Below are 57156 nucleotides of genomic sequence, written 5' to 3' on the forward strand. Positions count from 1 at the left end.
TCGCATATTCATATCAGCCCCTCTTCCATGTTGAAAACCTGCATCCATTACCGACATTCGGCCTGATAGAACAGAATATCGTCGCCAAGGGCCATGCCGGAGAAGTCATAATGAACGGTGCACTGCTCACTGCTTTTCTCCCCCCAGCGCGCTAACAGCTGGCCTTTTTTCTGCAGCCCCGTTAGATACACCTGCCCCTCATCGCCAACGATATTGCTGCGCGACGCGCTACCGTGATCATTATCGAGGGTCACCAGCGCGCCGAAAGGCACCACGCCATTGCGGGTACGCAGGGTGAGCATCGCCTTATAGCCAATTCGCGTGTCGTACTTCACTTTGACGATCGCATTGCGCGTCGGAACCACCGTTCTGGCGACGTTATCCACTTCAGCGCCAGGTATTTCCTGTTCATCCAGCGCCAGGCTGTTACGATGGTACGGACGGACGTAAGGCACCACCGCATATCCGGCGGCATCCGTCGTCACGTTTGTCTGACCGCGCACTGTCACATCGCTGACGCCAGGCGTTTCGACCAGCGCAGAACTCTCGCCCAGAAACCGTGATAGCGTGAGTCCGCCCGCATGGGCGACCATGCCCCCGCGCAGCGAATAGTTGTAGTGATTGCTGTAGCGGTCGTAGCCATAGCCGCCAGCCACATCCCCTTTCGAACCCTGGTAGTTGACGCTGAGGTTGCCGGAGGTGCTTTTATCCTGCGTGTTGTACCCTTCCAGTACGCTCCAGTTCAGGGAACGATCCTCGAACGCCGAGCCGTTGAGCCCCACGCTGTGCGTGGTGTCGTTATGCCGACCATGGTTCAGGGTGTAATTTGCCGAAAGCGTCTCACCAAGCGGAATACTTAACGTCAGGGAGACGACCGTATCGCTGGATGGCCGGTTATTGCTGCTGTCATCGGTACGTTGCACATTGCGGTTATAGGAATAGTTAATAAAGTAGGAGGCCTTGCCAATCGACCCGCTATAGCCCACGCCCACCGATTCCATACGCGAACTGTCCCAGTAGGTCTCATTGACCAACGAAAGCGAGAGCGAACCATAGCCAAACAGCGTCTGCGACAACGATGCGTCAAACCGGCCTTTCGTTCTGCCGCTCTGCGTACAGCAGTCGCGCTGTGTGGAAGAGTTATCGACAAAGTCCTGAAACGAATAATATCCCGAGGTGGAGTAGCGATAACCGGCCACGGAAAAGCTGGTGCCCGTCTGCAGAAAGCTTTTACTGAAGCGGACGCGATACGATTGCCCTTGCTCTTTACTGGTTGACGAGGCCGTATCGCTGGTTTTCACGTCGGCCCACGACTGAGAGCCATCAAACGACAGCGCACCGATAGTACCGAGGTTAAAGCCAGCGCCTAACAACAGGTTGGTATATTTATCTTCCGCCTGCTGGAAACCAGTATAAAGAGTGATGTTGCTGGTGGCGCCATAGGCCAGGGAAGACTGAATAAAGTTATATTCTTTATCGTCGGAGCTACCCGATCGCGTCCTGCCGCTGCTCAGCGCATAGTCCAGCTGGCCCTCACGTTGCAGGATCGCCAGCGACGCGAAAGGCACCACAAAGTTTTGCTCGCTGCCGTCAGACTCTTTAATGTTGACGTACAGGTCGCCGGCGCTGCCGGTGGCGTACAGATCGTTAATTTCAAAGGCGCCGGGAGCAACGGTGGTTTTATAAATGCTGTAACCATTCTGATAAACCGAGACCTCCGCGGTGGTGCGCGCGATCCCTCGAATCGTCGGCGCAAAGCCATGCAGGCTATCCGGCAGCATCTCTTTGTCCGAACTGAGCTGCAGACCGGTAAAACTCAAACTGTCGAAAATGCCGGAAGAGGTATACGTATTACCGACCACCAGCTGGCTGCGTAGGGTGTGAATATCGCGGGCAAGATAGGAGTAAACCGACTCCCAGCGGCTGTTGTTATCGCTGTGGCTATAGGTGCTGTAGTTGCGCAGGCGCCATGGTCCCAGATTCAGCCCAGGCTGCAGGCTGACGAACTGACTGTCGATAGTGGCGCCGTTATGCCGCGGCGCATTACGCTGCCCGGTGACGCTATAGTTGAGAAGACCGGCATTGATCCCCTGTTGCCACTGGCTCTCGGGAATATAGTCTCTGGGGCGATTCAGCATGGCGGCCTGCGGCACGGTAAAATCAATGCGCTGCTGGGCAAGAGATACCGAGAACGTCATCCCGGGGATCGCCGACAGCCGGGCGCAGGTTTCCCCTGCCTCGAACAACTGCGGATAGGCGGTGGTATTAATCAACCATGAATTCAGATACTCCGCGGACAGGCAGGGAGAAGCAGTCGCGCCTGCGTCATGGCTAATTTCCTGAAAAGTCAGCGAGTCTGAACTGACGTACTTATCGTTGATGTAAACATCCAGGTGATAGGTGCCCGGCGGTATGCCATCTTGCGAAAAATAGGATAGATCAACCGAAGCCGCAGGACTCTCGGCGACTTCGAGTAAATTTGGGTTGAAATATTCGCCGGCCTCCGCGCGAGAGGGTAGAGTACTTAGACACAGAATAATAGCGACGCAGATACTTTTAGTTGAAAATAGCAGCTCAACGCTACTGAATGATAGCGGTATATTTCTTCCCTGACATACCATAATCATTAATCACGCTCCATGTGATCTCTTTTTTTCCTGTCGCCGACAGGCTACTCTGCACGGGTATTTTTAATGTGGAAAACGGGGCAGCAAACCATGCGCCAGAAATATTTTTACCGTTAAGGCTAACCTGTGAGAAATTCATATACAGCGGTGAGTTATTTTTTACCGTCACCGACGTCCCCTCTTTCCCCCACTGTAATTTTTCAGCGTACGATTCCGGTGTATTACCTTTTAACGCAGCGGGTCGATAAATCAATTTTATTTTCGAATTAATCGCAAACTGTACGACATTTTTATCAGGTACATACTCTGTTGCCGGGATCCCTTTAATATTGAGCCAAAACATCGACTCGCGATCGTCGGGTAATTTCTTTCCTGATCGAACTACGCGGACAAATCCTTTCTCCCCGGCTTTGAGACGAAACAGCGGCGGCGTAATAATAAATGCGTCTTTGGCGGGTGAGGCTGCATCAACCACCGAGAGCCAGGACTGAACGATATTGCTGTTCTGATCTTTATTCTCAACCGTTATTACAGCGTTATTTTTCGTACCATCAAAAACCAGACGCGTACCGCCAACGACCACGCTGGCCTGCGCGAAGGAAGAAGACAGCAATAAACCGATCGCAAAAAAAGGATATCTCATATGTTTAATTTAAGGGGAATAGCAGGCGATTCCCCTTTCTCCATTCAACAAGAAGCCGAATTAATGATAGGTCACGTTATAAGTCACGGTTGTCTGAACGGTACCTTTCGTCGGATCGGCATCACCCGATTTCACCATTTTTACGGTGAACGGAATGGTTGCTGCACCCGAAGAGATATCAACATCAGAACCCTCTTCGTTATTCTTCATCACATTGCCCGCTTCGTCGAAAAGGGCCACAGCGACGCCGGTTGCCGGCTCATCAGTTGCCTGGTTTTTAAAATAATCGCTGTTCGCGCTATCGGAAACACCGCCAAAAGTGACGCGGGCGATACTGTTGCCACCTTCTTCCGCGGTCGGGCAATCAGCTAAGCTAAAGGAGAAGTTCTTGGCAGCGCCGAAGGTATACGCTTTCAGATCCGCCACTGAGGTGGTGCCCATATCAATAGCCGTTACACCGCCATCAATGGTCGCCGTACAGGTGGTATCGGAAACAATACCATTAAAGGTAATGGTGTTATCAGCCTGCGCAACGGTAGACAGCGCGCTGCAGGCAGAGAAAATCAGGGCACCCGCCAGAAATTTTTTACTCATCTTCATATTTATTCCCATATCCATTATAAACGACAATCAGTCCGTCAATTGTTTTATGCAGCGATATTAGAGAATGAAATTCAAGCAGCGCGGCGTCATGCATGTATTTACATGACATATGGTTTATGACAATTAATATTATTCATAAATAAACGACCAGCATTTGAATCCATTCAATAATACAAGCTCGCGTAAAAATAATAACTAGCATGAGGTAAGAACTCAATTATTAATGTAAAAATTGATTTTTTGCGACATAACATCGCAACGCATGAGTGGCCATACTCAAAACCATAAAAATCAAATAGTTATAAAGTTATAAAATTCGCAAAGATAATTGGATATTTATATAATATTTACCCCATAATTAAATACGGGCATGCAGAGAAACATTTAGTTACAAAGTCAGTGCTGATATAAGAATTGGCTTAATCTTTTATGATGAACCGTTAAATGCATCAATAACAAAAACAGGGAATAGCCGATAGCTATTCCTCTCCTCAATATTTATTAACATTCACTCTGGCGATAATGTTAAAACAGCAGCCAGCGGACGACCGGCGCAGCCAGCACCACTACTACGCCTGACAGCATCATCACCAGGCTGGCCACCACGCCCTCCTGCTGGCCCAGCTCATACGAGCGCGCCGTTCCCGCACCATGGGAAGCCGCGCCGAACCCGGCTCCTTTCGCCATCCCCTCCCGGATAGCAAGACGTAAGAACAGCATATCTCCCACCGCCATGCCAAACACGCCGGTGATCACCACAAACAGCGCCACCAGATCGGGTTGTCCGCCGAGCGGTTTCGCCGCCGCCAGCGCAAAGGGCGTGGTCACCGAGCGCACCGCCAGGCTACGCTGAATTTCATCAGACAACATAAACCCGCGCGCCAGCCATACGGAACTGGTGACAGCCACCACTACCGCCGTCACCACCCCGGCGCTGAGCGACATCCAGTGGCGTTTAATCACCGCGACATTTTCATACACCGGAACGGCAAAGGCGATGGTCGCCGGGCCCAGCAGCCACAGCAGCCAGTGGGTCTCTCCCATATAGCTCTGATAAGAGATGTGGCCTACCACCAGAATCAGCACCAGCAGGATCGGCGTGAACACCAGCGGCATCAGAGGGAGTTTATGAAAACGGCGATACAGTTTTTTGTTGGCGTAATAGAGGACCAGCGTCGCCACCAGGCACAGGATACTCAGCACGGCATCGCTCATTTTTTTAACCTGCCCACTTCGTAACGATAGACCTTGTCAACGACCCAGGCGGTGGCGCCGAGCACCATCAGCGTGCTTAAGGCAATCACCAGAAATATCCGCCAACCATCGACCATCAACAGCTGGGCGTAGTTCACCACCGCGACCACCGCCGGGACGAAAAACAGCAGCATCTCCGCCAGCAGCCAGCGGGCGCCGGCGCGCACCCAGCTTACCGGTATCACCCGGCAGACGATCAGCAGCAGGAGCATCACCATGCCGACCAGGTTAGCCGGCAGCGGTACCTGCCACCTGTTCACCAGATATTGTGCGAAGATGAATAACCCGACGTAGAGAAGTACCTGTACCGGGATCTGAAGTCGTTGCGCCACGGCGGGGGCAACGCGAGCTGGCGCGAAGGCCATGTGCGATAGTCCTGAAAAAAAGAAGTCAGGCGAGCAGTATAGAGAGCCGCCGAAGCGGACAGAAATGAATTAAAATCATCGCAGGTATAGTCTCAGGGAATAATTATGGATATCCGAACGCTGCGCTATTTCGTTGAAGTGGTTCGTCAGCAGAGTTTTACTCGCGCGGCGGAAAAGCTGTTTGTCACACAGCCCACCATCAGCAAGATGCTCAAGAATCTCGAAGATGAGCTGAACTGCACGCTGTTGATCCGCGACGGCCGCAAACTACTGCTCACCGATACCGGGCGCGTCGTTTTTGAACGCGGCCAGGCGATCTTGGGCGAGTTCAGCCAGCTGGAGTCAGAGCTGAGCGATATCAACCACCTGCATAAAGGGGTGCTGCGGCTTGGCATTCCGCCGATGGTCGGGATGTTGATGGCCGAGCCGATCAGTCGCTTCCGCCAGCGCTACCCGGGCGTCGAGCTGAAGATCGCCGAGTTTGGCGGCCTGACGGTCCAGCAGGCGGTCAGCAATGGCGAACTTGATATGGCGATGACCGCCCTGCCTGTCGAGGAGGATAGCAGCCTCACCATCCTGCCGTTGTTCAATCACCCGCTGTGCGTCCTGACGCCAAGAACCGCGGAGTGGGAAGGTAAAACCTCGCTCTCGCCGGCCGAGCTGGCGTCGCATCCGCTGGTTATCTACAACGAGGAATTTGCCCTTAGCCAGCAGCTGATGCGGCTGTTTGCCGAGCATGACGTGAAGCCACGTATCGCAGTGCGCAGCGGCCAGTGGGATTTTCTCGCCGCCATGGTGCAGGCGGGCATTGGCGTAGCGATCCTGCCGGAACCGATTTGCCAGCGTCTCGACCGGCAGAATTTTTGCTGGATCCCGTTGCAAAGCGAGCTGCGCTGGGAGCTGGGGATGATTTGGCGGGAAGGCGTATATATGTCGCGCAGCGCTGAAGCCTGGCTGACGTGCAGCAAAGCGTTCTGGCTGGAATAATTCCCTGGTGACAACGCGTTCCGCAAGGGAAGGGGTAGCCCGGGTCAGGCGCTTGCGCCGCTGCCCGGGTTTCCCCCGGTCGCGCTAACGCTTACCGGGGCTACACATTTACTGCAGTCTCGCCAGTAGTCCGAATAAGCGTCGCGCTATCCGGATTACAGGTTATTGATCTTCGATTAACAGCGCTTCCAGCAGGTCGAGATCGTGGAGCAGCTTCTGCAGCGTCTCGTTACTGATCTGCCGGGTGGCGCGCAGATGATACAGCTCGCCGCGCTCAGAGCGCAGCGCCGCCAGGCGGAAGCGGCGTTCCAGACTCTCTTCGAGCATAGAGGTTTCCACGTCGTTACGCCCATCGGCGCGCCGGCGCAGGTTACCGATCACCCGCGAACTGACTTCGGTCAGCAGCTGGGTATCGATATTCTCTTTGGTATCCGCCGCCAGACGCTCTTCCATCTTCTGGATCGCCACAATCGCCACGTCAGCCGTTGCCGCGCGCGCCAGACGCTCCTCTTTCCGCTGCTGCACATTATCGCTCGATTCAATGTGACGTAGCAGGATCGGCAGCGCAATCACCCCGACGAACAGCGAGAACAGGATCACCCCGGCGGCGAGGAAAATCAGCTCATAGCGCGCCGGAAAGACATTCCCGTCAGGCAGCAGCAGAGGAATGGAGAGCACACCGGCGAGGGTAATCGCCCCGCGCACCCCGGCAACGGAGGAGATCAGCAGCTCGCGCGTAGTCCAGGAGCCAAACTCCATCGGCTTCTTCTTCAGGAAGCGCTGACTGAGCTTACGCATCGACCACAGCCAGCCAAAACGCACCAGCATCAGCGCGGCATAGATCAGGATAATGTCGGTAAACAGCATCCAGGTCTCAACGTTGGGGTCGGCCTCCGCCGCCACCAGCGAACTGGAGAGGATATCCGGCAGCTGCAGGCCCAACAACAGGAAGACCATGCCGTTGAAGACAAACTCCAACATTGCCCAGGTGCTGTTGGCGCGCAGGCGCATGGCCAAGGGCGCGGTGCGCATCACGCCGGAACGGGTGATGGTCATCCCCGCCGCTACCGCCGCCAGGATGCCGGAGACACCGATATGTTCGGCAATCAGATAGGAGGCAAACGGCAGCAGGAACAGCAGGACAATCTGCGTGGCGGGTTCATCCCCGCCCCAGCGGCTGAGGAAGCGCATCGAGCGGCCATACGACCAGCTCACCACAAACCCGGCCAGCACGCCGCCAATCGCCACCTTCAGAAATTCTACGGTGGCGCCGCCAACGGTAAAGACCATGGTGCCCATCGCCACCGCGACGGCAAACTTGAGCGAGACCAGGCCGGAGGCGTCGTTCATTAGCGCCTCCCCCTGCAGAATGCCCATGATTTTCTTCGGTATCCGCCCTTCCCCAACGATGCCCGAAAGCGCCACGGCGTCGGTCGGCGACAGCACGGCCGCCAGCGCGAACGCAGGGATCAGCGGAATGCCCGGCACAATCCAGTAGATCAGAAAGCCGATGCCGACCACCGTCACGACCACCAGCGCTAGCGCCAGGCCGAGGATCTCGCGCCCGTGTTCAATAAATTCGCGGGTTGGCGTTTTCCAGCCGTCGGCGAATAGCAGCGGCGGGATAAACAGTACCAGAAACAGCTCTGGATCAAATTCAACGTGCAAACCAAAGGTCGGCCACGCCAGAAGCGCGCCAATGGCGATTTGCATCAGTGGAAGTGGAACCTGAAAGGGCAGTACGCGCGTCACTACCCCGGAGAGTGAGACCACAAGGGTCATGATGAGGATGGTAAAGAATATTTCCATGTGTTCCCTGTTTGCTGCGTTTTCTTTTATACCTGTAAGGCGTCGTGCCTGTGAATCATACGCTACCCAGATTAACGCAAATGGAAACAGGATGTGGCTTAAAAATAAAACGGGCGGCCTGAGCCGCCCGTGAGGAGCACGAAGGGTTTAAATCGCCCAGCCGCCGGCGTAGAACACCACCAGCGCCACAGCGATAATCACCGTGCCGAGGTTCAGTTTGCGCCACTCGCCGGAGACCAGACGGCCAATAACCAGGGTCGCGAAACCGATCATGATGCCCGTCACGATGTTACAGGTCAGCACGATAAACACCGCGGTGATCAGGCCAGCCATCGCGTCAACAAAGTCATTGAAATCGATTTTCGCCACGTTGCTCAGCATCAGCAGGCCAACGTACATCAGCGCCGGCGCGGTCGCGTAGGCCGGCACCAGATAAGAGAGCGGGGAGAGGAACAGGATCAGCAGGAACAGGACACCGACCGTCACCGCGGTCAGACCGGTTTTACCACCGGCCGCGGTACCCGCCGCCGATTCGATATAAACCGCCGCCGGCGCCGCCCCGACTAAACCGGAGAAGACGCTGCTCAGGGAGTCGGTGGTCAGCGCTTTACCGCCGTTGATGATCTGTCCGTCCTTATCCAGCAGGTTCGCCTGGCCAGCCACCGCGCGGATGGTACCGGTGGCGTCAAAGACCGCCGTCATCACCAGCGCCAGCACGCTTGGCAGCACGACCGGGTTGAGCGCGCCGACGATATCCAGGCTGCCGATCAGGGAATTACCCTGGCCATCGCTCAGGGATGGCATAGCGAAAATGCCGGAGAAATGGACGTTGGGATCGAAAATCAGGCCGACAATCGACACGCCGATAATGGTCAGCAGAATGCCGCCCGGCACCTTCATTTTTTCCAGACCAATGATCACCGCGAGGCCAATCAGCGACATCACCACCGGGAAACTGTCAAAGTTGCCCAACGCCACCGGCAAACCGTCCAGCGGGTTTTTGATCACCAGACCAACGCCGTTGGCGGCGATCAGCAGCAGGAACAGGCCAATGCCGATCCCGGTACCGTGCGCCACGCCCTGCGGCAGGTTACGCAAGATCCAGCTGCGGATGCCGGTTGCCGAGATCACCGTAAACAGGACCCCCATCAGGAATACTGCGCCGAGGGCTACCGGAATACTGATCTGCTGCCCCAGCACCAGGCTGAAGGCGGTGAAGGCGGTCAACGAGATAGCGCAACCGATCGCCATCGGCAGATTCGCCCATAATCCCATCGCCAGCGAGCCAACGCCCGCTACCAGACAGGTCGAGACAAACACCGCGGCCGGCGGGAAGCCCGCTTTACCGAGCATGCCCGGCACCACGATGACGGAGTACACCATCGCCAGAAAGGTAGTAAGACCTGCAACAATCTCCTGACGCACGGTGCTGCCGCGCGCCGAAATTTTAAACCAGGCGTCCAATGAACCGCCGGTACGCGCTGAAGGCGTAGACATAGAAAACTTCCCCTGAAAATTTTTATCGTTCGTTGATATGCGTGGTGGACCGTCCACTGCCAGTTAAACGCGATCTCCATGTACCGAATCGCAGCGCCAGGGGGGCCGCAAAAAAGCAAACGTTTAACTCCGCGCATACACTACGGTGGTCAACCTTATCGCCTCCCCCGGACAGCAGAAAAAAGGGGGAGCGAAACAGAAAGGCAAACGATTATCCGGCCTTTAGATAACCCTTTTCAACCGATGTTTATCGTATTTCGCTAAATTTCGCTTATGACGAACAGAAAATGACCAGCCGATGCGCAAACGTTATCGTCTATGCGCAATCCGCTAACAATTTTTTAGTGAGTTGCTTTCATTTATCGACGTCATCGGATCCGCTGATATCTCAGGCGCCGGGTAAGGTGAAGGGGCCGCCGCGCTCGATGGCGCGTTGCCAGGCCGGTCGCTGTTCCACTCGCTGACGCCAGGCCTCGATATGGACAAGGTCATGCATGCCGCCGCGCGCCAACAATGCCATCACCGGGAAGCTCATCTGGATATCGGCCATGCTCAGCCGCTCGCCAGCGAACCATGGCCGCGCGGCAAGATGGTCGTCAATGAACCGCGCATGGGTGGCCAGCTGCGGATCGAGCCACGTTTTCTGTATCCCCTTGCCCAGCAGCGAACCCAGCGAGCGAACGCCAAAGGGCACAGGGGGTTTGCCAAGGCTGGCGAACACCAGCTTCATTAACAGCAGCGGCATCAGCGAGCCTTCGGCATAGTGCAGCCAGAAGCGGTACTGCAGTTTGTCGTCAATTCCCTGCGGCTTCAACAACCCGCCGCTGTCCCAGGTTTCCTGCAAATACTCGAGGATCGCCCCGGACTCCGCCAGCACATAGCCGTTATCTTCCAGTACCGGTGATTTGCCCAACGGATGGATTTTTTTCAGCGCCGCCGGCGCCAGCATCGTTTTCTCCCGCTGATAGCGGACTATCTGATAAGGCAGCTGCAGCTCTTCCAGTGCCCACAGTACGCGTTGCGATCGTGATTGATTAAGATGATGTACCGTCAGCATGAGCCTCTCCCGTAGTTTGTTCAAATTAACTATAGAAACAGGCGCTCATTGCCGGGAAAATTTCAGCAAAATAGTGAGGAAAAAGCGACGGCAGATGCCATAGTTAAAGTGTCGACGCAAACCGGAACCTCCATCAACAGATTGCGCAATACTGAGGGACGTCGACGTCGGGGGAAACCCTCTCGCGAACCAGCGAGATAATGCGAAAGACCAAGACCGGAAAACAACTAAAGCGCCCAGTTGTGGCGCTTTAGTTTTATCACTCGTCTTCCAGCAGCCGGGCGCCGGTTCCCTCTTCCCCCAGTTTATCGCCCGGGTTGCGCAGCGGGCAGTCGCGTCGCGATAAACAGCCGCAGCCGATACAGCCGTCGAGCTGGTCGCGTAGCGCCGTCAGGGTATGAATGCGCCGATCCAGCTCCTCACGCCACTGCGATGACAGCATCTTCCACTCTTTTGCGCTGAGATTGTGCCCTTCCGGCAGCACGCCAAACGCGTCGCCGATAGTGGCCAGCGGGATGCCAATACGTTGCGCAATTTTGATAATCGCCACCGCGCGCAGAACGTCACGCCGGTAGCGCCGCTGATTGCCGGCATTCCGCTGACTGTGGATCAATCCTTTACTCTCATAAAAATGGAGGGCCGAGACCGCCACGCCGGTTCGTTTTGCCACTTCTCCAGGCGTCAACAGCATTTTGATGCGGGGTGATTTCTTTTCCATAAAGCGCTTTACCTCAAGTTAACTTGAGGAATTATACTCGCCTGCAGACAAAACGACGAATCGAGAATTGAGAGAGGCCGCTTTATGTCCCATCAGGATATTATTCAAACTTTGATTGAATGGATTGATGAACATATCGATCAACCACTTAACATTGATATAGTCGCCAGAAAGTCAGGATACTCGAAGTGGTACCTGCAGCGGATGTTCCGTACCGTGATGCATCAGACGCTGGGGGACTATATTCGCCAGCGCCGCCTGCTGCTGGCGGCGGAAGCGTTGCGAACCACCCAGCGGCCGATCTTTGATATCGCCATGGATCTGGGCTACGTCTCGCAGCAAACCTTCTCCCGGGTGTTCCGCCGCGAGTTTGACCGCACTCCCAGCGACTATCGCCATCAGATCTCCGCGTGACGCGGCGGCTGAGGCACGTTCGCGGGCGCGGGAGCATTGGCTAACCACTGCATAAACTCCCGCGCCGGCATCGCTTTCGCAAACAGCCAGCCCTGGCAATACTGTACGCCGCGCTTGTAGAGCCAGCTTACCTGCTCCGGCGTCTCCACGCCTTCTGCAATCGTCTTTAACCGCAACCCGCGCGCCATCTCGATGATATGTTCAGCAATCAGGTGGCTGGTGTTGTTGGTGGTGAGCGTATCGACGAAGGTTTTATCGATTTTGAGGATATCGACGTTCAGCGCGTGCAGATTATGCAGATTCGAGTAGCCGGTGCCGAAATCGTCGATGGCAATTTCATAGCCTGCTTCGCGGAACGCCTGGATCACCGGCGTGGTCTTCGGTACGTCGATAAACCCGCGCTCGGTCACTTCGATTTTGATTTGTCCGATACAGACCGCGTAGCTGTGCGCTTTCTCACTGATCTGTGAAATCAGCCGCGCCGAATGGAAATCCGACGCAGAGAGATTGATGGCTATATACAACTGTGGATGGCTGGCCAGAAACTCACCCATTTCATAAAACAGTTCATCCACCACGTAGTCCGTGACCTGGGCAATCATGCCTTCATTTTCCGCCAGCGGAATAAACTCCGCCGGGTTCATCACCGGACCCTCAAACCCAGGCCAGCGCAGCAGCGCTTCCGCCCCAACGCAGCGGTTATTTTTAATATCGATAATCGGCTGGTAGTGCAGGCGCAGCTGGCGGCAGCTCAGAGCCCGCTGCAGCATATTGCGCGGCGAGTGATACTGTCGGCGGGTGCGCGACCACACCAGCACCAGTAAAATACTGCAAATTATCCCCAGCGGCAGCGTCAGACTGGCCTGGTCACAAAAGTTGTGATAGTAGCTGGCCCGCGAGGTGGACATAATGACGGCGATGGGGCGAATAGCGGAGCGGGCGATCGTATACACCCGGCCATTCTGATTAAAAAAGGTATCGCCTTCGCGAATTAACGCATGGAGTTCCGCGGGCTCGACATTGTTACTTACCGAGAAAAAGAGGTTGGTTTTGGTATCGAAAACGCCATAGGCTAAATCGCGGTCGCTGGCGATCACCGAGCTGTACGAGAAGGGATTAACCACCACAACATAGGGCCCCTTCTGCATATAATTCATGGCAAAGCCCGGATAAAACGGCGTGTCCCGGTAATAGTAAATCGCGACATCCGGCTTTTTGGTGTAATTAGCCGCCGGCATCCGCCAGCCGGTTTGCTGATGAACGGACGTTGAACAGATAAAGCGCTGGCCGTTAGCGTAGATCAGATCTTCCACATACAGCAGGCCGCGCACAATATGCAGTAAATAACGCTGGTGATCCGCTGAACACAACTCACCGCGATACTGGCTGGCTTTAGCCCGAGCCTGATCCGCTTCCCGGATGACCATTTCCGTTTTTTGCAGCGCCAGCTGCGAAAATGAGTGTAATTGATCAATGGTTTCGGCTTTAGCCCGCAGCTGGGCAAACCACAATGCCAGCACCACTGGCAATAAAATAACCAAACCTGTTCCGATGACTCTTAGCGCCTTATGCGGCGCACTGTCACCCATTTACGCTTACATCCATGCGATATGCCTTAATTAAGGTAGCCCGAACACGTTAGCAATCGCGATTGCGATAGACATCAGCTGACATCCGACAGCCCTCACGAGCGTCAGTTTTACCTCTGATGGTGATGAATAATACTTATTTATCAGGTATTCGGAAGATATTCCGGCAAGATTAAGAATAGACGCGCATCTGACTCGGTTTCTCCGTGTAATAAACAAGAACAGGTAATAAAACCCGCAGAATAATAATCATTAGGCAGTGAATGAAAATATGCTTCCCGGGGTTGCTCACCAATATCCACACAAACTTCATAGTTATTAAACGCAGCAAAAGCTCATTTTTTGACTGGTGAATAAAGCGCCAAATGTGATATAGTTCACACAAGTTGATGAAACAGAAATGGCGTTTCATCACTCTCTAGTACGCCAGTTGAGACCAGAGCGCTATGCCATCGTCAGTCGCGTCAGGTCGTCCATGGCTCCCGACTTTCTTTGAGGATAGGTTAATGGCTTCCATTACTACCAGTGTCGTATTATTGCGCTGGCCCCTGGTGAGCGCGGTACTGATGTTTCTCGCCAGCTCACTGAATATTCAGCTTCGCAAAAGCGATTACGCCGGTCTGGCGGTGATCTGCAGCTGCCTCGGCCTGGCCGCCGCCTGCTGGTTCGCCACCGGTTTGCTCGGTATCACCCTGCTTGATATGGCCAAAATCTGGGGCAATATCAAAGATGTGATGATTGAAGTCATGAGTCAGACGCCGCCAGAATGGCCAATGATGATGACCTGAGGTTAAAAAGCTTCCCGACGGGAAGCTTTTTCGTTTTCTGCAGCCCTTATTTCCCTAATTTGGCCATCATCTCCGGACGCATAAATTTATGGATCACCACCATAAAGAGCAGCGATGGGGCCAGCAAAATCAGCGCGGTAATCGACGAGACCTGATAGTTACCCGACATGCTGGCGTTATAGAGCAGCAGCGGCAGCGTGGTGATATCCGGCGCCCCGACGAAGAAAGTGCCGGTAAACTCATCCAGCGACTCCAGAAAAACAAAGATGCTGGCGGCAACGATCCCCGGCGCCGCCTGCGGCAGCACGATGTGCCAGAAGGTATACATCGGTCCGGCGCCCAGGTTACGCGATGCCCGCGCCAGCAGCGGGTCGATGGCTGAAAACGCGGCCACACAGATCCACACCGAGTACATCAGACCGTGGACGCTATGCACCAGCACCACCCCTGCGATACTGCCGTTCAATCCCCACTGATAAAACAATCGGGCAACATTCATGTATACCGTCAGGTTAGGAAAGGCCTGCGGGATAAGAAATAGCAGCATGAACAGCATCCGTAATGGCATTTTCCGCCGGGAAAGCGCATAGCCGGCGGGTACGGAAATCAGCAAACAGACCCCCACCGATAACAGAGCGATCAGCACGCTGGTTAACAGCGAGCTGGAGACATCGCTGTATGGATTGAAAACCTGATACCAGTACTTCAGCCCCCACCGGCTGGGCAGCGAATGGGGAAAATACCAGCTTTCCGCTACGGTCCAGATCAACAGGTTCAGCAGCGGACCAAACATCGCCAGCAGCATAAACAGCAGCAGCAGGGTCTGCAGCACCGGACTGGCGCGCACTTTACGGCGCCCTTTCACCCACCATGCCGGGGTTGATACGAGGGCCAGCGCTTTCATGATTCACCGCCTTTTTGCTGCAGGCTGTGGCGCAGGTAAAACCACGACAGCGCGCCGCAGATCGCCAGCGACACCACGCCAAGCCCATTCGCCACCGCGTAATCACCATAGGAATTGACGCGAAACGCCATATCCACGGTTAGCATCGTCGGGGTTCCCACGCCGATCATCAACGGTACCGACAGCACCGACATCATGGTCACCGTCGACAGCACCAGCGCCACGCCGATAGTCGGCAGGACCTGCGGCAGCATGATATCGAACAGGATCCGCGGCCGGGAGGCGCCAAGATTACGTGCAGCAAGGATCTGCGACGACTCCAGCGCCGCCATCGCCCCGCAGATCAGCAGCGTGGCAAAGGCCAGTTGCTTCCAGACAAAGGTGATCACTATCCCTTTCCATCCCAGCCAGGAGAGCGTCTCCAGCGGCGTGACCAGGTCGGCCGCCACCAGCGCATTGTTCATCAGGCCATTTTTGGCGAGAAAAGTGCGCATCATCTGGGCAACAACGATAAAAGGAATAAACAGCGGCAGGCGATACAAAAAACCCAGCAGACGCACAACGGGTCGGCAGGGTGACAGCGCAATCACTGCCGACAGGGTAATGGCGAGCAGCGCTAACAGCGCCACCGAGATCAGCACAATAAGCAGCGAAAAGAGCACATCGCTGGCGTAGAGCGCATAGACCTTGCGGAAGTGATCGAGGGTGAACGGCTGTCCCGGCGCGGTAAACGCCGAGACCAGCGAAAACCCCAGCGGATACAAAAACAGGATCGCGATCATCAGCGCCGCCGGGGCAACCAGCAGCAGATATTTTAATGAACTGGACATAATAAACCTGGCGTCAGCACAAGCAAGCGCCCGGGACGGCGGCCCGGGCTGGAAAAAGGTTTAATTAGCCACCTGGCTTTCGTAACCCTCTTTGATATCGTCAAAGTAGGGGGCGATCGGGAAGCTTTTGCCATACTTCGCCAGCGCTTCCGGCGAGATTTCGGCAAACAGCTTTTGCCAGGTCGCCGCATCCAGCTTCGGCTTCACCTGCCCGGCGTCGATGCCCGGATACCAGTTGAACTGCTTGACGATCCCCTGCGCCTGCACTTCCGGGCTGGTGGCCAGCGCGATAAAGTCGCGCGCCAGCTGCGGATTCGCCGCCTTCGCCGGGATGACGTAATACATCGGCTGGCCCGGCATGCCCGGCGCCAGTAAAGCAAGCTTGATCGACGGCGGCAGCTTGCCCTGATCTTTCCAGCTATAGAACATATCGACCCACACCGGGCCCATGGCGATTTCCCCCCGGCTCAGCATATCGAGCGTCCCGGCGTTGCCCGGGGTGAAAGTTACGTTTTTATTGAACGCCTTTAGCTTCTCATAGGCCTGCTGCCAGCCTTTTTCGACGCTTTTATCATAGGGCCCGGCGGAGAGACGCTGGGCGTCGGTCCCGTAGGCGTAGATCCAGCCCACCACAAAGCTGACGCCGGACATGCCATTCTTGATGCCGTTATAGCCAAAAGCCTGCGGGTGTTTCTGCGTCCAGGCCACCAGCTCGTCATACGACGCCGGCGGGGTAGTGACCAGATCGCTGTTCCAGGCGATAGCGGTCTGGCTTAAGAACATCGGCATCACGTATCCGTCAACGTTAACGCCCAGCGCCTGGGTGGCGCTCGGCGAACTCACCATGCCGCCGGTCTGAATATCCTGACGGTATTTTTGCAGCAATCCCTTTGCCACCTGCTCACCGCCCGCCTTCTGGTGCACTACCGCGACGTCGATATCCCACTGCTGCGCGCCGCTCTCCTGCTGGGCCGTTAGCTTCTCGCTAATTTTATTCGACCCGGCGTCGCCGGGGCCGGTACCGATCACCCGCACCTTGACGCCGGGATGAGCGGCTTCAAATTTTGGCCCCAGCCAGGTTTTTACATAATCCACCATATTCTGATCGCCCGCGGTGGCGACGTTGAGAATGGTGTCGGCCTGTGCGCCAAGGCTCAGGAAGAGGGTCGTTACGATCGCTGCTTTCGTCTTAGTCAACATGGATTGTCCCCAGAATGAACACGCTGATATCACTGTGATAGTGGTAAAGGAAAAATATGCAGGGCCGGCGTTGGCACATGGAGCCGAACGCGGCTTTTTGTCGGCCAGCACTGCGCGGCATCCGCCAGCAGCAGGCGGTCATGGCAGCGCACGCTGTGACGATACAGATTGCCCAGAAACGCGCTTTGCTCCACCACGCCTTCCAGAGCCAGCCCCTCCTGCGGCGCAGGCTGCGTTAATTCAGCGAGCGCGGCATCGGCGCTGCGAAAATAAATAACGTTGTCACCCTGCTGAGCGGCAGATAAACCGGATATTGCGGCAGCGGATAATTCACCGGAAATTATTTTATTATCGGCCCCCATAAAATCAGCGACGAAGGGCGTCGCGGGGCGTTGATATATTTCTTCCGGCGTGCCGGTTTGTTCAATACGCCCCTGATTTAATACCGCAATGCGGTCCGCCATCACTAAGGCTTCCTGCTGATCGTGGGTGACAATTAATGACGTGAACCCCAGTCTCTTTTGCAGAGATTTAATTTCATGGCGCACATTCAGGCGCACTTTGGCATCCAGATTAGATAACGGCTCATCCAACACCAGCACCTGGGGCTCTATGGCCAGGGCTCTCGCCAGCGCCACCCGCTGCCGCTGGCCGCCCGACAGTTCGGTCACTTTCACCTCGCCAAGCCCTTCGAGATTGACTATTCGCAGCAGCTCCGCCACCCGCCGCGCGATATCCGCCCCGCGCCATTTGCGCAGCTTCAGGCCATAGCCGATATTGCGCGCTACCGTCAGGTGCGGCCACAGGGCGTAGCTTTGAAATACCATGGTGATATTGCGCTGCTCCGGCGCAAGATGAGTGATCGTTCGGCTGGCAATAGCCACCTCGCCGCTTTGCACCGGAATAAAGCCGCAGAGGGCGTTCAGCAGCGTGGTTTTTCCGCATCCCGACGGGCCCAGTAGAGCAATCATCTCTCCCTGCTCTACCGCCAGATCGATATTATGTAAAACCACCTTATCGCCATAACTAATTTTAAGGCCGGAGATCTGTAAATAACTCATATTCGCTACCTGAAAGCGCTGCTGCGGCATTTTTTTTAGCAAGGTGAACACGTGTTCATTTGGCTGTAAAAAAAATGCAACGTTGACTCGACATGATATGAGCCTACTTTGTCGGGTATTTATGACAATTTAATTAAGCGGCAAAAAATTTTGGCGAGGGTAAATGAAAATAGATGTGCTTGGCTGCGGGAGCGCCTTTTCCTGCACGCAAAATACCTCCGCGCTGCGGGTGATCGATGCGGACAACAAACAGTGGTTAATCGACTGCGGCCCCACCGTTCCCCGCGCGCTCTGGCAGCGCGGCGGCGAGGTCAACGATATCGACGCGATCTACTTCACCCACGTTCACCCGGACCACTGCACCGGCCTGACGGCGCTACTGAACCACTGGAAAAGTTATTCCCGTCAGAAGCCAGTCATTATCTACTGCCAGCCGGCGCAGCAGCCGGTGCTCATGCAGCTGGCCGCGCTGGCGAACTGGCCGCAGGCGGACCTTGGTTTCACCATCGACTGGCAGGAATGCCGCGAAGCCTGGACGTGGCAGGACTGGCAGATCCGCACTGCCCCCACCCAGCATGAGCTGAGTAATCGCGCCATCCGCATCACCATTGCCGGGCAGACGCTGTTTTACAGCGGCGATGGCCGACCGACCGCCGACTCGATAGCCCTGATGGCCGGCGCCGGGCTGGCGTTTCAGGAGTGCGCCTCGGTAGCAGCCCTGGACGATGACGCCTCGCATGGCGATTTCCCCTCCTGCCTGATGCTGTTCAGAACGCTGCAGCTCCCGGCGCTGGGGCTCTATCACTGCGAGGATGCTTCCCTGTCGGCGCTAAAGCAGGCCTGTCAGCCGTGGCCGGGCTTATTCGTTTCCCGGGATGGACTCACCTTAACGCTGCCGCGTCCCACGCCCACTGACGAGACGTACCTCCTATGAACCCACGCAAACCCAGCGTCACCGCCCAGGATGTTGCCCGGCGAGCGGGCGTCTCCCGGGCAGTGGTGTCCCGGGCGTTGAGCAACAACGGCAGCATCTCTCCCGACGCCCGGGCGCGGGTACTGCGCGCCGCCGAAGAGCTGGGGTATCAGGTTAACTTTCTCGCCCAGGGGCTGAACCGCCAGCGCAGCCACTTAATCGGCGTGATCGTCTCGCGCATCAGCGATCCTTTTCGCAGTACCCTGCTTGATGCGCTGCTTAACGAGATCCAGCGCCAGGGCTTTCAGGCGCTGGTGAGCGAGATCCACAGCGAGCAGGATCTGGCGCAGACCTTGCGCCGTTTCGCTCAATTTCGCGTCTCCGGCGTTATCGTCACCTCCGGCCAGCCGCCGGAGGCGCTGGTGAACGAGTGCGTCCAGCAGCATATTCCGGTCGTGGGCATTAATCGACAGCCGACGATCCCCGGCGTGGATTACGTTTGTTCTGACAACGCCGCCGGCGCCGAACTGGCCGCCGACCAGCTGCTGCGCAGCGGCTGTCAGCGCTTTGGCTGGCTCAACCACCATCCTTCCACCTGGGCCGGCCGCATGCGCGGGGAAGCATTCGGCCGGGCGCTGCAAACGCGCGGAGTGGACGTCGAACGCCACCTGGCGATCCTCGCCTGTCAGCAAGAAGGTTACGCGGGCGGGTTACAGGCTGCGGCGCTCGCCGACGAGGCGCTGGAGGGGATCTTCTGCGCCAACGCCCAGCTTGCCTGTGGCTTTCTCGATGGAATGCGCCAGCGCGGCAGAGAGGCTCCGGCGGATTTTCAGCTGATTGGTTTTGATAACACGCCGACGACCGCGCAATATAGCTATCAGCTCACCACGCTACATCAGGATGTGGCGGCGATCGCCCGCCAGGCGCTCGCCCGGCTTCTGGAGCGCGCCGCCGACCCTTCGCAACCTTCACGCACCACCTGGGTGGAGGTAACCTTAATTCACCGGCGCACGTCGCCCTTTGTTATCTGAGAGCAGGACTATGACGGAAGCACAACGAGAGTCATTATGCGCCTTGATTCGCCAGGCAGGCACCCACGCCCAGGCGCTGCGCGATGCGGGATTACAGGTCGATAAAAAAGCGCGCCAGGACTTTGTGTCGCAGGCGGATCTCGCGGTAGAACAAGAGATTAAAGGCTGGCTGCAGGCCCACTTTCCCGAGGAGGGTTTCCTCGGCGAGGAGAGCGGTTTTGAAGGCGACGACCAGACCGTCTGGGTGCTGGATCCTGTCGATGGCACCACCAACTTTATCCTCGGCATGGATTACTGGTGCATCTCACTGGCACGAGTGTGCCAGGGCGAGCTGTCGCTCGGCATCATTTACGCCCCCGATCGCGATGAATTTTTCTTCGCCGCCCGCGGCGAAGGCGCGTATCTCAACGGTCGGCGCCTGACGCTACGCGAGCCGGAGCCCGATGCGGTGGTGATCGGCATGGGGCGCTCCAGCCGGGCCCCGGCCAGCGACTACGCCCGGGCCATCGACACGCTGCTCGACGCCGGTCTGGAGTATCGCCGTTTTGGCGCGGGCGCCCTGATGCTGGCGCATGTCGCCGCCGGTCAGCTCCACGCCTATTATGAAGCGCATATGAACAGCTGGGATGCGCTGGCAGGCATGCTATTGATTGAGGAGGCGGGCGGAACGTGCAATGCGTTTCTCGCCAATGCGGGCCTGCGGCGAGGCAACCTCGTGCTGGCCGGCTGCGCAAGCGTCCAGCCTCGACTGGCCGCCCTGCTGGCGAAATGAGGTCACGCCGCCGGTGTCTGACCGGCGGCGTGGACTGGCTAACGCCAGGGTTCACTGCGGGGAATATTATTCGGGCAACGCTTAATCGTGCAAAAGGACTGGTAAAAACAGGAGTCAGACCGCTCGCCACCGGCATGGTAAGGGCACGATGGTCGCTCACGTAATTTTTCCCACTGCGCCTCGTCGTACACCGTAATATTATAGATTTTTAATGAATGATACTGGTCATTAATTAAAACTCTCGAGGAATAGAGTCTTATCGACTCACCGGGCAACAGGATTACATCAGCCTCGTACCACATGATAAATTTCAAGAAACGCAGACTGGATATAGCCGAGAAGGCGATACCAGATTGCGGGCAGATCAGGGTATTAAGAATAGTCCATTTCATATTCCTTCCTTATAAAGATGCTACAAATTATTACAATATATAGTGATAGCATTCATTGTTATAAATCGCAAGCACCCCTGACAATTATGTGATTTAAGACAATTCCTAACAACATACTCCATTATTAGTAACGTTTCATTTCCCTCTCTAAATTTATGGTTAGGCCTGATGAAAAACAGCCAAATTAACCTTAAAAAAGAAAATATAATAAAAAATAAGATAATATAAACTTAATTGACAATACGTCTTAGTCCCTCTGGATGAGGCCTCAGCCATTGGTATTAGATGATGCAGCACTGAGTATTACCCGCGGTTTGGCAAGAAGAGAGGACCATAGCAGGCAGCTATTTATTGCGTGGTTACCTCGTCGTACGTCACCAGGTCCGCGAGGCCCGCAGACCGCGCTCGGGTAAATGTCGCGGGTGTCCCGCCAGATCGCATTCCTTAGCGATAATATCGACATAGCGGTTGAGTATATTCTGCTCAATCGCTATGTCGGAGGACAGTCCACAGAATATAGCCACGCCGGTCTATCAGGCCCCGTTGGAGCCCTACCAGGTTTTGCCGATATTAAACTGAAACTGTTCTGCTTTATCACCATCGTACTTTTTAAACGGCTCTGCCCAGGAGAAGACCAGTGGACCGAGGGGAGACATCCACTGCACGGCAATCCCCGCGGAGAGACGAATATGACTCGGATCGCCGTAGTCAGGGATCCCTGCCGCCAGCGTCTGCGCGGTGTTGTGCCAGGATGTACTCCAGACCGTCCCCGCGTCAACAAACAGCGAGGTTCGCAGACTATCGGCGTATTTGTCATTCACAAAGGGGGTTGGAATGATAAATTCGCTGTTCAGCACCGCCATGGCATTCCCGCCGACCGCATCAGACGAGGCGTCCAGCGGGCAGGCGCTATAGCTGCTTTCGCTACCGTTACAGCGGTAATAGGCCGCTTTAGGCCCAATGGTGTTAGAAGAAAATCCGCGCACTGACGACGAACCGCCAGCGTAAAAGTTATCGTAGAACGGCACACTTTTGCCGTCTAACCCGCCGGCATAGCCTGCGCGCAGGCGTTCCATCCAGACCCAGCGCTTGTTCTCGCTCAGCGGCAGATACTGGGCAGTGTCAAAAGAGAGTTTGTAGTAGCTATTATCCGAACCGGGGAGCGTCACTTTACCGCTCAGGCTGCTCTTGTTTCCCGCACGCGGGAAGAAGCCGCGATCGAGATCGTTGTAGCCCCATCCAAGACTCACAAAATAATCGTTGGCGCTATATTTTGCGCCGCTGTCGCCATCTTTCGTCACCACGCTGGGCTCGATTCCCCGAGAGCTGAGGTAGCGCCAGGTCGTCAGCTCCGGATCCATATTGGTCAGGCGATTATGGACATAATCCAGTCCCAGGTTCAGGGAGTTATTTTCGCTAATGGGAAACCCTAGCGTACTACCTAAACCATAGCTCTGCTGGTTGTAGCTCCCGGCATCCGCATCAGAAGCATCATAGCTGTTATAAAAAATCTTTCCGCCCAGGCTGATGCCATCTACGGTAAACCACGGGTTCGTCGCCCCCAGTTCAAGATAAGACTGGTAGCTGTTGCGCGTCCCATTGAAGCTAACGCTATTACCCGTTCCCAGCCAGTTATCCTGCGTCACGCCAAGCTGATAGCTCACGCCGCTGTCCGTACCAAATCCCAGGCCCACATTGAATGAGCCGGTGTTGCGCTCCTTCACCTTGTAGACCACATCGACCTGATCCGCCGTTCCATTGACCGGAACGATCTGCTGTTCAACGTTCTCAAAAAAACCCGTTCGATCAAGACGTACCTTCCCTTGATCGACTTTTTCGTTGTTGAGCCACGCCCCTTCCATTTGGCGCATTTCACGACGCAGCACCGCGTCCCGGGAGGTGTCGTTACCGGAAAAGCGGATCTGGCGTACCGAGTAGCGGCGGCCCGCGTTGACCTGAATATGCAGCACCACGCGGTGATGCGCATCATCGATTTCCGGCGTGGACGTCACCTGCGGCCAGGCATAACCATACTTACCAAAGTGCTTTTTGATCTCATTTTCAACCGTGGTGACTTGCGCCCCGCTATACCATGCCCCCGCCAGCGGCTGGGCAAGCGCCTCGATCTCCGGCCCATGCTGAGCCAGATCGCCTGTCACCTGAGTTCGGTCGACCCGATAACGTTCGCCTTCATTGAGGGCGATAGTGATATACAGGGATTTTTTATCTGGCGTCATACTGACCTGCGTGGACTCGATAGCAAAGCGCGCATAGCCGCGATCGAGATAAAAACTGCGCAGCGTTTCCAGATCGGCTTCCAGCTTCTGCTTCTGGTATTTTTTATCGGCTACCACGTTCCACCACGGCACATTATCACGTAGCTGAAGCTGGTCCAGGAGCGTCTCTTCCCGAAACGCCTGATTACCGATAATGTTTATTTGTGCGATTTTCGCCGAGATGCCTTCCTGAAAAACGAACGTTAAGTCAACGCGATTACGCGGTAACGGGGTCACCACCGCGTGAACCTGCGCACTGTATTTCCCCGCGCTGTAATAGAAATCCTGCAACCCCTTTTCTATTTCGCTAAGCGAATTTCGATCCAGTGCACTACCTGCAGAAATACCGGACGCGGTGAGATTTTCCTTTAGCGCATCATCCTTCACTGCCTTATTCCCGGAAAAACTGACGCTGGCAATAGTGGGCCGTTCCTTAACCTGCACCACCAGCGTTTTCCCATCGCGCAGGATCTGCACATTTTCGAAATTGCCGCTCGCATACAGCGCGCGCACTGCCTCGCTGACATCTTCTGGCGTCACCGCATCTCCCGCGTGCAATGGCATACTTAATAGCGCCGCCCCGACGGTCACGCGCTGTAGCCCTTCAAAACGGATATCATCAACTTGATATGATGTTGCGGCATATAACGTTAAAGGGGCGATCAATAATCCGCTGATGATATGAGTCTTTTTTAACATGAATGTGTCGTCTACGAGATAATGAGCAATAGCAGTGTTCTGCTGGCGTTGAGCTTATTTGTTCAGGATGCATCTCTAAAATATGCGACAGAAAATAACCTGAGCGAGGCGCAGAATTACATGCAATTATGGCGACAAAATGGAGAAAAAATGGATATTAAAGCATCTTTAAAAATATATTTAATGATGGAACTTTTTCTGAAGCGCATTGTTCTAATGGCCAACACCAGTACTATATTTAGATTTGCCTGAACGTTTTATTAATAAAAAGCCCCCTTTCTTATTAATGGAAAGGGGGAAGGATCTCGTTAGGAATGATGCTCTCTGGGATCACCAGGAACAGGGAGAAAAATAACCTGCAACCCAGCAGATTTAATGAAGAGAAATTGAATAAATTATGCAACTGATATCACAACATTCTACCCCGAATTCACCGCCAGACGCCGTTGGCAAACATCTCCATATTTTCCTCAAAATAGCAGAATACAGTAGGGTCGCCTTATCAAGGCATCAAGGAAAGTCTATCGTTATCTACAATAGCCAAGCAGTGGCGCCTCGCCAGGGAAGGTGAGGCATAGGTTTCGCCATCCTGCCGCCTCCCATCATCAGCCACAGGGAACTGCGTATGACACGCTTACTCAAGACAATCTTGCCCATCATCCTCTGCGCCCTCTTCGGGTTATCGTTCGCTTCACCCACGCAGGCTGTCGCCAGTCTGCCGATCGTTCTTCCCGCGCTGACATGCGATGCGCTAAGCGCTACCGACTTCAGCGCGGCCGTTGGCGCAAAGGTCACTATCAATCACACTGAAATGCAGACCTCCGCGCAGGGAAGCTGGTGCAAGGTGAGCGCCACTATCGCCCCTGAGATTGGCGTGCAGATTGCCCTGCCGACTCAACGCTGGAGTCAACGTTTTTTGCAGGTCGGCTGTGGCGGACTGTGCGGGAGTATTAACCTGAGTCTGTCGAATGCCAGCGGCTGCCTGCCGGCAATGAACGGCGAGTTTGTGGTGGCAGCAACCGATATGGGGCACCATGGCAGTATGATGGATGCGTCATGAGCCGAAGATCCGCAAAAGCGCATCGATTTTGCCTGGCGCGCCAACCACCTGACCGCCGTGCTGGCCAAAGCGGTGATGCAGACGCTTTACCGCCAGCCGCCAAAGTATGCCTACTTTATGGGCTGCTCAGACGGCGGTCGCGAAGCATTGATGGAAGCGCAGCGCTTTCCGCAGGATTTTGACGGTATCAGCGCTGGCGCGCCAGCGGCCTTTTTCCAGTTTCAGAACTCCTTCTTCCACGGCTGGAATGTGGCCGCCAATCAGCGCCCGGACGGTACCGCTATCCTGCTGAAAAATCGCCTTCCTCTGATTCACCAGGCCGTGCTGGCTCACTGCCCGACGCTTTCCGGCGTGCAGGATGGTATCCTGCAAAATCCGTATGCCTGTCAGTTCTCTGAGTCATGGCTCCCCCGCTGTCCTGCCGATGCTCGGGATCGTTCTACCTGCCTGACGCAGGAAGAGATCGAGGTGGTGAAAAAGCTCTACCGCGGGGCTTACGACAGCCACGGCGCCCAGTTCGTCGCGGGCGGTCTGCCGCTGGGTTCCGAGCTACGCTGGCCGGTGCCCGAGACGCCGACCGGCCACTCAATGTCGGAAATGATGGTACTACCGGCTCTGCAATCCGTGCTCCTGCCAGGAGAAAAACAGAAGATCCAATCGATGCGGGATTTCCCGCTTAACCAGCAGAATTTTGACGCCGTCGCCCAACTGGCGCCGCTCTATAACGCGGCAAATACCAATCTTCATGCCTATCAACAGCGCGGCGGCAAGCTTATCCTCTGGCACGGTCTGGCCGATGACTCCGTCAGTCCGGCCTTTTCTATCGCCTATTATCGCGGCGTAGAAGCAGAGATGGGCCATGCCGCAACGGATACCTTCCTGCGGTTATTCCTGCTGCCTGGGGTAGCCCATTGCGGTAATGGCGAAGGTTACGATCAAATTGATCTCCTTACTCCGCTGATGCGCTGGACCGAGGAAGGTATCGCGCCGCAGGAGATCATGGCCGGCAAACGGGCAACAGCCGCTGCCGACCTGCCGCCGATGACAGAAAAACCAGATGCGCAAACGCAGTTTCACGGCGTGCAGAAAGTCAGTCAGCCTTACGCTGACGCCGCTCCAGCTGTTATCGCGACTCGTCCGGTGTATCCCTTCCCGGCTATTGCCCGTTATAACGGGCGCGGCGACGTGAATGACGGCGAAAATTATCATGCAGAGCAAACTACCGCCTTTGGTCATCTGCAGCTGGCAAAACCCGCCAGCGACTATATTGGCCCTGATAATCAAAAAAATTATCAGGTTCGCCACGGCACACTCACTGTTCAATAAACCCCAGGGCTCCTCACTGAGGAGCCCTGCGTTATGGGATTGGCCGCAATTATGCGTAGCAAAACGCTCCAGCAATCGGTCTTAAGCGACCTGCTCTTGTGGATCGATAATAATCTGGATAAGAAACTGACCGTAGACGATCTGAGCGATATCTCTGGTTATTCCCCCTGGCATTTGTTTCGGCTCTTTCGTCATTATTTTGATCGTTCGCCAATGGAATATATCCGCCAGCAGCGCATGTCGCTGTGTTGCCGTTTATTACTGACAACGCCTGGTTACCGAATCGTCGATATTTGTATGATGGTCGGTTATGACGATCTCAGTGCGTTTAATCGTACCTTCAAAAAATATCATGCGCTCACGCCCACTCAGTATCGCTATCAGATCACGCGGCAAAAATAAGGAGGTCCCCCTCCTCCGCATCGCTGCGGTTGGGAATGGAAGGGGGACAGGGGATATTACAGAAGGGAAATAGCAGGATGCTATTATCGAACCCGGTCGGGATCAACGACCTTGCGCGACGGAAATCAGTATAAAAGGATATGTTGAGCTAATAATGTAGAGGGCGTGAAGATTTTGTCACGATTTATAACCGCCTCCTCCGCTCTCATCTGAAATAAAAAAACCGGGTCGCGCTGCACCCGGTTTACTCCTCATCAGGATCATCAGAAATGAGTATTAACGCTCATAAAGAAGGTCCGCCCCGACTCGTTATAGGTCTCGGCACCCGCGCCATACAGATAAGCTCCCGTCGTCGCGTTGCCGGTCGTTTGCGCATTCCCTGCCCGGTAGTGGCGGATATCAAACAGGTTATCTATCCCGCTGGTGAAGCTCAGATTTTTGTTCACATCCCAGGTCGCACTGAGGCCGACAATGCTGTATGGGCTGACTTCGTTTAGTTCGCTGCCGCTGACCGCCTCGCCCTTATAATTGAAGCGTTTTGGTTTCTGTCGGCCATACCAGGTAAAGGTGCTCTGCAGGGAGAGATCTTCACGAACCTGCCAGCTCAAAGTCGAGTTCAGGGTAAACTGCGGGATCACTGACAGCCGGTCGCCGGTCGTCTTATTCTTGCTCTGCAGCATCCAGGTCAGGTTATTGCTCCAGTTAACCGTCTCCCCCACCGGCAGATTCAGCGTTCCTTCCAGGCCTTCCACTAACGCCTTTGGTACGTTTTCCCACTGATAGATATTGGTGGTGCCGTTGCTGGCGGTACCCACCGCCGCATACCCTGACTCAATCTTATTGTGATAGTCGTTACGGAACCAGGTGATCCCCGCCTGATAGCCATCATGCTTGTACTCAAGACCAATCTCTTTATTAACGCTGGTCTCCGGTTTCAGATCGCTATTCCCCATCAGATAGCAGGCGGAACTACTGGCGTAACAGCCTTGACCGTTGCTGTAGAGAATATAGTTCGGGTTCAACTGGTAGAGGTTAGGCGCCTTGTAAGCACGGGCAATGCCCAGCTTCAGCGTCCAGTCGTCCGTCAGCTCTTGGGACAGGTTCAGTGAGGGACTCCAGTTATTGCCGACGATGCTGTGATGATCGAAGCGCAGAGCGGGTGTCAGCATGGTGCTGTCCGTTAGCGCCATATTATCTTCGGTAAACAGCGAGAAGATCTCGGCGCTGGAGTACGGGCTACGACCGGTAGCCGATACGCCATCGATAGTGCCGTAAGAGAGCGCCTGGGTTGTCGATACGCCATCTTTCATCCGCTGCTGATTCCATTCTGTCCCCAGCGTCAGATTCTGATCGACCCCCAGCGTAAACGGAATATTCACTTCACTATGTAGCAGGACATCGGCCAGATCGATATCTGAAAACTCGCTACTGGAGAAGATCCCTTCCGTACCGCCCGCCAGCCCTTCATCCATTCGCGAGTTACGGGTGTGTTCGTACTGGGCATAGCTGTTGCTGGTCACGCCATTATCCCAGCCGCCGGTCCATGTTACGCCGTAAGTTTGCCGGTAGAGACGGTTGGTCTCTTTCCCGTACATACTCTTCACCAGCGTACTGGTATTGGTGTTTTGTGTGTCGCCAGCATAGAGATTACCCTGGCGGCTGTAACCGGCCTCAAACTCCAGGGCCTGCATCGGGGCAAACTCCCAGCGCAGCTTACTGTGAATATCTTTGTTCACCACCCCTTCACGTCCGGCGGGATAAGAACCGGCGTAGGAACCGGTACGTTCCGCTTCATGCCCGGCGTTAATATCCTGTGCATCGGCCTGGGTTTTACTCAGATTACCCCAGAGATTGAAGCTGACACTGTCCGACAGCGGACCATTGAGGCTAAAGTTAGTACGTTTCGTCGCCCCTTCTTTACGGTGCTGCGGAGCATTCATATAGGTATTCCACGACCCGTGCCATTCTCGCGTGGTCGGTTTGGTCACGATGTTGACGACCCCGCCCATCGCGCCATTACCATAGCGCGCCGCCGCCGGGCCGCGGATCACATCGATATGATCGATCATCTCCGCTGGCACCCAACTGGTATCGCCGCGGGAGTCACGATCGCCGCGCCAGCCATACCGCACCGAGTTACGGCTGGTCACCGGTTTACCATCGACCAGCACCAGCGTATTCTCGGGCCCCATGCCACGGATATCAATTTGCCGGTTGTTGCCGCGCTGCCCGCTGGTGGAGTTGCCGGTCAGGTTTACCCCGGGCTGCGTACGAATTAACTCCGACACATCGCGGGCGGGGGGATGTTTGCGGATCTCTTCTGCGGTGATGGTCGACACGCCCGGCGCCTGCAGGTTCTGCCTGGCGGCGGTTATGACCATCGTCTCCTCGTGATTTTCGGCAGTGGCGGCGCTCTCGTCAGGCGTCGATTGTTCGGTCATGTTCTCTGCCGCCTGCAGCGGCACGCTACAGGCGAGCAGAGGAATGACGATCCCCAGCGGGAAGTGAGACGTGTATTTCATAGAATATGCCCTGTTTTCTGTTGCTGTCGGGCATAACGCCTTCCCCAATTGAAAAAACAATGGGATAAAATACTTGCCTCAGCGCGTCGCCAGATTTTGGCGCAGGTCAGCGCCTTCCCGGCATTAATGGGAATAAAAAAAAGCATGAGGCATAATAAAATTAAGTGCCCTGTTTCATCATTAGAGAAAAAGCGCTGCGCGCTATTCTTTGATAGCGTAATCCAGACAGCGTGTCATTAGAGTAATGTGCCGTGTTACGGTAATAAAAATGAGATTCATTATCAAGATGATAATAATCAATATCGGAGAAAAATAAAATAAACACCAACAATCAAAAGGTTACAACAAAACAGATGGGGAGAAATAAAATAAAAACATCATCATTATTTTCTATTTATCATTAAAAACACACATTTTCGCCATATTATCTCCATAGTTAAATTAAAGATAAAAACACATTAATAGTAAGCGATAAAATGGGAGAAAACTATTTGTCGGCATTGTTATGTTTTTTACGCCCTTGTCGTTCCCAGCTAACGGCGGCCGTTCTGCTAAAATAATCACATCCCCTGCGGAGTATTCCTCCATGAACGCCTACTCGCTATCACGTCTGTTTATCGCCTGGCTCACCTGCCTCGCGACACTGTTATTCGCTCCTCTGCTGCCGGCAGTAGAGGCGGAAAAAGCGCCGCCGGCAGCAGCCGAAGACAACACGCTATCGATTCATATCGACGATATGCTACGGCCATGGAGAGGCGATTTGCCTAGCATGATCGACCGTCGTACCATTCGGGTATTAACCACCTACAGCAAGACCTTCTTTTTTATTGATAAAGGCACCCAGCGCGGGGCGACGCACGACATTTTTATCGCGCTGGAAAACGAGCTGAATAAACAGCTAGCGAAGGATAAAAAGCTCAAACAGCGCCACCTGAAGCTGCATATCGTTTTTGTGCCGGTCAGTCGGGACAATCTCTTTATCGCGCTTAATGAAGGTAAAGGCGATATTGCGGCTGCCAATCTGACTATCACGCCCTCGCGGGAAGCACAGGTCGATTTCGCCCAGCCGCTCTACAGCAACGTGAAAGAATTACTGATCTCCGGCCCGGCTTCACCGAAGGTCGACAGCCTGGAGCAACTCTCTGGTCAAACCGTCTTTGTTCGCCGCTCCTCCAGCTATTACGACAGCCTGCAAGCGCTGAACGCCCGATTTGCCGGTGAGTCGCGCCCACCGGTGATACTGGAGGCGGCGCCGGAAGCGCTGGAGGATGAAGATCTGCTGGAAATGCTCAACGCCGGGCTAATTCCGCTGATCGTCGTCGATCAGCATAAAGCGTTGTTCTGGAAACAGGTGTTTCCAAAAATTCAGGTCCATGACAACGTGGTGCTGCGCGACGGCGGCGACATTGCCTGGGCGGTACGCAAAGACAGCCCGCAGCTGCTGACGGTACTGAACAACTTCGTCAAAAAGAATCGCCAGGGCACCACGCTGGGCAATACTCTCCTGCTGCGTTACCTGAAAAATGCTAAATATGTCAAAAATGCCGCAGCGAATAAGGAACGACGCAAATTCCTCGCGATGGTAGATGTCTTCCGCAAGTACGGCGATCGTTATGACGTCGACTGGCTGCTGATGGCGGCCCAGGGATACCAGGAGTCGCGGCTGAATCAGTCGGTACGGAGCCACGTCGGCGCCATCGGCGTTATGCAGGTGATGCCCAGCACTGGAAAAGAGCTGAAGGTGGGTGATATTAAACAGCTGGATCCCAATATCCATGCCGGCGTGAAATACATGCGCTGGATGATGGATCGGTACTATGCCGATGAGCCCATGACCCGGCTCGATAAAACGCTGTTTACCTTTGCCTCCTATAACGCGGGTCCGGCGCGTATCGCCCGCCTGCGCACCATGACTAAACAGCGAGGATTTGACCCGAACGTCTGGTTCGGTAACGTCGAAAATTTGACATCCTCCCCCACCTTCGCACTTCGTGACTCAGGAGGGGGATTCCCGTTAGTGGGTGACATCTGATCGCTCAGTGTCCGGTTCCTGCTTCAACAGGCGGCCTGACTGCACCATCCCTCCACAGGCAAGCACGGCATGTCCTGCCGCTAAAATATTACGTGCACCGTTGATATCGGCGTTCGCGGTGTAGCCACATATTTGACACTCGAATTTACTTTGTGACAAACGGTTCTCTTTCGCTGTATGACCACAGCAGGCACAACGCTGGCTGGTGTATGCCGGAGGTATCGCCAGAACCTGACCTCCACGCCAGAGCTGCTTATACTCAAGCTGACGGCGCATTTCGTACCAGCCCTGATCCAGTATCGAGCGGTTCAGGCCTGATTTGGCTCTGACGTTTCGTCCGTGCCGCTCCGCCGTACCTTTCGCCGACTTCGACATGTTACTGACCTTCAGATCTTCAATGACGATCATCGCGTGGTTATTGCTGATTGTCGTTGTGATTTTGTGAAGGTAGTCGCGGCGGAGATTGGCAATATGCAAGTGTTGACGCTGAATTTTTTGCTTCTGTTTTTGCCAGTTGGCGCTAAATTTAACTTTACGGCTTAACTGGCGTTGAAGCACTGCCAGCTTACGCTGGCTTGCTTTAAAACTATTTACGGGCTGATATACCGTGCCATCTGAAAGCGTGGCGAGTTTCGTTACTCCGGCATCCAGTCCGACCATTGACGTTGATTCATGCTTTGGTTTGTCTGTCTCAATTTCTACCTGGAACGACACATACCACTTGCCCGCTGACTGACTGATCGTGGCATTTTTGATTTTGCCGTTCACATCTTGCGATTGTCTGAATTTTATCCACCCGAGTCCCGACGGCAGTTTTACTCTGCGGTTCTCAAGGCGACAATATTTCTCAAAATTGACGAACCTGATTGAGTCTCTGCCGTCATTTTTCCGTTTCCATACAGGTTTTTTTGCTGCAAGTTTTTTATCAAAACAGCGTTTCCATGCACCGTGTAAATCCTTAAGTTTTTGCTGAAGGTTATCGGTGTAAGCCTCTTGCAGGTAGGCGAGTTCCGGTGTTTTCTTCCACACTGTGAGCATCCTGTTCAGCTCAAAAGCAGAGGGAAGTTTACCGCCTGACTCAAGAATGCGCGTCGTCTCTTCAAGCCCGTGGTTCCAGACCGAACGGGCACAACCGCATAGCTGACGCAAACGTTGCGACTGCTCTTCTGTGGGTTCCAGTCTGAACTTGTAGGCTTTCAGGATTAGCATATGTGCTCAGTGTGTAGTAGATATAATCGGTATCGTACCGCAAATCTGGTTAAATTCAATGCAAGAATACAAAATCAACCGTTCAAGACATGCTGCTTTTCTTCTGCATGTTCATCTCGTATTTGTGACCAAATACAGAAGGAAAATTCTCGGTGATTTACACTACATCGCTTTTCATCAGTATGCAGGTCAGGTATGCCGTGATTTTGGTGCTGAACTGAAAGAAAGTAACGGTGAGTCCGACCACGTGCATATGTTGATTGAGTACCCTCCCGCCGTTTACGTAATGAATTTCTGGACTTGCGTGGGGCTTACGACAAACCGGTACTGTGGTCTCGCTCATACTTTGCCGGTTCGTGCGGAGGTGCGCCGCTGGAGGTTGTAAAAAAATACATTCAGAATCAGCGTGGCTGATGGTTCTTCGGGCTTTTCAAGCCCGTCCAAATTCCCCTCCCGCCTTATGTCGGCGGGAGTACCCTTTGGAGGTTAAGATGGCGGCAGAAAAAATTGGCGCCGAGACGGTAACCTACGTCAGCAATATCTATAAGTATTACATCGCCTATCGGCTGATCGTCGATGACATGGCCCGCAAACAGAAAGCGACGGCCGTACCGCGGCAGGAGCCGGTGGCGCAGCCAGCCAAACCGCAGCCCAGCGTGGCGACAGCCGCCACCGCTCAGGTGCCCGTCATCTGAATCGCTCGTTACCGTAGGTCAAATTCCATCCTGAAATGACGGTGCAGGAATAACAAAGAAAAAGCCCCGGCGAAACCGGGGCTTTCTGTTTTCGACTGCGCAGACAGTGCGCCTAAGGCAAGCCTTAGAACGGGATGTCGTCGTCGAAGTCCATCGGCGGTTCGTTGGAAGGCGCTGCCGGGGCCTGCTGCTGCGGACGGGACTGCGCGCCGCCGCTGAACTGGTTGCCGCCCTGCGGCTGCTGCGGCTGACCCCAACCGCCCTGCTGCTGGCCGCCGCCTGCCGGTGCGCCGCCGCCCTGACGGCCGCCCAGCATCTGCATGGTGCCGCCCACGTTCACCACCACTTCGGTGGTATATTTGTCCTGACCGGATTGATCGGTCCACTTGCGGGTACGCAGCTGGCCTTCAATGTACACCTGAGAGCCTTTACGCAGATACTCACCAGCGACTTCCGCCAGTTTGCCGAACAGCACAACGCGGTGCCACTCGGTCTGCTCTTTCATTTCGCCGGTCTGCTTGTCACGCCAGGATTCGGAAGTTGCCAGCGTGAAGTTGGCGACAGCGCCGCCACTTGGCATGTAGCGTACTTCCGGGTCCTGCCCCAGATTACCGACGAGAATCACCTTGTTTACGCCTCTGCTGGCCATGTTCGTGTCTCCTGAATACGTTTCTTAATAGTGTAAACGCGCGAGTGTACCATTTCCACGTAGCATTTTAATAGCTGCGAGGCTGATTCCAGAGATAGTACCCGGCTACGACATTGTTGCACACTCGACCCGAATTTGCATTCCGATACTGTATATTCATTCAGGTTAAATTGTGTCATAATTAGCCGTTTCTGCCGTTTGTCCTTCAAGCAAACCAGGCAATCCGTGTATCTACCTACCGGGAAAGGTGAATGGATAAGATCGAAGTTCGGGGCGCCCGCACCCATAATCTCAAAAACATCAACCTCGTTATCCCGCGCGACAAACTCATTGTCGTCACCGGGCTTTCCGGGTCTGGCAAATCTTCACTCGCTTTCGACACCCTGTATGCCGAAGGCCAGCGTCGCTACGTCGAATCGCTCTCCGCCTATGCGCGACAGTTCCTGTCGCTGATGGAGAAGCCGGACGTCGACCATATCGAAGGGCTGTCGCCGGCGATTTCCATCGAACAGAAATCAACCTCTCACAACCCCCGCTCGACGGTGGGTACTATTACCGAAATTCACGACTATCTGCGTCTGCTGTACGCCCGCGTCGGCGAACCACGCTGTCCGGATCACGACGTGCCGCTGGCGGCGCAAACCGTCAGTCAGATGGTCGATAATGTCCTCGCCCAGCCGGAAGGCCTGCGCCTGATGCTGCTGGCGCCCATTATTAAAGAGCGCAAAGGCGAGCACACTAAAACCCTGGAAAACCTCGCCAGTCAGGGCTACATCCGCGCGCGGATCGACGGCGAGGTCTGCGATCTGTCGGATCCGCCGAAGCTGGAGCTGCAGAAGAAGCACACCATTGAGGTAGTCATCGACCGCTTCAAGGTGCGCGACGATCTGGCGCAGCGCCTGGCCGAGTCGTTTGAAACCGCGCTGGAGCTCTCCGGCGGGACCGCCATTGTGGCTAATATGGATGATGAGAAAGCGGAAGAACTGCTGTTTTCCGCCAACTTCGCCTGCCCGATCTGCGGCTACAGCATGCGCGAGCTGGAGCCGCGTCTGTTCTCCTTTAACAACCCGGCGGGCGCCTGCCCGACCTGCGACGGCCTCGGCGTGCAGCAATATTTCGATCCCGATCGCGTGGTGCAAAATCCCGAGCTGTCGCTGGCGGGCGGCGCCATCCGCGGCTGGGATCGGCGTAACTTCTACTACTTCCAGATGTTGAAGTCGCTGGCGGAGCACTATAAATTCGACGTCGAAGCGCCATGGGGCACCCTCAGCGCCAACGTGCAGAAAGTGGTGCTGTACGGTTCAGGTAAAGAAAGTATTGAATTCAAATACATGAATGACCGCGGGGATACCTCGGTGCGCCGCCATCCGTTCGAAGGCGTGCTGCATAACATGGAGCGCCGTTACAAAGAGACGGAATCCAGCGCGGTGCGCGAAGAGCTGGCGAAGTTCATCAGCAACCGTCCGTGCGCCAGCTGCGACGGCACGCGTCTGCGTCGCGAGGCGCGCCACGTGTTTGTGGAAAACACCCCGCTGCCGACCATTTCCGATATGAGCATCGGCCATGCGATGGATTTCTTCAACAATCTGAAGCTCTCCGGACAGCGGGCGAAAATCGCCGAAAAAGTGCTGAAAGAGATTGGCGATCGTCTGAAATTCCTCGTCAACGTCGGCCTCAACTACCTGACGCTCTCCCGCTCGGCGGAAACGCTCTCCGGCGGCGAAGCCCAGCGTATCCGTCTGGCAAGCCAGATTGGCGCCGGGCTGGTTGGCGTGATGTACGTGCTGGATGAACCCTCTATCGGCCTGCACCAGCGCGATAACGAACGCCTGCTCGGCACCCTGATCCACCTGCGTAATTTAGGCAACACGGTGATCGTCGTTGAGCACGACGAAGACGCCATTCGCGCCGCCGACCATGTGATCGATATCGGTCCCGGCGCTGGCGTTCACGGCGGCCAGGTAGTAGCGGAAGGGCCGCTGGAGGCCATTATGGCGGTACCGGAATCCCTGACCGGGCAGTTCATGAGCGGTAAACGCAAAATTGAAGTGCCGAAACAGCGCGTGCCCGCCAACCCGGAAAAAGTCCTCAAGCTGACCGGCGCGCGCGGCAACAACCTGAAGGATGTAACGCTGACCCTGCCAGTGGGCCTGTTTACCTGCATCACCGGCGTCTCCGGCTCGGGTAAATCCACGCTGATCAACGATACCCTGTTCCCGATTGCCCAGCGCCAGCTCAACGGCGCGACCATCGCCGAACCAGCGCCGTATCGCGATATCCAGGGGCTGGAACATTTCGATAAAGTGATCGATATCGACCAGAGCCCGATCGGCCGGACGCCGCGCTCCAACCCGGCAACCTATACCGGGGTGTTTACCCCGGTGCGCGAGCTGTTCGCCGGCGTACCGGAGTCTCGCTCACGCGGCTATACGCCGGGGCGCTTTAGCTTTAACGTTCGCGGTGGGCGCTGCGAAGCCTGCCAGGGCGATGGAGTGATCAAGGTCGAAATGCACTTCCTGCCGGATATCTACGTGCCGTGCGACCAGTGCAAAGGCAAACGCTATAACCGCGAAACGCTGGAGATTAAGTACAAGGGTAAGACCATCCACGAAGTGCTGGATATGACCATTGAAGAGGCGCGTGAATTCTTTGATGCCGTGCCGGCGCTGGCGCGTAAGCTGCAAACCCTGATGGACGTCGGCCTGACCTATATCCGCCTTGGCCAGTCGGCGACGACCCTGTCCGGCGGCGAGGCGCAGCGCGTGAAGCTGGCGCGCGAGCTGTCCAAGCGCGGTACCGGCCAGACGCTGTATATCCTCGATGAGCCGACCACCGGTCTGCACTTCGCCGATATCCAGCAGTTGCTAGAAGTCCTGCACCAGCTGCGCGATCAGGGCAATACCATCGTGGTGATTGAGCACAACCTCGATGTGATTAAAACTGCCGACTGGATTGTCGATCTCGGCCCGGAAGGCGGCAGCGGCGGCGGCGAAATCCTGGTCTCCGGTACGCCGGAAACCGTGGCCGAGTGCGAAGCCTCGCACACCGCGCGCTTCCTGAAGCCCATGCTGAAATAATTAGCGGGTAAGCTGCTGCCGGACCGGCTCCGGCAGCATTTTCACCGCCTGCTGATAAGACGCATCGACCAGGTAGTAGATTTGCGAATCCGGCAGCGAGCCATCCAGATAGACGGTGCTCCAGTGCGCTTTATTGAGATGCTGGCTGGGCCGGACATCGCGATGCTGCTGACGCAGCAGCTCAGCCAGCTCCGGACTCGCCTTCAGCGCGACCGCCGGCCGCTGGTCCTCAACCTCCTTCACCATGGCAAACAGCACGTCTGAGACCTTAATCTGCGTGGCTTTCCAGTCGCTGTGGACGCTCTGCTCTGCTCCCGGTTTCGCCATGCAGTACTGTAATAACTCCGAAATTGTCATCTTTTATTCCCCCATGAGCGTCGCAACGATGCGCCGCGAACCGCCGTGTATCCGATGCTCCCCCAGCCAGATGCCCTGCCAGGTTCCCAGCCTGACGCGCCCGTCCTCGACCGGCAGCATTAGCGACACGCCAAGCATCGATGATTTGATGTGCGACGGCATATCGTCAGGGCCTTCATAGTCATGTTCATACGGCGCATTGTCCGGTACGGCGTTGAGAAAATACTGCTCCATGTCATAGCGGACGGTGGGATCGCAGTTTTCGTTGAGCGTCAGGGAAGCGGAAGTATGCTGGAGCAGGAGGTGCAGCAGGCCAACCTTCACCCCGGACAGCCCGCGGATCTGGCCAAGGATTTCGTCGGTGACCAGATGAAAACCGCGGGATTTTGGCCCAAGCGTCAGGGTTTGCTGATACCACATCATTGACTCCTTTTGCGAATGAATCCTTCTAAGTGTGCAGCAATACGTGAAAAGGTAAAACCTTCCACCCCTGATTTTGCATAAAAAAACGGCAGCGCCGTCGCTGCCGTTTATCGCGTTCAGGCGGTCATCAGTATTCGGAATTGACGATTACTTCCTCGCCCAGCGCGCCAGCCATCGGCAACGGCTTATAGGAGGAGTTGGCGGCCCGCAGCACGCGGATGCCACGGGCGCCCGCTTCGCGGGCGGCGGTGATATCGTTATCCGAATCGCCGTAGAAAATCTTTATCTGCTTCGCCTGCAGCCACTGGGTCTTGGTGTTCTGGCCAGGCTTATCGCCAGCGAAAATCACCGGATTCATATTGGCGGCCGGGATGAGAAAATCATCCTGCAGGGTTTTAGAAACGGTTTCGGTTTTGGTCTGGCTGCGGCCGGTGACGAACCAGATGCTGTCCCCGCGCTTCACATGCATCGCAATCAGTTGGCGCGCCACCTCTTTCGGCATGCTGAATTCATCCCAGCCATTGTTCATTTTTTCCCAGAACTGCGGGTTTTTCAGGTAATCCTCGCTGCCGGGAGAGAAGGTTTTTTGCCCGCGCCAGAAACCCGGACTGGAGAAGAGGACGGTGTCATCGATATCAAAGCCGACGGCCATCGGCGGCCGCCCCAGCAGGCTGTTCTCAATTTGCGCCACCGAAACCCAGTGGATCGGCGCCTGCTCGGCCAGCTGGGCCACGTTGGTGCCGACCCACAGCGGCTGCGGCGTGGAGGCGCGCGCCACAACGGCGCTGTTCAGCGTGAACAGGAGAGAAGCCGCCGCAAGGGCGAGAGTAAGTTTGCGCATATTTATCCCTAAATCTATCAATCATTATTGTTTTCAATAATGTGCATGCTTATCAACGTCCCGACCTTACCCGCCGGCGGCATGGATGAAAAGCCTTTTTCGCGCAGATGTCATAGAAAAAGAGGATGATCACATCCGAGGGGTTGCCCCTGCCCGTTGACCGGCAGAGACAACCTGCTGGAGAGCGGCTTACATTACCGCGGCAAAAGCTTTCGCTACCTGCTGAACATTACGTGAGTTTAACCCCGCCACGCACATGCGTCCGCTGGCAATCAGGTAGACGCCAAACTCATCGCGCAGACGATCCACCTGCGCCGCGCTAAATCCGGTATAGCTGAACATCCCGCGCTGCTTGAGCAGGTAATCCACTTTGCTGCCCGGGGCAACCTGCTGCAGCGCGTCGACCAGCGCCTGGCGCATGGTCAGGATGTGCGCGCGCATGGCGTCCACTTCCGCCTGCCAGGTGGCTTTCAGAGCTGCATCGTTCAGCACCGTCGCCACCACCTGCGCGCCAAAGCTTGGCGGGCTGGAGTAGTTGCGGCGCACGGTGGCCTTCAGCTGACCCAGCACGCGGCCCGCGGTTTCGCTGTCTTCACAGACCACGGACAGACCGCCGACGCGCTCCCCGTACAGCGAGAAAATTTTGGAGAACGAGTTGCTGACCAGCATCGGCATCCCGGCGCTGGCGATGGCGCGAATGGCGTAGGCATCCTCTTCCAGCCCCCCGCCAAAGCCCTGGTAGGCGATGTCGAGGAAGGGGATCAGCTGACGCGCTTTCAATACCTCAACCACGCGGTCCCACTGGGCTGGCGTCAGGTCGGCGCCGGTCGGGTTGTGGCAGCAAGGGTGCAGCAGCACAATATCGCGGGCCGGCAGCGTTTGCAGCGTCGCCAGCAGGTTCTCAAAGCGCACGCCGTTGGTGGCTTTATCAAACCAGGGGTAAGTACTTACTTCGAAGCCAGCCCCTTCAAAAATGGCGATGTGGTTTTCCCAGGTCGGATCGCTGACCCAGACATGAGACTCAGGAAAGTAACGTTTGAGGAAGTCGGCCCCGACCTTCAGCGCGCCCGAACCGCCGACCGTCTGAATAGAGGCAATGCGATTTTGCTTAAGCGCGGTATGCTCTGCGCCAAACAGCAGCGGCGCAATCGCCTGACGGTAGCCGCTCAACCCTTCCATTGGCAGATACAGCGAGGCGCCATGCGGCTCGGCGTTCAGGCGTGCTTCCGCTTCCGCCACCGCCTGCAGCTGCGGGATAATGCCGTCATCGTTGTAGTACAGCCCGATACTCAGGTTGACTTTGTCGCTTCGCGGGTCTTCTTTGAAGCGTTCCATCAGAGAAAGAATAGGGTCGCCGGCGTAGGCGTCAACTTTTTGAAACACGCGATGTATCTCCAGGTTTACATGGGGCAGGTTCTTACACAATAAACCGGATATGACGGCAGGTCGAGAGGATGTTGAGGGGAAAGTGACCGCGCAGCGGTATAAACCGCTTTTTTGAGCGCCGCAGGCCTGGTGCGTACCGGATCAGCCTCTGTGCTATCCGGTACGCCAGAGGCTTAGTCGAAGTATTTCATGGCGACGCGGGAGGTCAGTCGCGTAATAAGTTCGTAAGCACTCACTTTCGTTATCTCGGCGATGCGCTCTACCGGGAGCCCCTCTCCCCACAGCACTACCGCGTCGCCGGCCTTATCCTGGGCCTGCGGTCCGAGGTCAACGCAGATCATATCCATCGCCACCCGGCCGACAATCGGCACTTCCCGGCCATTGACCAGCACCGGCGTGCCCGACGGTGCCGCGCGCGGATAACCGTCGCCATAGCCCATCGCCACCACGCCGAGACGGGTATCGCGTTCGCTGATCCAGGTGCCGCCGTAGCCGACGGGCTCCCCTGCTTTATGCTCGCGCACCGCAATCAGGCTGGACGTCAGGGTCATCACCGGCTGGCAGCCAAAATCTCTGCCGGTGGAGCGATCGTCCAGCGGCGACACGCCATACAGGATAATTCCGGGGCGCACCCAGTCGTAATGCGATTGCGGCCACAGCAGAATGCCGCCCGAGGCGGCGATAGAGCGCAAGCCCGGCTTGCCTTCGGTAAAGGTGGTGAAGATGTCCAGCTGGCGTTCGGTGGCGCCGCAGGTCGGCTCATCGGCGCGCGCGAAGTGGCTCACCACGTTCACCGGCTGGCGGACGTTTTTACACTGGCTCAGACGCTGATAAAACGCCTCGGCTTCCTCCGGGCGCACTCCTAAGCGATGCATGCCGGTATCCAGCTTCATCCACACGGTCACCGGCTCGGGGAGATCGGCTTGCTCCAGCGCCGCCAGCTGTTCGGGGCTATGCACCGCCGTATGCAGGCGCTGGGCGGCGATCACCGCCAGGTCTTCCGCAGCAAAAAAGCCTTCCAGCAGGAGGATCGGCTGGGCGATGCCCCCCGCTCGCAGGCGCAGCGCCTCTTCCAGGCGGGCGACGCCAAAGGCGTCGGCGTCGGTCAGCGTTCGCGCGGTCTCGAGAAGACCGTGTCCGTAGGCGTTCGCTTTCACTACCGCAACCAGTTTGCTGGCGTGCGCCAGTTCACGCAGACGTTGCAGGTTGTGTCGCAGAGCGCGGCGGTTGATAACTACAGTTGCCGCTTGCATTTGAATTCCTTAATAAAAGAAGGCGGAAGGATTACTCATCATCATACTGAGGACCGGCATAATTATCGAAACGCGACCACTGGCCGTTAAAGGTCAGTCGCACGGTGCCGATCGGGCCGTTACGTTGTTTACCAATGATAATTTCCGCGATGCCTTTAAGATCGCTGTTCTCGTGATAGACCTCATCACGGTAAATGAACATGATTAAGTCGGCATCCTGTTCGATAGAGCCGGACTCACGCAGGTCGGAGTTGACCGGGCGCTTATCGGCGCGCTGCTCCAGCGAGCGGTTAAGCTGCGACAGCGCCACCACCGGCACCTGCAGCTCTTTCGCCAGCGCCTTCAGCGAGCGGGAGATTTCGGCAATCTCAAGGGTACGGTTGTCGGAGAGCGACGGCACGCGCATCAGCTGCAGGTAGTCGATCATAATCAGTCCGATGCCGCCGTGCTCGCGGGCGATACGCCGCGCGCGGGAGCGCACCTCCGTCGGCGTCAGGCCGGAGGAGTCATCGATATAGATATTGCGCTTTTCCAGCAGGATGCCCATGGTGCCGGAGATCCGCGCCCAGTCTTCGTCGTCCAGTTGACCGGTACGAATGCGGGTCTGATCGACGCGCGACAGCGAGGCCAGAGAACGCATCATGATCTGTTCCGAGGGCATCTCGAGACTGAAGATTAATACCGGTTTGTCCTGCAGCATCGCCGCGTTTTCCACGAGGTTCATCGCGAAGGTCGTTTTACCCATCGATGGACGGGCGGCGACGATAATCAGATCCGACGGCTGCAGGCCGGCGGTCTTTTTGTTGAGGTCGTCGTAGCCGGTATTGACCCCGGTGACGCCGTCATGGGGCTGCTGGAACAGCTGTTCGATACGGGCGACAGTGGCATCGAGGACATCGGCGATGTTCTTCGGCCCTTCGTCTTTGTTGGCCCGGCTTTCGGCGATTTTGAAAACCCGGGATTCGGCAAGGTCGAGCAGATCTTCGCTGGTTCGCCCCTGCGGGTCGAAGCCGGCTTCGGCGATCTCGTTGGCCACCGAAATCATTTCGCGCACCACCGCGCGTTCGCGCACGATGTCGGCATAGGCGCTGATGTTAGCCGCGCTGGGCGTGTTTTTGGACAGTTCGGCCAGATAGGCGAAGCCGCCCACGCTGTCCAGCTGCCCCTGACGCTCCAGCGACTCGGCGAGCGTAATCAGGTCAATCGGGCTGCCGGACTCCTGCAGGCGCGCCATCTCGGTAAAAATATGACGGTGCGGACGGGTATAAAAGTCGTCGGCAACGACGCGTTCGGCGACGTCGTCCCAGCGCTCGTTATCCAGCATTAAACCGCCCAACACCGACTGCTCCGCTTCAATCGAGTGCGGCGGGACTTTCAGCCCGGCGAGCTGCGGATCGCGTTCGCGGGTTTCTGTCTGTGGTTTGTTGAAGGGTTTATTTCCTGCCATAGCCTAACATTTCACCGATCCGGAAAAGAGCGTGACAGTATAGCGAGAAAGCCATTGCCGCTAAAGAACCCATTAAGCGTGGCAGGCCTGAGGCGGGTAAGAAAATCCGTCGCCGCCGGCGCAGGCTGTTAAGCTTACTGAATAATCTCGGAACAACACAGGAGCGAACATGGCAACACGCATCGAATTTTCGAAACACGGGGGACCGGAGGTGCTTCAGGCGGTTGAGTTCACGCCACGCGATCCCGCAGAACATGAGATTCAGGTCGAAAACAAAGCCATCGGCATCAACTATATCGACACCTATGTTCGCAGCGGCCTCTATCCGCCGCCGTCGCTGCCGAGCGGCCTGGGCACCGAGGCGGCCGGCATCGTCAGTAAAGTTGGCCATGGGGTCACGCATATTAAGGTAGGCGATCGGGTGGTGTACGCCCAATCGGCGCTCGGCGCCTACAGCACGGTACACAATGTGCTGGCCGACAAAGCGGCGGTCCTGCCGGACGCTATCTCTTTCGAACAGGCCGCCGCGTCGTTCCTCAAAGGATTAACGGTCTGGTATCTGCTGCGCAAAACCTATGAAATTAAGCCTGATGAGATGTTCCTGTTTCACGCGGCCGCTGGCGGCGTGGGGCTGATAGCCTGTCAGTGGGCGAAAGCGCTGGGGGCGAAACTTATCGGTACCGTCGGCAGCGCGCAGAAAGCGCAGCGCGCCAAAGAGGCGGGCGCCTGGCAGGTGATTAACTATCGCGAGGAGTCTATCGTGGAGCGGCTCAAGGCGCTCACCGACGGTAAGAAAGTGGCCGTCGTCTACGACTCGGTGGGGAAAGATACCTGGGAGGCCTCTCTGGACTGCCTGCAGCGCCGCGGCCTGATGGTCAGCTTTGGTAACTCCTCCGGTCCGGTGACCGGCGTTAATCTGGGGATCCTGAATCAAAAAGGCTCCCTGTACGTCACTCGCCCATCGCTGCAGGGCTATATCACCAACCGGGAAGAACTGGAGGAAGCCTGCAGTGAACTGTTTTCGCTGATCGCCAGCGGGGTGATTAAAGTGGACGTGGCTGAAAGTCAGATCTATCCGCTGAGCGAAGCGCGGCGGGCGCATGAAGTTCTGGAGAGCCGGGTGACGCAGGGTTCGAGTTTGCTGCTGCCATAAGTTGGCAGAAGGGGCAAAAGTTTAGGGCTTCCACCTGGGAAGCCCTTACTTTTTTTTAGTTCGGCTGTATGTAGGGTACAGCGCGATGAATTCGTTAACGCGCTAATAGTGACAGATTTGCGCAGCAATGCCTACGCGGTTGTCTGCAAAATTGTTCAGGTTGTGACGCACCCCTCAATACCTTAGTAACGCCAACGGTTATTGTCGCGAAAAGCATTTCCGTTCGGGGATTTCAGCGCCCGAATAACCCACACCGCCGCCACCGCCAGCAGCAGCCACGGCAGTAATTTGATCATCAAGGCGAACAACCCGCCGACGAACATCAGCGCCGTCGCCACCACGATTGCCGCGATAATCCCCAGCAGCGATACACCGGTGACCAGCAGCATGACAAAAAATCCAATGACAAATAGCAGTTCCAGCATGGTTCTCTCCCCAAAAAATGAATACTTCACTCTGCAGGTATTACAAAAAGCATGCCAAACATAAGCACTTGACTTTAAAAGAAAACGCCCCGCGTCAGTGCGCGAGGCGTGGTCAATTTCACCAGGTTTTGGTCAGAAATTAACGTTTATCGGCCACCAGCTTCAGGGCATGCTCCAGCACCGCAATATCGGCGCCGGCTTTATGCGCATTTTCGCTCAGGTAGCGACGCCACTGGCGAGCGCCAGGGATCCCCTGAAACAGCCCCAGCATATGGCGGGTAATATGGCCCAGATAGGTGCCCTTGCTGAGCTCGCGCTCAATATAGGGGTACATGGCTCGCACCACCGCTACCGGATCGGCATCCGCGCCGGCGACGCCGAAAATTTCGCGGTCGACCGAGGCCAGAATGCCCGGGTTCTGATAGGCCTCACGCCCGACCATCACCCCATCCATATGCTCAAGCTGTACTCTGGCTTCGTCCAGCGATTTGATGCCGCCGTTGATCGCCATCGTAAGGTGGGGGAAATCGCGCTTCAGCTGCCAGACGCGGGGGTAATCCAGCGGCGGGATCTCGCGGTTCTCTTTCGGGCTCAGCCCAGAGAGCCAGGCTTTGCGGGCGTGAATAATAAACATCTCACACTCGCCCTTGCCGGAGACCGTCTCAATGAAATCGCACAGAAACTCATAGCTATCCTGGTCGTCGATACCGATACGGGTTTTTACCGTGACCGGAATCGACACCACATCGCGCATCGCCTTGATACAGTCGGCCACCAGCTGCGCATTGCCCATCAGGCAAGCACCAAACATACCGTTCTGCACGCGGTCGGAGGGGCAGCCGACGTTGAGGTTGATCTCATCATAGCCGCGCGCCTCGGCCAGCTTCGCGCACTGCGCCAGGGCCTGGGGATCGCTGCCGCCGAGCTGCAGAGCAACCGGGTGCTCTTCTTCGCTATAGGCCAGATAGTCCCCTTTGCCGTGAATAATCGCCCCGGTGGTCACCATTTCGGTATACAGCAGCGTATGCCGCGACAGCAGCCGCAGGAAGTAGCGGCAGTGTCGGTCGGTCCAGTCGAGCATCGGCGCGATGGAGAAGCGGTGAGCAGGGAAAACAGGTGACGTTGATTCAGGCATCATGGCGAATAAATAAGCATCCGGGTAAAAAGGGGCGCTACTATAGCATAAAGATACACCACAGGCGCATAGTGCGCCGCGCTTCGCCCCTCACCTGAAATGATTACTTTTTCCGCGGCTTGCCGTCGTGTGGACCGAAGAACTGCGGCGGATGGTCAACCCAACGATCCTGGCGCGTCGCGGCATAGCCGGGATTGAGCGGGTAATAAATGCGGTTGTACTTCTTGTTGGCCTCGCCCACCACCAGCAGACGAACTTCCTGCTCGGTATTATTGAGAAAGGTGTGGCAGATGCCGGTACCAGCGGGAAAACCCACGCTGTCGCCGGGCTCCAGCTTCCAGAGATAGCCGTTTATCCACACTTCCGGATAGCCCTCCAGCACGTAGATGAACTCTTCCTCATCGCTCTCCGCGTGTGGATAAGAGGTGCGCCGCCCGGGCGGCAGCCGCTCGTGGTGGATCCCCAGCCGGTTGAGACGTAAACCTCGCCCCAGCGGCGCGCCGATTGAAAAACGCTCCGGGCTGTCGGGATAAGTAGCATCGTCGGGCCCTTCCAGTTCGCGCCAGTGGCGAATGCAATCAGGTCGTTTCATCGTTTTCTCCCGAAAATGAGACACTTCAGATATAGCATACCCAGGGTCGGGCGTGTTGTGATTAAATCGGACATGGTGGTTTTAGCGAGCGGCTAAGGCGTAGTCTGCTCGAGAATAAGCGGCCAGCGCCCGGGACGGGCGCCGGTGCCGACAACCTGAAGTATGACCCGTATCACCTGCCGGCTCTCGGTGTTTTCTGAGGAACGTGATAAAGTAACAGATTCAAATTCACGCAATCCGAGGATGCTCATGGATAAGACCCCTTCGCAAGAGATGTTAGCGCATGCTGAAAAGCTTTGCGCACAGCGCGGCGTACGCCTGACTCCACAGCGTCTGGAAGTGTTGCGCCTGATGAGCCTGCAGCAAGGGGCAATCAGCGCCTACGATCTGCTGGACTTGCTACGTGAAAAAGAGCCGCAGGCGAAGCCGCCGACGGTTTACCGTGCGCTGGAGTTTTTACTCGAGCAGGGTTTTGTCCATAAGGTAGAGTCAACCAATAGCTATGTGCTGTGCCATCTGTTCGACCAGCCGACCCATAGCTCGGCCATGTTTATCTGCGACCGCTGCGGCGTGGTAAAAGAAGAAGCGGCGGAAGGGGTGGAAGATATCATGCATACGCTGGCGGCCCGCATGGGGTTTGCCCTGCGCCACAATGTGATAGAAGCTCACGGGCTTTGCGCGGGCTGCGTGGAAGTCGAAGCCTGCAGCACCCCGGGACACTGCCAGCACGATCATACTATTCAGCTCAAAAAGAAAGCCCGCTGAGCGGCTGCCGCAGCGGGAAAAAGGGTTAACGGCGCGTCCCTGCGCCATTCAGACAGGCACTAACACAAATGCTTCATTCTTCGGATCAAGGAACGCTACCAGCGATAGTCGTTCTTATGCTCCCAGTCTGAGACTTCTTTCTCAGCCTGATCTTTCTCATAGCCGTAACGCTCCTGAATTTTGCCGACCAGCTGGTCGCGCTTCCCTTCGATTACGGTCATATCATCATCGGTAAGTTTGCCCCACTGTTCCTTGGCTTTACCTTTAAACTGTTTCCAGTTACCGCCGATTTCGTCTTTATTCATAATAACGTCCTCATCATTCGGTGGGTTTACAGCCCGTTTTGTGCCGGACATGGTATTAACTATAGATGAGAATGCTGGCGTCGATTCGTTATTCGGAATTTTTAACCATCGCACCGCGGGATAACGCGAAGAGGATGTTCCCGGCTTGCGCCACGCTGTGCCGGGCTATTGAATCGCCCTGTAAGCGTAGCGCGATCGGGGAAGGTCACGGCTAGCGGCAATGACGGGAGATGACTAACTAAACCATGTGCCGCGTCGCCAGTGACGACGCCAGATCAGCGCCAGCGACAGGCCGCGCAGGGCGAGGAACACCGCCAGCGCCAGCCACAGACCATGGTTGCCAAGCATCGGTAGCGTAAGCAGCGTCACAGCAAACCCCGCCGCGGCGACCGCCATACTGTTCCTCATCTCAGCGCCGCGCGTCGCGCCGATAAACATGCCGTCCAGCAGATAGCACCAGACGCCGACCACCGGCAGGATCGTCTGCCAGATCAGATAGCGATCGGCCAGTTGCTGCAGGGAAGGCAGTGAGGTTAACAACGCGATAATGTACTGCCCCGCCAGGCTGTAAATCAGGGCAAACGCCAGCGCCACCATGCCGGACTGCCGGCAGGCCGCCCGCCACACCTCCAGCAACTGGCTACCGTCGCGCGCGCCGTAGGCCTGGCCGGAGTGAGCCTCCACGGCATAGGCAAAGCCATCCAGCGCGTAGGCGGTAAAGGTCAGCATGGTCATCAGTACGGCGTTAACCGCCACGATTTCGCTGCCCAGACGGGCGCCGAATACGGTCAGCGCGCCAAAGCACAGCTGCAGCAGCAGCGAGCGCAGCATGATGTCCCGATTCAACGCCAATAAACGGCGCAGATCCCCGCGCCAGGCGTTTTTCAGCATCGCCAGCGACACGCCGCGCAGCGTCAGCACCCGCTTCGCCATCAGCAGGCCAATAATGAGGGTGGCGTACTCCGCGGTGACCGTGGCCAGCGCCGCTCCCTGGACGTTCATCCGCAGGCCCATCACCAGCCACAGATCGAGCACAATATTCAACAGATTACCCACCACCAGCAGAATAACCGGCGCCCGGGCGTACTGGACGCCCAGCAGCCAGCCGAGCAGCACCAGGTTGGCCAGCGAGGCGGGGGCGCTGAGCCAGCGAATTTCGAGAAACCGTCTCGCCTGCTCAAGCACCGCCTCGCTGCCGCCGACAATATGCAGAGCGAGGTCAATTAGCGGCAGGCGAAGCAGGATAATCAGCACCCCGGCGCCCAGCGCCAGGGCCAGCGGCTGCACCAGCGCCCGCGCCAGGCGCTGCGGATCTTTGGCGCCCCAGGCCTGAGCGGTGAGCCCGGTGGTGCTCATGCGCAGGAACAGCAGCAGCATGAAGAGGAAACTGGTGGCCGTCGCCCCGACCGCTACGCCGCCGAGGTATACCGGGCTGTCCAGGTGGCCGATCACCGCCGTATCCACCAGCCCCAGCAGCGGGACGGTGATGTTGGAGAAAATCATAGGGAGGGCAAGACGCCACAGCGCTTTATCGGCAGCGTTGAGCAGCATGTTTGAGGACCTGATTGAGGAAAAACGTCGCAGCGTCACGCAACAGATGACGCTGCGCAGAGGCAGGCGCTACAGCCATTCTCCATTACGGATCACGCCAACGGCCAGACCCTCAATGGTAAAACTCTGCTGGCGCAGATCGACGACGATCGGGGAAAACTCGCTGTTTTCCGGCAACAGTTCAACGACATTGCCCTGCTTTTTCAGACGCTTCACCGTCACTTCTTCATCGATACGCGCGACAACCACCTGGCCGTTACGCACATCCTGGGTTTTGTGGACCGCCAACAAATCGCCATCCAGAATACCGATGTCTTTCATCGACATCCCACTGACGCGCAGCAGGAAATCGGCGTTGGGCTTAAACATCGACGGGTCGACCTGATAGTGGCCTTCAATATGCTGCTGCGCCAGCAGCGGCTCACCGGCGGCGACGCGGCCGATCAGCGGCAGGCCTTGCTCTTCTTCCGTCAGCAGGCGAATACCGCGAGAAGCGCCGGAGACGATCTCGATCGCGCCTTTACGCGCCAGCGCTTTCAGGTGTTCTTCCGCCGCGTTTGGGGAACGGAACCCCAAGCGCTGAGCAATTTCCGCACGCGTCGGCGGCATGCCCGTCTGGCTGATATGATCCCTAATGAGATCAAACACCTCTTGCTGCCTGGTCGTTAACGCTTTCATTCCGCCCCCTGGGTGTATATACAGTTATGCTGTGAGTATATACAGCTAACGGTGATTTTGGAACCACATGGCACACAAAAATCGGCGGATTGTTCATATTTTGCGAGGGTTAGAGAAGAACGTTAGTGATAATGGCTCCACAGCAGCGTTCCCCAGGTGATCAGCGCGATGATAATCGCCAGCAGAACCGCCGCCGACCCCATATCTTTGGCGCGCCCTGAAAGCTCGTGAAAATCCGAGCCGATACGGTCCACAACCGCTTCAATCGCGCTGTTGAGAATTTCGACTATCATCACTAGCAGGACCGAGCCAATCAGCAATACGCGGGTGATGGCGTCGACGTCCAGCCAGCAGGCTACCGCGACGGCCACGATAGCGGCGACGCCTTCCTGACGAAACGCAGCCTCGTTGATCCACGCCGCGCGAAATCCTTTCCAGGAGTAACCTGCCGCCTTAATGATCCGGGTTAACCCGGTGGTATTATTGGCCATCACAAAACCTTTTTACGTAAATGACGTCGATGAGTGTGCGCGTTTGCCGCGTGGTAACGGAAATTTTGCCCACTTTCTGTTATTCTTGCCGCGCATTTGCATGATTAACCAGAGGCTTCACATCGTTTATGTCCGGCTGGCAACGAATTTACTATAAATTACTGAATTTACCATTACAGGTGCTGGTAAAAAGCAAGTCTATTCCGGCAGAGCCTGCCCAGGAATTAGGACTCGATACCTCGCGTCCGGTCATGTACGTCCTGCCCTATAATTCGAAGGCGGACCTGCTGACGCTGCGCGCCCAATGCCTGGCGCATGATTTACCTGACCCGCTTGAACCGCTGGAAATCGACGGCGCCCTGCTGCCGCGTTACGTATTCATCCACGGTGGGCCGCGCGTATTTACTTATTACACGCCAAAAGAAGAGTCCATCAAGCTGTTCCACGATTACCTCGATCTGCACCGCAACCATCCGGACCTCGATGTGCAAATGGTGCCGGTTTCGGTCATGTTCGGCCGTTCGCCGGGTCGCGAGAAAGGAGAAGTCAATCCGCCGCTGCGGATGCTGAACGGCATTCAGAAATTTTTCGCCGTCTCCTGGCTCGGCCGCGACAGCTTCGTGCGCTTCTCGCCGTCCGTTTCGCTGCGCCGCATGGCGGATGAGCACGGTACCGATAAGATCATCGCCCAGAAGCTGGCTCGCGTCGCTCGCATGCATTTTGCCCGCCAGCGGCTGGCCGCCGTTGGCCCGCGTCTGCCGGCCCGCCAGGATCTGTTTAATAAACTGCTGGCCTCGAAAGCGATTGCCCGCGCGGTGGAAGACGAAGCGCGCAGCAAGAAAATTTCGCACGAGAAGGCACAGCAGAACGCTATCGCGCTGATGGAAGAGATTGCGGCGAACTTCTCATACGAGATGATCCGCCTGACCGACCGCATTCTCGGCTTCACCTGGAACCGCCTGTACCAGGGCATCAACGTGCATAACGCCGAGCGCGTACGCCAGCTGGCGCACGACGGCCATGAAATTGTCTATGTCCCCTGCCACCGCAGCCACATGGACTATCTGCTGCTCTCCTACGTCCTGTACCATCAGGGGCTGGTCCCTCCGCATATCGCGGCGGGCATCAACCTCAACTTCTGGCCGGCCGGGCCGATCTTCCGCCGCCTCGGCGCCTTCTTTATTCGCCGCACCTTTAAGGGCAACAAACTCTATTCCACCGTGTTCCGCGAATACCTTGGCGAACTGTTCAGCCGCGGCTATTCCGTGGAGTATTTCGTCGAAGGCGGCCGCTCCCGTACCGGCCGCCTGCTCGATCCGAAGACCGGTACGCTGTCGATGACCATCCAGGCGATGCTGCGCGGCGGAACCCGACCGATCACCCTGGTGCCGATTTACATCGGCTATGAGCACGTGATGGAGGTAGGAACCTACGCCAAAGAGCTGCGCGGCGCCACTAAAGAGAAAGAGAGTCTGCCGCAGATGGTGCGCGGTTTAAGCAAGCTGCGCAACCTGGGCCAGGGTTACGTTAACTTCGGCGAACCGCTGCCGCTGATGACCTATCTTAACCAGCATGTGCCGGATTGGCGGGAAGCGATCGACCCGATCGAAGCGGTTCGCCCCTCCTGGCTGACGCCGACGGTGAATAGCATCGCCGCTGACCTGATGGTGCGCATCAATAACGCCGGCGCGGCCAACGCCATGAACCTGTGCTGTACGGCGCTACTGGCCTCCCGCCAGCGTTCGCTGACCCGTGAGCAGCTCACCCAGCAGTTAGAGTGCTACCTCGCGCTGCTGCGCAATGTGCCCTATTCTCCGGATGCGACCGCCCCATCCGCTTCGGCCAGCGAGCTCATCGATCATGCACTGCAGATGAACAAGTTCGAAGTGGAGAAGGACACCATTGGCGACATCATCATCCTGCCGCGCGAGCAGGCGGTGCTGATGACCTACTATCGCAACAATATCGCCCATATGCTGGTGATGCCGTCGCTGTTAGCCGCTCTGGTGACTCAGCATCGTCATCTCAGCCGCGCCGAAGTGCTGCGTCATGTGGAAACACTCTATCCGTTCCTCAAGGCCGAGCTGTTCCTGCGCTGGGAAAAAGCGGAGCTGGCCGGAGTGGTGGATGCGCTGATTGCCGAGATGCTGCGTCAGGAGCTGATCCTCGTCGATGGCGATGTCATGAGCCTCAACCCGTCGCACTCTCGCTCCCTGCAGCTGCTGGCCGCTGGCGCCCGCGAGACGCTGCAGCGCTATGCCATCACCTTCTGGCTGCTGAGCGCTAACCCGGCGATCAACCGCAGCTCGCTGGAAAAAGAGAGTCGCACCGTGGCCCAGCGTCTGTCGGTGCTACACGGCATCAATGCGCCGGAGTTCTTCGACAAAGCGGTGTTCAGCACCCTGGTGTTGACCCTGCGCGATGAAGGCTATATCAGCGACACCGGCGACGCCGAGCCGGAAGAGACCCTGAAGGTTTATCGGATGCTGGCGGATTTGATTACGTCGGATGTCCGACTGACCATTGAGAGCGTCACGCAGGACGACGCGTAACGCGGCGTTTGCTGCCCCCCGGAATGCCGGGGGGCAGCGGACAGGAGGTTACAGATAGCTCATCGCCAGGCCGAGGAACAGCACCAGCCCGACGTAGTTATTGTTCATAAACGCTTTGAAGCAGTTATCGCGGTCGCGATTGAAGATAAGCTTCTGCTGCCAGCCAAACAGACCCGCCGCCACGAACAGCGACCAGTAATATTCCCAGCCCAGCCCATTCAGCCAACCCACCGCGCCCATCAGCGCCAGCACGGCTACCTGCAGAATACCGATAATCAGTCGATCGTTTTCGCCAAACAGGATCGCCGTCGATTTAATGCCGATCTTGAGGTCGTCATCGCGATCCACCATCGCATACTGGGTATCGTAGGCCACCGCCCACAGAATATTGGCGAGGAACATCAGCCAGCAGCTCAGCGGCAGCGATTCGCTGACGGCCGAGAAGGCCATCGGGATCGACCAGCCAAAGGCCGCGCCCAGCACCACCTGCGGCAGATGAGTGTAGCGCTTCATAAACGGATAGACCCACGCCAGCGCCAGCGCCGCCACCGACAGCAGAATGGTCATGGTGTTGAGGGTGAGCACCAACAGGAAAGAGAGCAGCACCAGCACGATAAACAGCGTTCGCGCCTCTTTCTCGGTAACATCGCCGCTCGGCAGCGGACGGCGGGCGGTACGCTTTACGTGACCATCAAATTTTCGGTCGGCATAGTCATTCACCACGCAGCCGGCGGCGCGCATCAGCCAGACGCCGGCGACGAATACCGCCAGGATCCACAGCGGCGGGACGCCCGGCGAGGCCACCCATAGCGCCCACAGCGTCGGCCACAGCAGCAGCAAAGCGCCGATCGGTTTGTCAGTGCGCATCAGGCGATGAAACGCCAACAGCTTATTCTGCGACAGACTCCACTCCATTTTTTCTTCCTCTTAGTACAACGGCGACGCAGGCAAAAAAAGCTCGGTCAGCAGCAGGGGTTTGCCGCTCAGCCGCAGGCGGGAACGACGCCCCCACAGCGCTGCATCGCGACCAATTTCAATAAAATCGCGGGTTAATGTCGACGACGTAAACAGGTATCGGCCCAGCGGAGTTTGCCCGAGCTGCTGTAGCGCCAGCTCCGGACCACACAGCGTCGACTCCGGCGCCACCGTGCGCCCGGCCAGCCAGGGCTCGCCATCGGCATTGAGTATAATCTCCCGCAGCCAGTAGCGCGGCTCGTCGGGCAGCAGCGCCGCTTCGTCAGTCAGCGCGTCACGGCCGATATACCCTTCGTTAACCAGGGTCACGGTGACCTGCTTTCCTTGTTGTTCAAAGCGCTGGGTCATTGAGTCCTCCAGCAGCAGCCAGTCACTTAGCGGCGGCGGCAGGGATGGCATAACGGCAAAATAGCGCAGCGCACGCAGTCGCGTAAGCGCAGGATGGGACATGCCTGATTCTCCGGTACATAACGTGAAAGCATTGTATCGCAGAATAGGCGGTTGGTGGCGGGCAAACGTCAATATACGATCATTCACGCAACAGCCATGCAACAGGCTGCCGCGCGTGCAAAAAAAGGTGCATCCCGGAGGATGCACCTAAAGGCTGTGCCTAAACATCAGCATTGTGGGGAGACGATTACCCCTTGCCTTTTACACTGCTGATAAAGGTGGAACGAGCGGATTTCGAGCCGAGGCGCTCAGCTTCGTTCATCAATTTCAGGGCTTTGTCGATGTCACCTTGTTTCACCGCCTGCTTAATACCATTGTTGAAGTAGGTTTCGGTATCGCTGAGCATCGGTTCGCTTTTGGCGGCCGGCGCCGCGGCGGCGGCTGGCGCGGCTACCGGCGCCGCGGTGTTGCCGACGGTTACCGGACCCGGGCCGGAAGAGCCGAACAGCGGCCCTACCAGCACGCTGGAAGTGCTATTAGTTTTCACTTTCAGCTTCAGCACGCCATCGGTGGTATGTTTAGCGATCGGATCCGGGATATCCGGGGCCGCATTGCCAGCGCCTTTGGCATAGGCTTTCGCCGGATCCAGCAGGGTCGTGGTCTGCTGGAGATCTTTTTCAGTGGTAAACACCAGCACATAGAGCTTTTGCTGGCCCAGCGCCGGGGTCAGGCGCATCACGCCGCCCAGGCGGTCAGCGGTCATCACGCCCGGCTGCTGATAGGTAAAGTAATTGCTGGGGAAGAACGCCGCGGGCGTCATGTTCTGGTCGAGAATCAGCACGTTCGGCGCAAAAATCTGCTTATGTTTGTTCAGTTCGCTGTCGAGCGTCAGGGTCAGCTCACCGATATTGGCCGGCACGCTCCAGGCGGCGACCGGTCCGACGATCCCCGGGACGTCCAGGCGTTGACCGCCGGTGGTTAAATCAACGCTCTGCGTCTTTGATTGATCGGCAGGCGTCCAGATCAGCTGCTGCAGCGCGCTGGCTGGAATAGCCGGCGCGGCGCTGGTGTTCTGCGGTACAAAGTTAACATCGGCAAGGCTCATCCCCGGCACGCATGCCAACATCCCTGCGGATAAACACAGAGCGACGAGAGTTTTCTTCATTTTCATTCTTCTCACCTTGGATAGCATCGGTTTAGCGGTAGCCAGGCAATAGCGCGCTAACCCTGAATAATCAGGAGGGGCTGACGCCCCTCCCAGGTTACACCCGTCCTGCGGACGGTATTACCACCACACTTCCATCTGGGCACCGAAGGTAACTTCGCTGTCGTCACCGCGGCTGGAGGTGAAAGCGCCGCTTCCGCTGCTGTCTTTCGTCTGCAGACCGGAGGTGTTGCTGTAGCCCCAGTTTTCATCCCACTTCGCGTAGGTTGCGAAGATACGGATAGCCGGACGAGACCAGACGCTGTTGCCTGCCTGCCACTGTTGAGCCAGAGTAATTTTGTACTGGTTGTTGTTTTCGCTGGTACGCTGGGATTTCACGTTGTCGTAACCGATTTCCAGCTGGGTGCTCATGATCGGCGTCCATTTGTACATCGGACGGACACCCACGGTGTACCAGGTAGAACCGTTCTTGCTGTCCAGATCCACGTCCTGGTACATTGCCACGTACATCAGGCCCCAGTCATCGTTGAAGTCCATCGCGCCGTGATCCAGAACGCGGATCATGCTGCCGTTGTTATCGATGCTGGTCCCCTGAGAGTGGCCGCTGTTCCAGGAGGTCATTGCGTCAGTGGCGTACTGAACCACAAACTTGTTGAAGCCGCCCCAGATAGACTGAGTATGTTCACCGGTCCACATCCAGCCGTCTTTCGACGCGCCGTCTTCCAGGCGATAGTCATCCTGCGGGTTAGCACGGCCGTAATCGACCCCTAACTCCAGCACGCCGCCCGGGTTGGTTTCCAGACCCGCCAGACGGATATCAAAGACGTCGTTGGCAGTTTTCGCAGCATATTTTTTGGTGTCATCGCTGGAGAAAGTATAAGAGCCGCCGCTTTCTGAGTTACGGGTAGCGGCCAGAGAGAGCTTACCGAAGCCAAGGTCAACGTTTTCCAGACCTGCACCCGGGCCGGAGATATCCCAGTAGTAGAAGTCGATCATGTGAACGTCATGACGCTGATAGAAGCGTTTACCCGCCCACAGCGTGGAGCCCGGCAGCCAGTCGATCAGGTTTTTACCCTGGATGTTGGCTTCACGGAACGCCGGAGAGGTGCTTTCCCAGTCATCTTCCTGATTCACGGAATAGGCAACGTTAGTATCGAAATAAAAACTCTTATCCCCTTCCTTCCACAGCTCCTGGCCCAGCTTCAGTTCCGCATAGGTTTCACATTCGTTACCAAGACGGTATTTACTTTGAGCGCCGGTCGCTTTGAAGCACTGTTGCTCGCCGCCGCTGCCGGTCCAGCCAATGCCGGAACGCGCGTAGCCATGGAAATCGACAGCCAGCGCCTGAGCAGACATCACGCCTGCTGCGACGGCGACCGCCAGAGGAAGTTTGCGCAGAGTAATCATCATTCTATCTCCTGAGATCATTGCTTTTCTTTGCACGCTTCGCCGGTATATCGCCAGCCGGGTTCGCGCTTTTTTAATGGGAAGCCTTACACGCCCGGCTCTTTATGCAGCCGACGACAAGCGGTGCCATCCTCACGGAATAAATGGCAACGTTCTGGCGGCAAACCGATAGCGAATGTGGCTCCCTCTTCTACCAACACCACGTCGTTCTGGCGGTAAACCAGGTTCTGACGGATGGCGGGGATCTGGATATGAATTTGCGTTTCGTGACCGAGCTGTTCGACGACCTGGACCTCGCCTTCAAGGGTTACATCGGCGATATCGCTGGGCAATAAATGCTCCGGTCGAATACCTAAGGACATATTGGCGCCCGCCTGCACGTTGGCGCTGTCCACCGGTAGCCAGATTTGCTGACGGTTCGGCAGTTCAACCTGCACCTGATCGATAGCCGTCGCGGTGACTTT

The 57156-nt window shown here is 56.4% G+C and carries 51 protein-coding genes and 4 pseudogenes (2 of these 55 running past the window's edge); 17 read left to right on the forward strand and 38 right to left on the reverse strand.

Annotated elements, in window-relative coordinates; translation table 11 throughout:
• From DR88_RS23525 to DR88_RS23500, 6 genes are all read right to left on the reverse strand, one after another.
• Positions 1 to 12, reverse strand: the beginning of a protein-coding gene (locus DR88_RS23525) for a fimbrial protein (RefSeq protein WP_050511138.1). It extends 537 nt beyond the left edge of the window; 12 of the gene's 549 nt are visible here — the first part of the coding sequence; the start codon lies at positions 10 to 12; the stop codon falls past the left edge of the window.
• Positions 13 to 47: 35 nt separating this feature from the next.
• Entirely contained in the window at positions 48 to 2627 is a 2580-nt protein-coding gene (locus DR88_RS23520) for a fimbria/pilus outer membrane usher protein (RefSeq protein ID WP_032105257.1), read from the reverse strand.
• Positions 2581 to 3270, reverse strand: a complete 690-nt coding sequence (locus DR88_RS23515) for a fimbrial assembly chaperone (protein ID WP_025862035.1) — start codon at positions 3268 to 3270, stop codon at positions 2581 to 2583. The genes DR88_RS23520 and DR88_RS23515 overlap by 47 nt, the downstream gene beginning before the upstream one ends.
• A gap of 60 nt (positions 3271 to 3330) precedes the next feature.
• Positions 3331 to 3888 (reverse strand): fimbrial protein, encoded by a 558-nt coding sequence (locus DR88_RS23510; protein ID WP_073980575.1) that lies wholly within the window; start codon positions 3886 to 3888, stop codon positions 3331 to 3333.
• Positions 3889 to 4398: 510 nt separating this feature from the next.
• Positions 4399 to 5088, reverse strand: a complete 690-nt coding sequence (locus tag DR88_RS23505; RefSeq protein WP_002885088.1) for an LrgB family protein — start codon at positions 5086 to 5088, stop codon at positions 4399 to 4401.
• Positions 5085 to 5492: a CidA/LrgA family protein gene (locus DR88_RS23500; RefSeq protein ID WP_002885086.1), complete on the reverse strand. Its 408-nt coding sequence runs from the start codon at positions 5490 to 5492 to the stop codon at positions 5085 to 5087. The genes DR88_RS23505 and DR88_RS23500 overlap by 4 nt, the downstream gene beginning before the upstream one ends.
• A gap of 105 nt (positions 5493 to 5597) precedes the next feature.
• Between DR88_RS23500 and DR88_RS23495 the strand changes: the two genes are divergently transcribed.
• Positions 5598 to 6479 (forward strand): LysR family transcriptional regulator, encoded by an 882-nt coding sequence (locus DR88_RS23495; RefSeq protein WP_002885085.1) that lies wholly within the window; start codon positions 5598 to 5600, stop codon positions 6477 to 6479.
• Between the two features lie 162 nt (positions 6480 to 6641).
• Here the strand turns inward: DR88_RS23495 and DR88_RS23490 are convergent, their stop codons facing one another.
• The 4 genes from DR88_RS23490 to soxR form a co-directional block, all read right to left on the reverse strand.
• On the reverse strand, positions 6642 to 8288 hold the full coding sequence (locus tag DR88_RS23490) for a Na+/H+ antiporter (RefSeq protein ID WP_002885082.1): 1647 nt from the start codon (positions 8286 to 8288) through the stop codon (positions 6642 to 6644).
• Between the two features lie 147 nt (positions 8289 to 8435).
• Positions 8436 to 9785: an NCS2 family permease gene (locus tag DR88_RS23485; protein WP_002885079.1), complete on the reverse strand. Its 1350-nt coding sequence runs from the start codon at positions 9783 to 9785 to the stop codon at positions 8436 to 8438.
• A 388-nt stretch (positions 9786 to 10173) separates the two neighbouring features.
• Complete coding sequence (locus DR88_RS23480; protein ID WP_002885078.1) at positions 10174 to 10842, reverse strand: glutathione S-transferase family protein; 669 nt, start codon at positions 10840 to 10842, stop codon at positions 10174 to 10176.
• A gap of 259 nt (positions 10843 to 11101) precedes the next feature.
• Entirely contained in the window at positions 11102 to 11560 is a 459-nt protein-coding gene (gene soxR, locus DR88_RS23475; protein ID WP_002885077.1) for a redox-sensitive transcriptional activator SoxR, read from the reverse strand.
• 84 nt (positions 11561 to 11644) lie between these two features.
• On the opposite strand from soxR, the gene soxS reads away from it, so the two are divergent.
• Positions 11645 to 11974 carry a superoxide response transcriptional regulator SoxS gene (gene soxS / locus DR88_RS23470; RefSeq protein ID WP_004151738.1) on the forward strand — a complete coding sequence of 110 codons (330 nt, stop codon included), beginning with the start codon at positions 11645 to 11647 and terminating at the stop codon, positions 11972 to 11974.
• Here the strand turns inward: soxS and pdeC are convergent.
• Positions 11959 to 13563 carry a cyclic di-3',5'-guanosine monophosphate phosphodiesterase PdeC gene (gene pdeC, locus DR88_RS23465; protein WP_004146645.1) on the reverse strand — a complete coding sequence of 535 codons (1605 nt, stop codon included), beginning with the start codon at positions 13561 to 13563 and terminating at the stop codon, positions 11959 to 11961. The genes soxS and pdeC overlap by 16 nt on opposite strands.
• A 506-nt stretch (positions 13564 to 14069) precedes the next feature.
• Between pdeC and DR88_RS23460 the strand changes: the two genes are divergently transcribed.
• The gene (locus DR88_RS23460; protein WP_004177826.1) at positions 14070 to 14351 is read left to right on the forward strand and encodes a YjcB family protein; all 282 of its coding nucleotides are present in this window, start codon (positions 14070 to 14072) and stop codon (positions 14349 to 14351) included.
• A 46-nt stretch (positions 14352 to 14397) separates the two neighbouring features.
• Here DR88_RS23460 and DR88_RS23455 read toward each other — a convergent pair whose 3' ends face one another.
• Genes DR88_RS23455 through DR88_RS23440 form a run of 4 tightly spaced genes read right to left on the reverse strand, consistent with a single transcriptional unit; the run spans position 14398 to position 18346 of the window.
• Positions 14398 to 15255 (reverse strand): ABC transporter permease, encoded by an 858-nt coding sequence (locus DR88_RS23455; protein ID WP_025862036.1) that lies wholly within the window; start codon positions 15253 to 15255, stop codon positions 14398 to 14400.
• A complete protein-coding gene (locus tag DR88_RS23450) occupies positions 15252 to 16085 on the reverse strand; it encodes an ABC transporter permease (RefSeq protein ID WP_032443781.1) in 834 nt (277 codons plus the stop codon). The genes DR88_RS23455 and DR88_RS23450 overlap by 4 nt, the downstream gene beginning before the upstream one ends.
• 60 nt (positions 16086 to 16145) lie before the next feature.
• Entirely contained in the window at positions 16146 to 17285 is a 1140-nt protein-coding gene (locus DR88_RS23445) for an ABC transporter substrate-binding protein (protein WP_004177835.1), read from the reverse strand.
• A gap of 29 nt (positions 17286 to 17314) precedes the next feature.
• Entirely contained in the window at positions 17315 to 18346 is a 1032-nt protein-coding gene (locus DR88_RS23440) for an ABC transporter ATP-binding protein (protein WP_004177837.1), read from the reverse strand.
• A 163-nt stretch (positions 18347 to 18509) separates the two neighbouring features.
• Here DR88_RS23440 and DR88_RS23435 point away from each other — a divergent pair, with 163 nt between their 5' ends.
• The 3 genes from DR88_RS23435 to DR88_RS23425 are packed head-to-tail and all read left to right on the forward strand — an operon-like array spanning position 18510 to position 21062.
• Positions 18510 to 19280, forward strand: a complete 771-nt coding sequence (locus tag DR88_RS23435; RefSeq protein ID WP_004178284.1) for an MBL fold metallo-hydrolase — start codon at positions 18510 to 18512, stop codon at positions 19278 to 19280.
• Positions 19277 to 20290: a LacI family DNA-binding transcriptional regulator gene (locus tag DR88_RS23430; protein WP_002885046.1), complete on the forward strand. Its 1014-nt coding sequence runs from the start codon at positions 19277 to 19279 to the stop codon at positions 20288 to 20290. The genes DR88_RS23435 and DR88_RS23430 overlap by 4 nt, the downstream gene beginning before the upstream one ends.
• Before the next feature lie 10 nt (positions 20291 to 20300).
• A complete protein-coding gene (locus DR88_RS23425) occupies positions 20301 to 21062 on the forward strand; it encodes an inositol monophosphatase family protein (RefSeq protein ID WP_031280973.1) in 762 nt (253 codons plus the stop codon).
• A 38-nt stretch (positions 21063 to 21100) separates the two neighbouring features.
• Here DR88_RS23425 and iraM read toward each other — a convergent pair whose 3' ends face one another.
• Positions 21101 to 21454 carry an anti-adapter protein IraM gene (gene iraM / locus DR88_RS23420; RefSeq protein WP_002885039.1) on the reverse strand — a complete coding sequence of 118 codons (354 nt, stop codon included), beginning with the start codon at positions 21452 to 21454 and terminating at the stop codon, positions 21101 to 21103.
• 551 nt (positions 21455 to 22005) lie between these two features.
• Positions 22006 to 24429 carry an outer membrane protein assembly factor BamA gene (bamA, locus tag DR88_RS23415; RefSeq protein ID WP_004146635.1) on the reverse strand — a complete coding sequence of 808 codons (2424 nt, stop codon included), beginning with the start codon at positions 24427 to 24429 and terminating at the stop codon, positions 22006 to 22008.
• A gap of 21 nt (positions 24430 to 24450) precedes the next feature.
• Between bamA and DR88_RS0124995 the strand changes: the two genes are divergently transcribed.
• The 3 genes and pseudogenes from DR88_RS0124995 (at position 24451) to DR88_RS23410 (ending at position 27217) form a co-directional block, all read left to right on the forward strand.
• Positions 24451 to 24681, forward strand: a complete 231-nt coding sequence (locus tag DR88_RS0124995) for a potassium:proton antiporter (protein ID WP_004146634.1) — start codon at positions 24451 to 24453, stop codon at positions 24679 to 24681.
• A gap of 373 nt (positions 24682 to 25054) precedes the next feature.
• Positions 25055 to 26815, forward strand: a pseudogene (locus DR88_RS0125005) (tannase/feruloyl esterase family alpha/beta hydrolase).
• A gap of 33 nt (positions 26816 to 26848) precedes the next feature.
• Entirely contained in the window at positions 26849 to 27217 is a 369-nt protein-coding gene (locus tag DR88_RS23410; RefSeq protein WP_002885023.1) for a helix-turn-helix transcriptional regulator, read from the forward strand.
• A 263-nt stretch (positions 27218 to 27480) separates the two neighbouring features.
• Here the strand turns inward: DR88_RS23410 and DR88_RS23405 are convergent, their stop codons facing one another.
• A complete protein-coding gene (locus DR88_RS23405) occupies positions 27481 to 29739 on the reverse strand; it encodes a TonB-dependent siderophore receptor (RefSeq protein ID WP_025862231.1) in 2259 nt (752 codons plus the stop codon).
• 586 nt (positions 29740 to 30325) lie between these two features.
• On the opposite strand from DR88_RS23405, the pseudogene DR88_RS23400 reads away from it, so the two are divergent.
• Positions 30326 to 31711, forward strand: a pseudogene (locus DR88_RS23400) (MltF family protein); the annotation flags it as partial.
• 42 nt (positions 31712 to 31753) lie between these two features.
• Here DR88_RS23400 and DR88_RS23395 read toward each other — a convergent pair.
• Positions 31754 to 32980: an RNA-guided endonuclease InsQ/TnpB family protein gene (locus DR88_RS23395; RefSeq protein ID WP_004146623.1), complete on the reverse strand. Its 1227-nt coding sequence runs from the start codon at positions 32978 to 32980 to the stop codon at positions 31754 to 31756.
• Between the two features lie 58 nt (positions 32981 to 33038).
• On the opposite strand from DR88_RS23395, the pseudogene tnpA reads away from it, so the two are divergent.
• Both tnpA and DR88_RS23390 read left to right on the forward strand, forming a co-directional pair.
• Positions 33039 to 33394, forward strand: a pseudogene (tnpA, locus tag DR88_RS27550) (IS200/IS605 family transposase).
• 77 nt (positions 33395 to 33471) lie between these two features.
• Positions 33472 to 33675: pseudogene (locus DR88_RS23390) on the forward strand (lytic transglycosylase F); the annotation flags it as partial.
• 124 nt (positions 33676 to 33799) lie between these two features.
• Here DR88_RS23390 and ssb1 read toward each other — a convergent pair.
• Positions 33800 to 34324 carry a single-stranded DNA-binding protein SSB1 gene (gene ssb1, locus DR88_RS23385; protein WP_004151744.1) on the reverse strand — a complete coding sequence of 175 codons (525 nt, stop codon included), beginning with the start codon at positions 34322 to 34324 and terminating at the stop codon, positions 33800 to 33802.
• A gap of 251 nt (positions 34325 to 34575) precedes the next feature.
• Between ssb1 and uvrA the strand changes: the two genes are divergently transcribed.
• The gene (uvrA, locus tag DR88_RS23380) at positions 34576 to 37401 is read left to right on the forward strand and encodes an excinuclease ABC subunit UvrA (RefSeq protein WP_004146620.1); all 2826 of its coding nucleotides are present in this window, start codon (positions 34576 to 34578) and stop codon (positions 37399 to 37401) included.
• Here uvrA and DR88_RS23375 read toward each other — a convergent pair whose 3' ends face one another.
• The 6 genes from DR88_RS23375 to dnaB form a co-directional block, all read right to left on the reverse strand.
• A complete protein-coding gene (locus tag DR88_RS23375) occupies positions 37402 to 37758 on the reverse strand; it encodes an MmcQ/YjbR family DNA-binding protein (RefSeq protein ID WP_002884953.1) in 357 nt (118 codons plus the stop codon).
• Positions 37759 to 37761: 3 nt separating this feature from the next.
• Positions 37762 to 38178, reverse strand: coding sequence for a secondary thiamine-phosphate synthase enzyme YjbQ (locus DR88_RS23370; RefSeq protein ID WP_002884951.1), 417 nt, complete (start codon positions 38176 to 38178; stop codon positions 37762 to 37764).
• A 130-nt stretch (positions 38179 to 38308) separates the two neighbouring features.
• Complete coding sequence (gene aphA / locus DR88_RS23365) at positions 38309 to 39022, reverse strand: acid phosphatase AphA (protein WP_023319487.1); 714 nt, start codon at positions 39020 to 39022, stop codon at positions 38309 to 38311.
• Between the two features lie 189 nt (positions 39023 to 39211).
• Positions 39212 to 40405: an aromatic amino acid transaminase gene (gene tyrB / locus DR88_RS23360; protein ID WP_025862139.1), complete on the reverse strand. Its 1194-nt coding sequence runs from the start codon at positions 40403 to 40405 to the stop codon at positions 39212 to 39214.
• A 176-nt stretch (positions 40406 to 40581) separates the two neighbouring features.
• Complete coding sequence (gene alr, locus DR88_RS23355; protein ID WP_004146616.1) at positions 40582 to 41661, reverse strand: alanine racemase; 1080 nt, start codon at positions 41659 to 41661, stop codon at positions 40582 to 40584.
• Positions 41662 to 41692: 31 nt separating this feature from the next.
• The gene (dnaB, locus tag DR88_RS23350) at positions 41693 to 43108 is read right to left on the reverse strand and encodes a replicative DNA helicase (RefSeq protein WP_002884942.1); all 1416 of its coding nucleotides are present in this window, start codon (positions 43106 to 43108) and stop codon (positions 41693 to 41695) included.
• Between the two features lie 169 nt (positions 43109 to 43277).
• Here dnaB and DR88_RS23345 point away from each other — a divergent pair, with 169 nt between their 5' ends.
• The gene (locus tag DR88_RS23345) at positions 43278 to 44261 is read left to right on the forward strand and encodes a quinone oxidoreductase (protein WP_002884941.1); all 984 of its coding nucleotides are present in this window, start codon (positions 43278 to 43280) and stop codon (positions 44259 to 44261) included.
• Positions 44262 to 44443: 182 nt separating this feature from the next.
• On the opposite strand, the gene pspG is transcribed toward DR88_RS23345, so the two are convergent.
• From pspG to DR88_RS23330, 3 genes are all read right to left on the reverse strand, one after another.
• Positions 44444 to 44686 (reverse strand): envelope stress response protein PspG, encoded by a 243-nt coding sequence (gene pspG / locus DR88_RS23340; RefSeq protein ID WP_009484997.1) that lies wholly within the window; start codon positions 44684 to 44686, stop codon positions 44444 to 44446.
• Positions 44687 to 44825: 139 nt separating this feature from the next.
• Positions 44826 to 45824, reverse strand: coding sequence for a tRNA dihydrouridine(20/20a) synthase DusA (gene dusA, locus DR88_RS23335; RefSeq protein ID WP_004214118.1), 999 nt, complete (start codon positions 45822 to 45824; stop codon positions 44826 to 44828).
• Positions 45825 to 45924: 100 nt separating this feature from the next.
• Positions 45925 to 46413, reverse strand: coding sequence for a cupin domain-containing protein (locus DR88_RS23330; RefSeq protein WP_002884935.1), 489 nt, complete (start codon positions 46411 to 46413; stop codon positions 45925 to 45927).
• A gap of 249 nt (positions 46414 to 46662) precedes the next feature.
• Between DR88_RS23330 and zur the strand changes: the two genes are divergently transcribed.
• Positions 46663 to 47178 (forward strand): zinc uptake transcriptional repressor Zur, encoded by a 516-nt coding sequence (zur, locus tag DR88_RS23325; RefSeq protein WP_002884931.1) that lies wholly within the window; start codon positions 46663 to 46665, stop codon positions 47176 to 47178.
• 95 nt (positions 47179 to 47273) lie between these two features.
• On the opposite strand, the gene DR88_RS23320 is transcribed toward zur, so the two are convergent.
• A complete protein-coding gene (locus tag DR88_RS23320) occupies positions 47274 to 47483 on the reverse strand; it encodes a CsbD family protein (protein ID WP_004151747.1) in 210 nt (69 codons plus the stop codon).
• 65 nt (positions 47484 to 47548) lie between these two features.
• On the opposite strand from DR88_RS23320, the gene DR88_RS30265 reads away from it, so the two are divergent.
• Positions 47549 to 47698 carry a hypothetical protein gene (locus tag DR88_RS30265; protein WP_032443782.1) on the forward strand — a complete coding sequence of 50 codons (150 nt, stop codon included), beginning with the start codon at positions 47549 to 47551 and terminating at the stop codon, positions 47696 to 47698.
• Positions 47699 to 47717: 19 nt separating this feature from the next.
• Here DR88_RS30265 and dinF read toward each other — a convergent pair whose 3' ends face one another.
• The 3 genes from dinF to DR88_RS23305 all read right to left on the reverse strand — a co-directional run bounded on the left by dinF (position 47718) and on the right by DR88_RS23305 (position 50203).
• Positions 47718 to 49034, reverse strand: coding sequence for an MATE family efflux transporter DinF (gene dinF, locus DR88_RS23315; protein ID WP_025862140.1), 1317 nt, complete (start codon positions 49032 to 49034; stop codon positions 47718 to 47720).
• Positions 49035 to 49103: 69 nt separating this feature from the next.
• Positions 49104 to 49712, reverse strand: coding sequence for a transcriptional repressor LexA (gene lexA, locus DR88_RS23310; RefSeq protein WP_002884822.1), 609 nt, complete (start codon positions 49710 to 49712; stop codon positions 49104 to 49106).
• Positions 49713 to 49834: 122 nt separating this feature from the next.
• Positions 49835 to 50203, reverse strand: coding sequence for a diacylglycerol kinase (locus DR88_RS23305; protein WP_002884819.1), 369 nt, complete (start codon positions 50201 to 50203; stop codon positions 49835 to 49837).
• Between the two features lie 128 nt (positions 50204 to 50331).
• Here DR88_RS23305 and plsB point away from each other — a divergent pair, with 128 nt between their 5' ends.
• Positions 50332 to 52755, forward strand: coding sequence for a glycerol-3-phosphate 1-O-acyltransferase PlsB (plsB, locus tag DR88_RS23300; RefSeq protein WP_004146606.1), 2424 nt, complete (start codon positions 50332 to 50334; stop codon positions 52753 to 52755).
• A gap of 48 nt (positions 52756 to 52803) precedes the next feature.
• Here plsB and ubiA read toward each other — a convergent pair whose 3' ends face one another.
• The 5 genes from ubiA to malK all read right to left on the reverse strand — a co-directional run.
• Positions 52804 to 53670 (reverse strand): 4-hydroxybenzoate octaprenyltransferase, encoded by an 867-nt coding sequence (gene ubiA, locus DR88_RS23295; protein WP_004221868.1) that lies wholly within the window; start codon positions 53668 to 53670, stop codon positions 52804 to 52806.
• Positions 53671 to 53682: 12 nt separating this feature from the next.
• The gene (ubiC, locus tag DR88_RS23290; protein ID WP_002884807.1) at positions 53683 to 54180 is read right to left on the reverse strand and encodes a chorismate lyase; all 498 of its coding nucleotides are present in this window, start codon (positions 54178 to 54180) and stop codon (positions 53683 to 53685) included.
• Positions 54181 to 54367: 187 nt separating this feature from the next.
• On the reverse strand, positions 54368 to 55291 hold the full coding sequence (gene malM / locus DR88_RS23285; protein ID WP_004151749.1) for a maltose operon protein MalM: 924 nt from the start codon (positions 55289 to 55291) through the stop codon (positions 54368 to 54370).
• Between the two features lie 114 nt (positions 55292 to 55405).
• Positions 55406 to 56695 carry a maltoporin gene (locus DR88_RS23280; RefSeq protein WP_002884747.1) on the reverse strand — a complete coding sequence of 430 codons (1290 nt, stop codon included), beginning with the start codon at positions 56693 to 56695 and terminating at the stop codon, positions 55406 to 55408.
• 83 nt (positions 56696 to 56778) lie between these two features.
• A protein-coding gene (gene malK, locus DR88_RS23275) for a maltose/maltodextrin ABC transporter ATP-binding protein MalK (RefSeq protein WP_002884743.1) crosses the window boundary here: on the reverse strand, positions 56779 to 57156 show its 3' end. It continues 732 nt past the right edge of the window; only the last 378 of its 1110 coding nucleotides appear in the window; its start codon lies beyond the right edge, outside the window; its stop codon occupies positions 56779 to 56781.

The organism is Klebsiella pneumoniae (genome assembly GCF_000742135.1).
GTDB classification, from domain to species: Bacteria; Pseudomonadota; Gammaproteobacteria; order Enterobacterales; family Enterobacteriaceae; genus Klebsiella; species Klebsiella pneumoniae.

Excerpts from the sequence above, each read along its gene's own strand:
- DR88_RS23520 (WP_032105257.1), bottom strand. The coding sequence starts at position 2,627 with ATGATTATGGTATGTCAGGGAAGAAATATACCGCTATCATTCAGTAGC.
- DR88_RS23370 (WP_002884951.1), bottom strand. The coding sequence starts at position 38,178 with ATGTGGTATCAGCAAACCCTGACGCTTGGGCCAAAATCCCGCGGTTTT.
- DR88_RS23505 (WP_002885088.1), bottom strand. The coding sequence starts at position 5,088 with ATGAGCGATGCCGTGCTGAGTATCCTGTGCCTGGTGGCGACGCTGGTC.
- DR88_RS23510 (WP_073980575.1), bottom strand. The coding sequence starts at position 3,888 with ATGGATATGGGAATAAATATGAAGATGAGTAAAAAATTTCTGGCGGGT.
- DR88_RS23375 (WP_002884953.1), bottom strand. The coding sequence starts at position 37,758 with ATGACAATTTCGGAGTTATTACAGTACTGCATGGCGAAACCGGGAGCA.
- plsB (WP_004146606.1), top strand. The coding sequence starts at position 50,332 with ATGTCCGGCTGGCAACGAATTTACTATAAATTACTGAATTTACCATTA.
- DR88_RS23495 (WP_002885085.1), top strand. The coding sequence starts at position 5,598 with ATGGATATCCGAACGCTGCGCTATTTCGTTGAAGTGGTTCGTCAGCAG.
- DR88_RS23410 (WP_002885023.1), top strand. The coding sequence starts at position 26,849 with ATGGGATTGGCCGCAATTATGCGTAGCAAAACGCTCCAGCAATCGGTC.
- malM (WP_004151749.1), bottom strand. The coding sequence starts at position 55,291 with ATGAAAATGAAGAAAACTCTCGTCGCTCTGTGTTTATCCGCAGGGATG.
- DR88_RS23345 (WP_002884941.1), top strand. The coding sequence starts at position 43,278 with ATGGCAACACGCATCGAATTTTCGAAACACGGGGGACCGGAGGTGCTT.
- DR88_RS23445 (WP_004177835.1), bottom strand. The coding sequence starts at position 17,285 with ATGTTGACTAAGACGAAAGCAGCGATCGTAACGACCCTCTTCCTGAGC.
- DR88_RS23435 (WP_004178284.1), top strand. The coding sequence starts at position 18,510 with ATGAAAATAGATGTGCTTGGCTGCGGGAGCGCCTTTTCCTGCACGCAA.
- ubiA (WP_004221868.1), bottom strand. The coding sequence starts at position 53,670 with ATGGAGTGGAGTCTGTCGCAGAATAAGCTGTTGGCGTTTCATCGCCTG.
- pspG (WP_009484997.1), bottom strand. The coding sequence starts at position 44,686 with ATGCTGGAACTGCTATTTGTCATTGGATTTTTTGTCATGCTGCTGGTC.
- DR88_RS23450 (WP_032443781.1), bottom strand. The coding sequence starts at position 16,085 with ATGTCCAGTTCATTAAAATATCTGCTGCTGGTTGCCCCGGCGGCGCTG.
- DR88_RS23480 (WP_002885078.1), bottom strand. The coding sequence starts at position 10,842 with ATGCTGACGGTACATCATCTTAATCAATCACGATCGCAACGCGTACTG.
- DR88_RS23430 (WP_002885046.1), top strand. The coding sequence starts at position 19,277 with ATGAACCCACGCAAACCCAGCGTCACCGCCCAGGATGTTGCCCGGCGA.
- DR88_RS23320 (WP_004151747.1), bottom strand. The coding sequence starts at position 47,483 with ATGAATAAAGACGAAATCGGCGGTAACTGGAAACAGTTTAAAGGTAAA.
- dusA (WP_004214118.1), bottom strand. The coding sequence starts at position 45,824 with ATGATGCCTGAATCAACGTCACCTGTTTTCCCTGCTCACCGCTTCTCC.
- DR88_RS0124995 (WP_004146634.1), top strand. The coding sequence starts at position 24,451 with ATGAGCAATAGCAGTGTTCTGCTGGCGTTGAGCTTATTTGTTCAGGAT.
- alr (WP_004146616.1), bottom strand. The coding sequence starts at position 41,661 with ATGCAAGCGGCAACTGTAGTTATCAACCGCCGCGCTCTGCGACACAAC.
- DR88_RS23330 (WP_002884935.1), bottom strand. The coding sequence starts at position 46,413 with ATGAAACGACCTGATTGCATTCGCCACTGGCGCGAACTGGAAGGGCCC.
- DR88_RS30265 (WP_032443782.1), top strand. The coding sequence starts at position 47,549 with ATGAGAATGCTGGCGTCGATTCGTTATTCGGAATTTTTAACCATCGCA.
- DR88_RS23280 (WP_002884747.1), bottom strand. The coding sequence starts at position 56,695 with ATGATGATTACTCTGCGCAAACTTCCTCTGGCGGTCGCCGTCGCAGCA.
- DR88_RS23305 (WP_002884819.1), bottom strand. The coding sequence starts at position 50,203 with ATGGCCAATAATACCACCGGGTTAACCCGGATCATTAAGGCGGCAGGT.
- DR88_RS23485 (WP_002885079.1), bottom strand. The coding sequence starts at position 9,785 with ATGTCTACGCCTTCAGCGCGTACCGGCGGTTCATTGGACGCCTGGTTT.
- aphA (WP_023319487.1), bottom strand. The coding sequence starts at position 39,022 with ATGCGCAAACTTACTCTCGCCCTTGCGGCGGCTTCTCTCCTGTTCACG.
- lexA (WP_002884822.1), bottom strand. The coding sequence starts at position 49,712 with ATGAAAGCGTTAACGACCAGGCAGCAAGAGGTGTTTGATCTCATTAGG.
- ssb1 (WP_004151744.1), bottom strand. The coding sequence starts at position 34,324 with ATGGCCAGCAGAGGCGTAAACAAGGTGATTCTCGTCGGTAATCTGGGG.
- soxS (WP_004151738.1), top strand. The coding sequence starts at position 11,645 with ATGTCCCATCAGGATATTATTCAAACTTTGATTGAATGGATTGATGAA.
- DR88_RS23425 (WP_031280973.1), top strand. The coding sequence starts at position 20,301 with ATGACGGAAGCACAACGAGAGTCATTATGCGCCTTGATTCGCCAGGCA.
- DR88_RS23460 (WP_004177826.1), top strand. The coding sequence starts at position 14,070 with ATGGCTTCCATTACTACCAGTGTCGTATTATTGCGCTGGCCCCTGGTG.
- pdeC (WP_004146645.1), bottom strand. The coding sequence starts at position 13,563 with ATGGGTGACAGTGCGCCGCATAAGGCGCTAAGAGTCATCGGAACAGGT.
- DR88_RS23395 (WP_004146623.1), bottom strand. The coding sequence starts at position 32,980 with ATGCTAATCCTGAAAGCCTACAAGTTCAGACTGGAACCCACAGAAGAG.
- soxR (WP_002885077.1), bottom strand. The coding sequence starts at position 11,560 with ATGGAAAAGAAATCACCCCGCATCAAAATGCTGTTGACGCCTGGAGAA.
- ubiC (WP_002884807.1), bottom strand. The coding sequence starts at position 54,180 with ATGTCCCATCCTGCGCTTACGCGACTGCGTGCGCTGCGCTATTTTGCC.
- DR88_RS23440 (WP_004177837.1), bottom strand. The coding sequence starts at position 18,346 with ATGAGTTATTTACAGATCTCCGGCCTTAAAATTAGTTATGGCGATAAG.
- DR88_RS23500 (WP_002885086.1), bottom strand. The coding sequence starts at position 5,492 with ATGGCCTTCGCGCCAGCTCGCGTTGCCCCCGCCGTGGCGCAACGACTT.
- DR88_RS23455 (WP_025862036.1), bottom strand. The coding sequence starts at position 15,255 with ATGAAAGCGCTGGCCCTCGTATCAACCCCGGCATGGTGGGTGAAAGGG.
- DR88_RS23490 (WP_002885082.1), bottom strand. The coding sequence starts at position 8,288 with ATGGAAATATTCTTTACCATCCTCATCATGACCCTTGTGGTCTCACTC.
- uvrA (WP_004146620.1), top strand. The coding sequence starts at position 34,576 with ATGGATAAGATCGAAGTTCGGGGCGCCCGCACCCATAATCTCAAAAAC.
- dnaB (WP_002884942.1), bottom strand. The coding sequence starts at position 43,108 with ATGGCAGGAAATAAACCCTTCAACAAACCACAGACAGAAACCCGCGAA.
- zur (WP_002884931.1), top strand. The coding sequence starts at position 46,663 with ATGGATAAGACCCCTTCGCAAGAGATGTTAGCGCATGCTGAAAAGCTT.
- dinF (WP_025862140.1), bottom strand. The coding sequence starts at position 49,034 with ATGCTGCTCAACGCTGCCGATAAAGCGCTGTGGCGTCTTGCCCTCCCT.
- DR88_RS23405 (WP_025862231.1), bottom strand. The coding sequence starts at position 29,739 with ATGAAATACACGTCTCACTTCCCGCTGGGGATCGTCATTCCTCTGCTC.
- DR88_RS23515 (WP_025862035.1), bottom strand. The coding sequence starts at position 3,270 with ATGAGATATCCTTTTTTTGCGATCGGTTTATTGCTGTCTTCTTCCTTC.
- iraM (WP_002885039.1), bottom strand. The coding sequence starts at position 21,454 with ATGAAATGGACTATTCTTAATACCCTGATCTGCCCGCAATCTGGTATC.
- bamA (WP_004146635.1), bottom strand. The coding sequence starts at position 24,429 with ATGTTAAAAAAGACTCATATCATCAGCGGATTATTGATCGCCCCTTTA.